Annotated in this window: 46 protein-coding genes and 1 pseudogene (2 of these 47 cut by a window edge); 25 read left to right on the top strand and 22 right to left on the bottom strand. The window is 48.4% G+C overall.

Annotated elements, in window-relative coordinates; genetic code table 11:
* Nucleotides 1-236 carry part of the coding region annotated (locus K3T82_RS36215) for a UTRA domain-containing protein (protein WP_220198337.1) on the top strand (this coding region is incomplete at its 5' end). Its footprint begins 446 nt before the window's first position, so 236 of the 682 annotated nt are shown.
* Between the two features lie 31 nt (nt 237-267).
* Here K3T82_RS36215 and K3T82_RS36210 read toward each other — a convergent pair.
* Genes K3T82_RS36210 through K3T82_RS36200 form a run of 3 tightly spaced genes read right to left on the bottom strand, consistent with a single transcriptional unit; the run spans nt 268 to nt 4490 of the window.
* Nucleotides 268-1866, bottom strand: a complete 1599-nt coding sequence (locus K3T82_RS36210) for a hypothetical protein (RefSeq protein ID WP_220198336.1) — start codon at nt 1864-1866, stop codon at nt 268-270.
* An 11-nt stretch (nt 1867-1877) separates the two neighbouring features.
* The gene (locus tag K3T82_RS36205) at nt 1878-3668 is read right to left on the bottom strand and encodes an amino acid adenylation domain-containing protein (protein ID WP_220198335.1); all 1791 of its coding nucleotides are present in this window, start codon (nt 3666-3668) and stop codon (nt 1878-1880) included.
* Between the two features lie 54 nt (nt 3669-3722).
* The gene (locus tag K3T82_RS36200; protein ID WP_220198334.1) at nt 3723-4490 is read right to left on the bottom strand and encodes an alpha/beta fold hydrolase; all 768 of its coding nucleotides are present in this window, start codon (nt 4488-4490) and stop codon (nt 3723-3725) included.
* Nucleotides 4491-5140: 650 nt separating this feature from the next.
* On the opposite strand from K3T82_RS36200, the gene K3T82_RS36195 reads away from it, so the two are divergent.
* The 4 genes from K3T82_RS36195 to K3T82_RS36180 all read left to right on the top strand — a co-directional run bounded on the left by K3T82_RS36195 (nt 5141) and on the right by K3T82_RS36180 (nt 7613).
* Nucleotides 5141-5731, top strand: coding sequence for a response regulator transcription factor (locus K3T82_RS36195; RefSeq protein WP_220198333.1), 591 nt, complete (start codon nt 5141-5143; stop codon nt 5729-5731).
* A 37-nt stretch (nt 5732-5768) separates the two neighbouring features.
* A complete protein-coding gene (locus tag K3T82_RS36190) occupies nt 5769-6110 on the top strand; it encodes a hypothetical protein (RefSeq protein ID WP_220198332.1) in 342 nt (113 codons plus the stop codon).
* Between the two features lie 177 nt (nt 6111-6287).
* Nucleotides 6288-6878: a hypothetical protein gene (locus K3T82_RS36185; RefSeq protein ID WP_220198331.1), complete on the top strand. Its 591-nt coding sequence runs from the start codon at nt 6288-6290 to the stop codon at nt 6876-6878.
* Nucleotides 6879-6971: 93 nt separating this feature from the next.
* A complete protein-coding gene (locus tag K3T82_RS36180) occupies nt 6972-7613 on the top strand; it encodes a hypothetical protein (RefSeq protein ID WP_220198330.1) in 642 nt (213 codons plus the stop codon).
* A 112-nt stretch (nt 7614-7725) separates the two neighbouring features.
* On the opposite strand, the gene K3T82_RS36175 is transcribed toward K3T82_RS36180, so the two are convergent.
* The 3 genes from K3T82_RS36175 to K3T82_RS36165 form a co-directional block, all read right to left on the bottom strand.
* Nucleotides 7726-8421 (bottom strand): hypothetical protein, encoded by a 696-nt coding sequence (locus tag K3T82_RS36175; protein ID WP_220198329.1) that lies wholly within the window; start codon nt 8419-8421, stop codon nt 7726-7728.
* A 166-nt stretch (nt 8422-8587) separates the two neighbouring features.
* A complete protein-coding gene (locus K3T82_RS36170) occupies nt 8588-10039 on the bottom strand; it encodes a hypothetical protein (RefSeq protein ID WP_220198328.1) in 1452 nt (483 codons plus the stop codon).
* 30 nt (nt 10040-10069) lie between these two features.
* Nucleotides 10070-10648 (bottom strand): recombinase family protein, encoded by a 579-nt coding sequence (locus K3T82_RS36165; protein WP_220198327.1) that lies wholly within the window; start codon nt 10646-10648, stop codon nt 10070-10072.
* Nucleotides 10649-10981: 333 nt separating this feature from the next.
* On the opposite strand from K3T82_RS36165, the gene K3T82_RS36160 reads away from it, so the two are divergent.
* Nucleotides 10982-12292: an NF041680 family putative transposase gene (locus tag K3T82_RS36160; RefSeq protein WP_220198326.1), complete on the top strand. Its 1311-nt coding sequence runs from the start codon at nt 10982-10984 to the stop codon at nt 12290-12292.
* A 757-nt stretch (nt 12293-13049) separates the two neighbouring features.
* On the opposite strand, the gene K3T82_RS36155 is transcribed toward K3T82_RS36160, so the two are convergent.
* Both K3T82_RS36155 and K3T82_RS36150 read right to left on the bottom strand, forming a co-directional pair.
* Entirely contained in the window at nt 13050-13868 is an 819-nt protein-coding gene (locus K3T82_RS36155) for an IS3 family transposase (RefSeq protein ID WP_236031778.1), read from the bottom strand.
* A gap of 2 nt (nt 13869-13870) precedes the next feature.
* Nucleotides 13871-14188, bottom strand: coding sequence for a transposase (locus K3T82_RS36150; RefSeq protein WP_220198325.1), 318 nt, complete (start codon nt 14186-14188; stop codon nt 13871-13873).
* 342 nt (nt 14189-14530) lie between these two features.
* On the opposite strand from K3T82_RS36150, the gene K3T82_RS36145 reads away from it, so the two are divergent.
* Nucleotides 14531-16213: a serine/threonine protein kinase gene (locus tag K3T82_RS36145; protein ID WP_220198324.1), complete on the top strand. Its 1683-nt coding sequence runs from the start codon at nt 14531-14533 to the stop codon at nt 16211-16213.
* Nucleotides 16214-16552: 339 nt separating this feature from the next.
* On the opposite strand, the gene K3T82_RS36140 is transcribed toward K3T82_RS36145, so the two are convergent.
* Entirely contained in the window at nt 16553-19783 is a 3231-nt protein-coding gene (locus tag K3T82_RS36140; protein ID WP_220198323.1) for a HEAT repeat domain-containing protein, read from the bottom strand.
* A 660-nt stretch (nt 19784-20443) separates the two neighbouring features.
* Between K3T82_RS36140 and dnaE the strand changes: the two genes are divergently transcribed.
* Nucleotides 20444-23764 carry a DNA polymerase III subunit alpha gene (gene dnaE / locus K3T82_RS36135; protein ID WP_236031777.1) on the top strand — a complete coding sequence of 1107 codons (3321 nt, stop codon included), beginning with the start codon at nt 20444-20446 and terminating at the stop codon, nt 23762-23764.
* A 228-nt stretch (nt 23765-23992) separates the two neighbouring features.
* Here dnaE and K3T82_RS48420 read toward each other — a convergent pair whose 3' ends face one another.
* The 4 genes and pseudogenes from K3T82_RS48420 to K3T82_RS50430 form a co-directional block, all read right to left on the bottom strand.
* Nucleotides 23993-24580: a thiopeptide-type bacteriocin biosynthesis protein gene (locus K3T82_RS48420; RefSeq protein ID WP_236031776.1), complete on the bottom strand. Its 588-nt coding sequence runs from the start codon at nt 24578-24580 to the stop codon at nt 23993-23995.
* Nucleotides 24463-27096 carry a lantibiotic dehydratase family protein gene (locus K3T82_RS36125; protein ID WP_220198322.1) on the bottom strand — a complete coding sequence of 878 codons (2634 nt, stop codon included), beginning with the start codon at nt 27094-27096 and terminating at the stop codon, nt 24463-24465. Before K3T82_RS36125 ends, K3T82_RS48420 begins: the two co-directional genes overlap by 118 nt.
* A gap of 16 nt (nt 27097-27112) precedes the next feature.
* A pseudogene (locus tag K3T82_RS36120) lies at nt 27113-28066 on the bottom strand (lanthionine synthetase C family protein); the annotation flags it as partial.
* 328 nt (nt 28067-28394) lie between these two features.
* A complete protein-coding gene (locus K3T82_RS50430; protein ID WP_220198321.1) occupies nt 28395-28541 on the bottom strand; it encodes an FDLD family class I lanthipeptide in 147 nt (48 codons plus the stop codon).
* A gap of 431 nt (nt 28542-28972) precedes the next feature.
* On the opposite strand from K3T82_RS50430, the gene K3T82_RS36110 reads away from it, so the two are divergent.
* Nucleotides 28973-30892, top strand: coding sequence for an AfsR/SARP family transcriptional regulator (locus K3T82_RS36110; protein ID WP_220198320.1), 1920 nt, complete (start codon nt 28973-28975; stop codon nt 30890-30892).
* A gap of 127 nt (nt 30893-31019) precedes the next feature.
* The gene (locus K3T82_RS36105) at nt 31020-32141 is read left to right on the top strand and encodes a hypothetical protein (RefSeq protein ID WP_220198319.1); all 1122 of its coding nucleotides are present in this window, start codon (nt 31020-31022) and stop codon (nt 32139-32141) included.
* Nucleotides 32142-32259: 118 nt separating this feature from the next.
* On the opposite strand, the gene K3T82_RS36100 is transcribed toward K3T82_RS36105, so the two are convergent.
* On the bottom strand, nt 32260-32742 hold the full coding sequence (locus K3T82_RS36100; RefSeq protein ID WP_220198318.1) for an Lrp/AsnC family transcriptional regulator: 483 nt from the start codon (nt 32740-32742) through the stop codon (nt 32260-32262).
* Between the two features lie 122 nt (nt 32743-32864).
* Here K3T82_RS36100 and K3T82_RS36095 point away from each other — a divergent pair, with 122 nt between their 5' ends.
* Both K3T82_RS36095 and K3T82_RS36090 read left to right on the top strand, forming a co-directional pair.
* Nucleotides 32865-33860, top strand: coding sequence for an alpha/beta hydrolase (locus K3T82_RS36095; RefSeq protein ID WP_220198317.1), 996 nt, complete (start codon nt 32865-32867; stop codon nt 33858-33860).
* A gap of 1229 nt (nt 33861-35089) precedes the next feature.
* Entirely contained in the window at nt 35090-35419 is a 330-nt protein-coding gene (locus K3T82_RS36090) for a hypothetical protein (protein ID WP_220198316.1), read from the top strand.
* Between the two features lie 77 nt (nt 35420-35496).
* Here the strand turns inward: K3T82_RS36090 and K3T82_RS36085 are convergent, their stop codons facing one another.
* Both K3T82_RS36085 and K3T82_RS36080 read right to left on the bottom strand, forming a co-directional pair.
* Nucleotides 35497-35931 carry a GNAT family N-acetyltransferase gene (locus tag K3T82_RS36085; protein ID WP_220198315.1) on the bottom strand — a complete coding sequence of 145 codons (435 nt, stop codon included), beginning with the start codon at nt 35929-35931 and terminating at the stop codon, nt 35497-35499.
* Between the two features lie 338 nt (nt 35932-36269).
* Complete coding sequence (locus K3T82_RS36080; RefSeq protein ID WP_220198314.1) at nt 36270-37235, bottom strand: GNAT family N-acetyltransferase; 966 nt, start codon at nt 37233-37235, stop codon at nt 36270-36272.
* A gap of 308 nt (nt 37236-37543) precedes the next feature.
* Between K3T82_RS36080 and K3T82_RS36075 the strand changes: the two genes are divergently transcribed.
* The 9 genes from K3T82_RS36075 to K3T82_RS36040 all read left to right on the top strand — a co-directional run bounded on the left by K3T82_RS36075 (nt 37544) and on the right by K3T82_RS36040 (nt 45395).
* Nucleotides 37544-37975 carry a response regulator gene (locus tag K3T82_RS36075; protein WP_220198313.1) on the top strand — a complete coding sequence of 144 codons (432 nt, stop codon included), beginning with the start codon at nt 37544-37546 and terminating at the stop codon, nt 37973-37975.
* A 309-nt stretch (nt 37976-38284) separates the two neighbouring features.
* Nucleotides 38285-38629 carry a hypothetical protein gene (locus K3T82_RS36070; protein ID WP_220198312.1) on the top strand — a complete coding sequence of 115 codons (345 nt, stop codon included), beginning with the start codon at nt 38285-38287 and terminating at the stop codon, nt 38627-38629.
* A 151-nt stretch (nt 38630-38780) separates the two neighbouring features.
* The gene (locus K3T82_RS48415) at nt 38781-39170 is read left to right on the top strand and encodes a hypothetical protein (RefSeq protein ID WP_236031797.1); all 390 of its coding nucleotides are present in this window, start codon (nt 38781-38783) and stop codon (nt 39168-39170) included.
* Entirely contained in the window at nt 39080-40375 is a 1296-nt protein-coding gene (locus K3T82_RS36065) for an amino acid permease (RefSeq protein WP_236031794.1), read from the top strand. Before K3T82_RS48415 ends, K3T82_RS36065 begins: the two co-directional genes overlap by 91 nt.
* 2 nt (nt 40376-40377) lie before the next feature.
* Complete coding sequence (locus K3T82_RS36060) at nt 40378-41415, top strand: GNAT family N-acetyltransferase (RefSeq protein WP_220198310.1); 1038 nt, start codon at nt 40378-40380, stop codon at nt 41413-41415.
* Between the two features lie 91 nt (nt 41416-41506).
* Entirely contained in the window at nt 41507-43183 is a 1677-nt protein-coding gene (locus tag K3T82_RS36055) for an APC family permease (RefSeq protein ID WP_220198309.1), read from the top strand.
* Nucleotides 43184-43287: 104 nt separating this feature from the next.
* Nucleotides 43288-44469: a serine/threonine-protein kinase gene (locus tag K3T82_RS36050; protein WP_220198308.1), complete on the top strand. Its 1182-nt coding sequence runs from the start codon at nt 43288-43290 to the stop codon at nt 44467-44469.
* A gap of 59 nt (nt 44470-44528) precedes the next feature.
* Nucleotides 44529-44840, top strand: coding sequence for a hypothetical protein (locus K3T82_RS36045; RefSeq protein ID WP_220198307.1), 312 nt, complete (start codon nt 44529-44531; stop codon nt 44838-44840).
* A complete protein-coding gene (locus K3T82_RS36040) occupies nt 44841-45395 on the top strand; it encodes a hypothetical protein (protein WP_220198306.1) in 555 nt (184 codons plus the stop codon).
* A 239-nt stretch (nt 45396-45634) separates the two neighbouring features.
* Here the strand turns inward: K3T82_RS36040 and K3T82_RS36035 are convergent, their stop codons facing one another.
* A complete protein-coding gene (locus tag K3T82_RS36035; protein ID WP_220198305.1) occupies nt 45635-46030 on the bottom strand; it encodes a hypothetical protein in 396 nt (131 codons plus the stop codon).
* Nucleotides 46031-46561: 531 nt separating this feature from the next.
* On the opposite strand from K3T82_RS36035, the gene K3T82_RS36030 reads away from it, so the two are divergent.
* A complete protein-coding gene (locus K3T82_RS36030; RefSeq protein ID WP_220198304.1) occupies nt 46562-46924 on the top strand; it encodes a hypothetical protein in 363 nt (120 codons plus the stop codon).
* Nucleotides 46925-47907: 983 nt separating this feature from the next.
* On the opposite strand, the gene K3T82_RS36025 is transcribed toward K3T82_RS36030, so the two are convergent.
* A complete protein-coding gene (locus tag K3T82_RS36025) occupies nt 47908-48150 on the bottom strand; it encodes a hypothetical protein (RefSeq protein ID WP_220198303.1) in 243 nt (80 codons plus the stop codon).
* Between the two features lie 281 nt (nt 48151-48431).
* Here K3T82_RS36025 and K3T82_RS36020 point away from each other — a divergent pair, with 281 nt between their 5' ends.
* The 3 genes from K3T82_RS36020 (at nt 48432) to K3T82_RS36010 (ending at nt 50711) form a co-directional block, all read left to right on the top strand.
* Nucleotides 48432-49034 carry a hypothetical protein gene (locus K3T82_RS36020; RefSeq protein ID WP_220198302.1) on the top strand — a complete coding sequence of 201 codons (603 nt, stop codon included), beginning with the start codon at nt 48432-48434 and terminating at the stop codon, nt 49032-49034.
* Between the two features lie 86 nt (nt 49035-49120).
* On the top strand, nt 49121-49837 hold the full coding sequence (locus K3T82_RS36015; protein ID WP_220198301.1) for a hypothetical protein: 717 nt from the start codon (nt 49121-49123) through the stop codon (nt 49835-49837).
* A gap of 277 nt (nt 49838-50114) precedes the next feature.
* Nucleotides 50115-50711 carry a hypothetical protein gene (locus tag K3T82_RS36010; protein ID WP_220198300.1) on the top strand — a complete coding sequence of 199 codons (597 nt, stop codon included), beginning with the start codon at nt 50115-50117 and terminating at the stop codon, nt 50709-50711.
* A gap of 86 nt (nt 50712-50797) precedes the next feature.
* On the opposite strand, the gene K3T82_RS36005 is transcribed toward K3T82_RS36010, so the two are convergent.
* The 4 genes in view from K3T82_RS36005 to K3T82_RS35990 are tightly spaced (at most 37 nt apart) and all read right to left on the bottom strand, a layout consistent with a single transcriptional unit that may run on beyond the window.
* Nucleotides 50798-51223: a helix-turn-helix domain-containing protein gene (locus K3T82_RS36005; protein ID WP_220198299.1), complete on the bottom strand. Its 426-nt coding sequence runs from the start codon at nt 51221-51223 to the stop codon at nt 50798-50800.
* 37 nt (nt 51224-51260) lie between these two features.
* Complete coding sequence (locus K3T82_RS36000; RefSeq protein WP_220198298.1) at nt 51261-53165, bottom strand: replication-relaxation family protein; 1905 nt, start codon at nt 53163-53165, stop codon at nt 51261-51263.
* Nucleotides 53149-55992: a DUF8128 domain-containing protein gene (locus K3T82_RS35995; protein ID WP_220198297.1), complete on the bottom strand. Its 2844-nt coding sequence runs from the start codon at nt 55990-55992 to the stop codon at nt 53149-53151. The genes K3T82_RS36000 and K3T82_RS35995 overlap by 17 nt, the downstream gene beginning before the upstream one ends.
* On the bottom strand, nt 55985-57671 hold the 3' portion of the coding sequence (locus tag K3T82_RS35990) for a VirB4 family type IV secretion system protein (RefSeq protein WP_220198296.1). Its footprint extends 1166 nt past the window's final position; 1687 of the gene's 2853 nt are visible here — the last part of the coding sequence; its start codon lies off the right edge, out of view — the gene reads right to left on this strand; its stop codon occupies nt 55985-55987. The genes K3T82_RS35995 and K3T82_RS35990 overlap by 8 nt, the downstream gene beginning before the upstream one ends.

Genomic DNA, 57671 nt, shown 5'->3' with positions numbered 1-57671 from the left:
ACCAACTTCTACAACACCTTGGCAAGATTCCTCACTCTTGTATGGAGACGGTTAGCTTGGCTCACGCTCATAGCCTCGAACGAACGCTGTTTGAACTCTCTCCCGATGATCCAGCGCCCCTCCTCAAGGTCAAGCGACGTGTCTTCGATGAGCAAAAGCAACCTCTTGTCGTGCAATTCTTGACCTTGAGAGGGGAAAGCGCCAGTTTAGAATACTCCTTTCCGTTCACTGCATAGACCTCTGAAGGTTCGGTCTTGCGGTAATAGATCAAGCGCTGCGCTTCTCAGATGAGGCATGATCGTCTTGATGGATGTTTCCAAACCGCGAACGGAACTCTTTAAGAGATGCTGCGGAAGAGCGATACTCGTTTGTCAGGTGTGGAGCCGCCCCGCGACATCCCGCTTGTACAAGGGCGGTATAGTGCGCTTTCGCGATGTCTGCCGTCACGAGCCCAAGCGTGAGAGGTGTGTGCAATGCTTGGGTGAGCGCACCTGCCAGGAGACACCCCATCGCCTCGCGTGCGGTGGTATCACGTAATCCAATGGCTTCTTCTGCGTGGAGCAGTCTCTCCACCCAACTCTGAACATCGCTGGTATCGAGAGTGCTGGGGTCTGATAGCGATATGCCCTCCATAGACGGGTGTGCCTTGGTCTGAGACGTTGTTCGTGATGGCACAGTCGGAATGTAACGTATCTCGTGCATTGGCTGCGGCACAGTCAACTCTCCTGCTTCAGTCGCCAGAATATCCCCATGCACATGGATGCGCTGAAGAAGGCGGGAAACGTCAAAAATGTGCGGCCCACTATCATCGATAAGCAGGGCTCCAGGAGTGAGCCGATCTACATCGAGGATATCGCCAACATTGGTGGCACCAATGATGAGTGAGGCGTCATACACCTGGGAGGGAACGTGGCCGGGTTCTCCCAGAGCCATATGAAGCTTTCCCTGATACCCAATCTGGCGAAGTTCCCTTTCGAGAGCCGAGAGATTCCGTTGGTACAGATCACACAGGATGAGTTCTTTGGGATGAGGGAGTACCTCTAACAGTAAGCGTAGCGATGCCTGCCCGATACTTCCCAGTCCCAAAAAGGCAACCCGTTCCTGACTGAGATAACGCCCTGCCTCTTCGAGCAACCGAGCCACATTCATGACCACTGCCGAGGCAGTGATTGCATGCCCGGTGGTGACGGTTGGAGGGAGCGGCGGACATTGAGAAGCGGGTTGAGATAGCTCCTGATACATTGCTGCTGTTTGTTCGCGATCATCGTGTAAGCGTTTCGCCAGATCATGTCCATAGCCGAGCGCTGACGGGATCAGCCCAGTGAGGGCAACGGTTATGGCACCCGCACTTTGTGCGAGGTAGGTGGCTTCGCAAGCCAGATTCAGGAGATGTTCGCGATGCTCATAAAGAAGATGCGCTTCAATGGGCAAGAGGAACATACCGATCCGCCCAAACGGTGTCGAGACTATATGCGTGAGCGTTGGGCGAGGGCCGAAGGCTTCATGTATGGTCTGCCGTTGCTCATCATGAGCAAGTGTGGGCAGATAGGAAAGCGCTGCGGCATCGAGAGTGGGAATCTGCCGCGCCAGAACGAGAGGAAGCAAGGGAGCATGCTTGATGGTAACAAAGGATGATCGTGTTGTCTGCTTCCTTAATGCTGTTGGTTGTCTCTGAGGTGGTGCTTCACATTGGCCTGCGGCAAGTAATGGAGCGAGCGAGGCTCCATGCGCGTGTGCGTAATGAGAGAGTGCCTGTGCATAGCTGGCAATGGTTGGGTCCTTCGCAGAAAGGAACAGCCGAAGCACCTGATCGCCGGGCCAGTTCAAGCGATGCGCCACATGGGAGGCAAATGTTGCCAGATGCAATGACTGCCATCCTATCGTGTCAAGCTGAGTCTCACTTGTGATCTCATTGGGTTGGAGAAGCAGCATGGGGCGCACAATGCATGAAGCGCCCGATGAAGACTCGTGGCAGATGCTTGGGAGGCGAGAGCTGTTGTGCTCTCAAGAAGAGAAGATGAAGATGCTCCTGTGAGCAGGGAGGGTTGGACGTTGTCGCGCCAGGCGGATTGGATAAGTAGAGAACGGTCTCGCTTTCCGTTGGTGGTGAGTGGAAGATCGGGAACGCGATAGAAACGACCTGGAATGAGATAGCTGGGATGCATCGCAAAGAGCGCACGGAACGAAGCCAGCAAATCAGAGACAGATTGACCATCTTGTTTTGCAGTGGGTTGGAACACCAGAAAGGCGACAAGCATGGCTTGCTCTCCGCTTCCTTCGACTGAACAGGCGACATCTTGGACCGCTGGGTGCCCACGGAGAATATTTTCAATGGCTTCCAGTTCAATGCACAAACCTCGCAGTTTGACTTGCCCATCACGTCTACCGATGAAGATCAAGTTCCCATCTGGCTGCGCTCGCACGATATCCCCCGTCCGATAGAGTCGTCCGAATCGGACATCATCAAGAAACCGCTCACGTGTGCTGTCAGAGCGATTGAGATAGCCAAGAGCAAGACCATCTCCACCTACATACAACTCTCCATCCTCTCCGGGCAGGACCTCGCGTTGCTGGTCATCAAGCACATAACAGGAGCTTGCTGGAAGTGCCTGCCCAATAGGCAATGGCTTCTCATATTCGGCGAGAGGATGAAATGTGTCTACCTCATACCAAGCTGAGAAGACCGTGTTTTCCGTTGGCCCATACATGTGCAAGAGCCTTCGTGGAGGATGTGAGGCAAGCAGTGCTTCAATCGCGCTGGTATCAGTCGCTTCCCCACCAAACAAGACCGCTTCCAGGTCGGAAAAACCGTCAGGAAACTGCCTTGCGTATCGATGAAAGAGAGCGGTTGTCAGAAAGAGGACACTGATGTGATGCTGCTTGAGCGCGTCAAAGAATGCTTGTCCCGCAAGCACCAATTCTTTGGGAAAACTCACAAGGCAACCCCCGTTGAGCAGTGTTCCCCAGATTTCGAACGTCGATGCATCAAAGGTAAGCGACGCACAGTGGGCGATATATTGCCCTGGTCGTATGGGGAGATAATCTGGGTGCAAAAAACGAGCCAGGACAGCTCGGTGCGGAATACGCACCCCCTTTGGCTTACCAGTTGTCCCAGAGGTGTAGAGCACATACAGTAATTGCTCGCTACCGTAGGGACTGTGGCTGGGTGCGGAGGACGAAGATGCTACTTCTGCTTGTATCTTCTTTGCAGCATTTTCGGCTCTGAGCATTGAAGCATGAATCACTTGCTCGATGTGAATGGGATGTGATGTCTGTGGAGGTGCTTCCACAAGGAGGAGGCGTACATGGGCATCAAGAAGTTGCATGTTCTGATAGACTTGAGGCCATTCAGGATCGAGTGGGAGATAGGCGGCACCACTGGCGACAATGCCCAGAATTGCCGTGAGCGCCGCTCGTCCTCTGTTCAGGCGAAAGGCAACGATCTCCCCTGGACGCACACCAGCATCCTGAAGCAAGTCCGCGATGGCTTGGGCCTCCTGAAATATGTCTTGATAGGTAATGGCTGTAGAGACTCCATTGCTCGTCAGCTCAATGAGCGCGGGAGCATTGGGCGTCTGGTATACCTGTTTCGCGAAGGCGTCCCAAACGGACGTCTCGATCGGATGAGCATGGGATTCGTGGGCATTTGCTGAAATCGTGATGGTCATGGTTGTAGTGGTTCTCCTTGGTAGGCGTTTTGCTGTTTGTGCTGGAATGTACGCTTAGCATGTGATGGAGACAGTGGCAGAGAGGTTCATCCTGTCAGCAGTGTTTTTGTGCGTGAGAGAAGTATGAAGCCGCGAAGAGCCTGAGAGGTCGGAAAGTGTCAGAGACTCATGCAGGATCTCGAAATGGTCTTTCTGAAGGGAAGGGCGTGGACCTTGCAGGATTCTTGCGAGCGCCTGTGAGCAGGCAAGCGGAACCACATGAGCCTCTCGGAACGCCTGCCAGAAGCGATCATTGAGATTATGAGATGGAGGGAGCATATAGCACGCCACCTGCTGCATGAGTGTATAGAGCATATTTGTAGACATGCTAGATCCATTGCAGCTGAGAAACTCCAGCAGTTCCGACGATGGGCGACGCTTAGCTCCAATCAGATACACTTCTGTCAGCCCTGAGAGCCCATGCTCCTGGAGGACGTGATGCAGGATGTGAGAGGTCAAGGTTGAACTTCCGACGATGCCCCAGTTCTGGTCCTGTAGTTGAAAGAAGGTGATGAGCTGGCGAAGGTCGCTGGCAAAATGAGTTAACGAATAGGCATCGTTATCTAGCGGCTTTGAGGAGTTGCCATGTCCTCGCAAGTCAAAGGTTATAACGTAGTAGTTGCTTGAGAGTGTGGCGAGAAAGGGCTGAAAGAGCATCTGACTCTGCCACGCGCCAGGCATGAGGATGAGAGGCATGTTACGACGATAGCCCTGAGTTGTGACACTCAGATGCATCGTTTCTGCGATTGGAAGCAAAAAGTGACGATGTTCGTACGGTTGCATAGAGGGCTCCTTGTAATTCATGGTTGATAGCAAGTAATCCAAATGGAAATTTCCGTTGTGAATGCCAATGTCAGCCAGCGGAGACCATGATGAGAGATGTGTCATGTGCTTTTACATAGATCATTAGCATGTCCGTAAAAGTGCATGACATACATTTGTAGATTAATACGATGAGAAGAATTGGTTTCCCTCATTCATGATCGTGCTTGGCAATACTAACGGCTGCCATAAGTATGCCAAAGTCCATCATCCCAGTCCATAACAGAACTGTTGTATTGCCACGCACTTCTGTTTGACGCTCCTCCTTCTTATTACTGTTGTGATACTTCTTGTGCTTGTAGCAATTTTTGTGTTTGCTTTAGTGCAACTTACAACCTCTTAAAGAGAGCAAGGCCCATGAAACCTTTCAGTTTTTATGTCGGCGGCCTTGCTTCTTTCAACGCATATCAGAATGTTAACCCGTATAGGCACTTTACGCTCGACATGACGGAGTGCATTCCTCTCTCAAATTTTTATTGCATAAAGTGGAAATTATCCAAAAAACTGTGCCGCACTTATTTACTTTGCGGCTACAAGGCGTATTCCTTAACGCAGAAATAATGGCTATGACATTGCTACTGTAGGCAATCCGCTGGAAGACCAGGAGATGATTGAGTAGCTCCTCTCCTGGTCTTATACTTTTTGATATTCGTATGCTGGTCATGGCTGGCATAGAACTGGTCAAGCGCATAAATGAAGATGGATATTCAATTCCAGTAATCTTTATAAACGCCTGCACAGACATCTCTGACAAAATGCGCGGCTTCGCACTCAAGGCTGAGGACTACATTTGCAAGCCCTATGATTACCAAGAACTGCTCGCGCATGCGCAAATAGCTGAACGCCATATAACAAGGTCGAATATAAACCGCAATCTGAAGGTTAGGCCACTGGAGCTATTGTCTGAGGCGCTACAAGTTACTATCAATGGCGATAAAGTAATCACGCTCACACCCACCGAAATGCAGGTCATGACACTGCTTATGAACAATGCCGATAAGGTAGTGGAGCGAGACAGATTCTTTAATCAGCTCTGGCAGGAGGAGACGAACAAAGTACTTGATGTCTATATCGCCAGGTTGCTCAGGAAACTTGGGAAGGCTGGCAAGAATATCGCGTGTGTGCGCCACTGCTACAGACTAAAATATAGTTTGCCTTACTGGTTGGTTGCCTTTATCGTAGGAGTGTATTACCTGATTTAATCGTAATACAGCACTTCACTCGAAAGGATTTCTACTTATGTCGACGATCTATTATCCCGATGGCCGCGAAGAGGAAGTTCAACCAGCTAATGGCACCGATTTTTCTGTTCAGGAGCTGACGAACATTGTTGGTGGACACCTTGAGTTCATCAACACCCGCGATGGCCGGCTGAGGATCATCGACGAGCACGGTAAGAGCAATCAGAAGCCCTATAATGCCAAAGCAACCGCTCTGGCCGACATATCGTCAGCCAACGAGCGAGCCCAGGCAATAGCCGACTTCCAAAAGCTTAGCATTAGAGTTATTGGATCGCAGGATATGGCAGAAGACTTTATTGTAGGAACGGCCTTGGTCTGTGGTCAGAAAGAGGTGAAGTAGAAAAAGGCGACGTAGTGTGTACTACGTCGCTATATTATTTCTCTATCAATGCAAATCGCTATGCGGCAGTACTTTTACTTTCTAGCCGGGCATGTTTCCTTTTATCGAGGCTCGCTAAATGCGTTATATCTACTGATGAGATATTCGGCTCCTTATCATCGTTTGAGCAGGTAGGTTATGATACTAGATCCAAATCTGATGGCACTTATATCAACAGTAGTAGGTGGACTATTAGCAATAACAGGGGGCTTCCTTGCCACCAGCTTTTCTCAGCGTATTACAGAGAAGGCCGAAAAACGCAAACAAACGCGCGAAAGGGTGGAAGAGCTATATATCCTCTCTACTCAAATCAAAGAGTGGGCTAAAGTTCAACTTTTGCGTGCCTGCGAAGTGGGAGAATTTACTCTCCAGCTTAAAGCACCTGGGTGGTTTTTCGATGCAGTGAAGACTGAACCAGATTGCCCTATTGAAAAAATGGAGATGCTGGTCTATCTCTATCTACCCTCGCTTATAAGGCCGTTCGAAACCTATCATACGCGCGTACTGGCAATCCAACATTTGGAAACTGAAATGCGAAATAGCGTCTATTCTAAGCACGCGTTAGAAGCTCACTGCAATGCTGCTTTGGTAAGGACTACTGACATAGAGGAGAGATTAGCAAAAGATACCAATGCTGTTGTCGAGTTTATTGTTCAGGTGCTTGATAACTTTGAACAGAGTCAGCAGGAGCTACGAGTTGCTTTGCAGCAAATTGCGGAAAAAAGTTAAGTTGGTCATATTAGCTCTATAATTTTTCTGTGCCCCTATCCGTAAACGGTGCATATACTGTACGCGCATACATTTGGTAAAGAGGTGAAGTCGTTGATACAAGAACCTATAAACAACCCTCCCCGTCGGAACATACAGGATCTCAAAAATATTATTGGGCACTTTATGCGACTTCGTTCTAAAAACGCGCAGCCAGAAGATATTGAGCCATTTCTTGCTGATCTTTCAAAGCTAGGGGCTGATGAGAAGGCTACCTCAGTTCTTAAGGAAGCATTTATTGATACCATCGCAGCGAATCAAAATGACGCAAGGTCAGCACGGACTGATAAAGTACTTGTTGGCGGGCTTACAGCAATAGATCTTGTTATCTTTCAAGCACTTCTGTCATTCAATCCAATTGACATCGCAACTGTTATTGCTTTGATTGCATTAGGCTTATCAATCCTAGCTGCCGGAGGCTATCTCTTTATCCGCTTTATACAAGAGGATCACAACATTCAAGATTATGACTGGAAAGTTATTGGAATCTTTCCATTTATATCGCTGCTAGCCACTGCGATAGGAATACCTGCTGCCATTTGGCATGTTTCATGGCTTGCTGCAATTATCTTTTTCGTATCGTCCGTGATCATAGGTATCTTTTGTGTGTTCTACTATGCATCTGTTGCAATAAGAGCGGAGGCGAAAAAACGATATGAATTCACCCAGAGTGGGCATATGGATGCAAATAGCTAATTCTTCTGAAAAGCGTTAAATTGGTCATGACGAACTGATGTCTCAATCTGGCAGACGAGGTTAGATGAGCTACCAGCTAAAAACAAGTCAGTTCTATTGTAAATGATGGATTTTAGCCAGTTGTATCAGGTTTTTTTGCTGAAAGAAGTTTTAGTAACTCTGATCCAAGTGAAATGAGAGATAATATAGTAGCGTTATCAACTTGGAAAGTATAATTATGAGCTATTTTATTTCTAATTCCCTGAAAGTCTCTGTATGCTGATAACGCTGTAGGAGGGAAAAGCCCCTTTTCGATTCCGGTTTCTATTGCTTTGTTTGTGGGCGGGAAACGTAGAATTAAACCTCCAGATCTCAAGTCAAGTTGAGCCTCTTCGAGTCTCATACGCACAGTCGTCTCTATCTTGGATGAGAGAAGAAGCAACGCAGCACGAGGATCTCTAGCTGCTTCTCTTAAAACCTCCTCAACTTCAGGTGATATATTTTGGGGTATCTCTGCTTCAGAATTTTCAACTTCAGCTTTTTCAACATTGCTTTCCAAACCACTTAGCTCAAGTTCCAGTTCCCAAGCCTTAAACTTTTTGATCCTCTTCATGTAGGGGAATAGAAAATCTAGCCTTGGTAAGAGAAATAAACCAATAGCTGTAAGCCCAAGCCAAATATTGATGCTGTCAAATGCAAGATGCGGCCAAATTGAGTGAATCGCAATGAGCATCAGGCATAATATAATGACGAGTGCTTTTTTCCAATCTCGTTTGAACCACAACTTGTGGCGCTTCCCTTTATGAGCACTATCAGTTGTTTTGTCCATTGATCACCTAAACTAGTACATTAACCTATAAAATTTGTACGTTCAGGCACGCACTTTTTGAAAAGTGTCATTTACGGTCTCTATGGCTATAGAGCATCGATTAAATGCTCATTGGCTGACCTCCGATGACCTTCTATTCTCTGAGGTCCATATGGGAGTCATCATCCTACCAATCATCTGTGCTAGTAAGCTTTTCCCTGTTACGCTCAAGTGCCTTTGCTAGTACATTCAAATTGAGCTTGTTCTTTATCAGATCGAGTATACGCTGGTAGTCTCTTTTAGATATCCACGTCTTCAGCTTCGATGCATCAATTGCCTCGGCTAACTCCTCTTCTATGTCTTTTTGACCCACCAGCAAATTTAGAACTTTAGCTATATGCTCTTCTTTAAATCTGAACTCTAATCGTTCGTTCACAAAAGCTTCAAATATGATTCCTCTTAAAAAAGGGGTACTCAAATCATTTGGATCTGTTTGGAGCGTTGACATATAAAGCGAGGCATAGCTCGACCCTCCCTCCGCAACCTGTAATATATTACGGCCTAATTCTTCTTGTTGTTCTGGCAAAAGTGCGGCTATCTCACTTCTACTTTTTGCGGCTATGAGCTTTATGGCTGGATTTTGCTTGTACCAGTCATGGGACTTCAGAGCTGCTAATATGGTGGCGTAGCTGGTACTGATTTTGAGGTTCGCAGCCTTTATAGTTTCGATACCCACATTTTGCAATTTCTGTTTCTGCTCATTGGATAATAATCCGTCATCCGAAAATTGTTCGACTCGTTTCAGACGGGAAGGTCGAGTATCAGCATACGTAACGCTGTACGAAACAATATAATCATTGGCCCTTACGCCAACTGCTTCAAATAAGCTCCCGCTGGTAAGAATAATATGGTGTGTTGTTATTGGATATTTTGATACAAAGTTGTGCCACTGTTCGGCAGAGTAAAAATCACACCCGACACTGAGCAGAAACTCATTTAAGAACCATGAACCTCTCTCTATTAATATCTGCAATGAAGCATCATCATATGATGGTTCGAGCATCTCTACATATTTCTCCAGCAGATACCCGTAGACCATCGTGGCAATGCGAGTGCTCATTTCTCTGGCAAATGACCTTACACTTTCCTCACTATGCTCCAGATAATGAACATCAGAGAATAACTTATCTATCAGGGTCTGCACGAAACCATGTTTTAATAATGTTGGTTTTCCAAGTACTTCGCCTACAACTACTGCGGCAGCACTGGCAAGCTCTTCGTCACTTGGAGCAGTTCCATAAGGGTGTCCATAAACGCATCTCATCTTATAAACATTTTCAAGCTTCTGGTAAGCAAAATCATCAATGAAGCCATACTGCTTTGCTTCATCCAGAATCACTATGTCTGCGCTGCTGTGGTTACTCTCTGCTTGTTCAATTCTCTTAATAGCTTTATTGGCTCTGCCATCACGAACAACAGCTTCGCGGAATTTGTGCTTTATTCCTTCGGCACAAGCAATCCAGATCAATATATATGCACCTCTGGGCGCACCATGAAGTGCAGATAAAACCGCCTCTTGAAACAGGGGGCGATCTTCTTCGGTTAGTATCCTCTCAAAATATTTAGATAAGTCTGTCACATCTCACCTCAATTGAACTCGTTAAGCAATCTACTGATCCTGTCCTCTTTGGCTTTTTCCCACATACTTATACAATGTCGCCCGCGAAATATGGAGGGTATCACAGATGTCTTTGATGCTATGCTCTCCGCTCGCATAGAGTGACCCGGCGAGTGCCGCTTTTTTATCGTCCAGCGCTTTCGGGCGGCCACCGAGCCTGCCATGTGCGCATGCTGCTTGCAGTCCGGCATTGGTGCGATCCCGTATGACTTCGCGCTCAAATTCCGCCAGCGCCCCAAAGATATGAAACACCAGCTTGCCGCCAGGCATCGTCGTGTCAATGTTCTCCTGCAAACTTCTAAAACCAACCTCGCGACTTTGTAAATCGTTGATTAGCTCAATGAGCTGCTTCAGCGTCTGGCCAAGGCGGTCAAGACGCCACACCACCAAGGTATCTCCTGCTCGCAGATGGCTTAGAGCTTCGTCCAGACCTTTACGCTCAATCTTTGCACCGCTGATTGTGTCTTTGTAGATACGCTTGGCCTCACAACCAGCTTTCAGGAGAAGAGCATCGAGCTGAAGGTCAAGATTCTGGTCATGGGTAGAGACACGAGCATAGCCGATTAGCATACCTACTCCTTATTTGTTAGAACAGCGCTAGCTGTCCTGCCTTCTTCTGGGCTTTGCGCTGAAAATGTAAGCCAAGTACAGCCTTGTACATAACGCAGGTTAGAAAAAGACATCCTCTACTTCATCAGCTTTCGGCACACGGCCGAGTTCGTCATATAGTGCGACGGCTATCTTTGCTTTGAGCAACCGCTTTTCTGTTCGCGGGAGATTGTTGCCATAACGTTTTTATTTTGCTGTTTAGACAAAAGAAAACAAAAGGCACCCCAACCTTGCGGAGGGCTGCCTAAAAGAAGTAAAGTTCTCATAATCACAAAACAAAAGGACTTTACTTGCATGGACTGTAGCACATTGAACCGGTTTCGTCACGATGTCTATGACTGTTTTCTGCGATCTGCGGACACGTTGTGGAATAGCGTCGACGCGCTCATGAGCACGACCGAAGCCACCTCGTTCCCAGAGATCTCGCAATCGTTGTGGTTTGAGCGAAAATGGCCCAGCCTCTACAAGGCGTTTGAGAAGGGACGTATCGATGAAAAGCGCTTGCGAAGGACCTTTGTATCCTATCTCAAGCCACCAGAGGCTCTTCACTGGTACTGGATCGGCATTGATGCCAGTAGTATTGCTCGAGCCGAGGCGGTCACCTCGGCAGATCGAACGGCTCAACAGGTGCATAACTTGCCAGAGTGTAAGAAGGCAGTGACGTTTGGCTGGCAATTCTCGACCGTGGTGGTCTTGCCACCAACACCCAGTAGCTGGACCTACATTCTCGATCAACAACGAGTGCATTCGCAGACCACGGCTCTTGAAGTAGCCTACGCGCAACTGGCGTGCCTGGTTCCCCAACTGCCAGCGCCGGCCATTGTCCTGCTGGATCGAGGCTACGATGCCACGTGGTTGTGGTGTCGCTGTAGCAGCTTGGGGGTCGGGATCCTGGGCCGTCTCAAAAGCAATCGCTGTTTTTACCGGGTTGTGCCCCCACCGACAGGGAAAAGAGGGGCTCCACGCAAAGATGGGGCCAAGCTTCAGCCCAAGGATCGGAGCACGCATGGGCAGCCCGATGGCGTCTGGAGCGGAACTGATGCCAAAGGTCGTCGCGTGGAGGTGACCTTCTGGAAGAAGGTGCATGTCAAGCAGGCTCGTTGGCTGGACGTGACGCTCATTCGGGTCGTGCGACCTCATGCCAGCAACAAGGAGCGCGATCCACGCACCAGTTGGTTTGTCTGGATCGGCAATCAAGATGCCGATGTGGTGCAGATTGCGTTGGGATATGTGCTGCGCTTTGGACAAGAGCATGGCTACCGTTTTGACAAACAGGCTCTCTTGTGGGAGAAGCCACGCTTGCGGACCCCCCAACAATTTGAGCGATGGAGCCATCTGGTGGCGATTGCACACAATCATTTGGTGTTGGCGCGTTCCCTGGTGGAACCGCAATTGCGTCCGTGGGAAAGCACGCAGCGCCAGCCAACTCCACAGCAGGTGAGGCGCGGGATGGACAAATTGTTGGCATGTTTGGGGACTCCTGCACGCCCCCCTCAACCTCGAGGAAAATCGAAAGGCCGCGAAAAAGGGGCAACCGTGAAGAAGGCCGAGCGTTTTGCCATTATTCGCAAAACGCCAAAGCTGCCTCAACTTGTTCCATCGTGATGTCACTCCACGCATCCTTGTTGAATATCTTTCGCTCCACGGAATTTCTTGTGAAGTTCTGGCAGAGCCTTTTATTCCAAACGCCAATTTTATTGTCTCAAAACTCATAAAGTAATTCAAGTTTCTATACGTTTAACTACGCTGAAGACACTATGCATTTGGATCAAGTGTTGTTCGTCTATAAAACGGTAATATTCTTCACTGCCCGTTCCATAGAGGTATGTAGTCTTTTTGGTATCAGAAAGATCCCAGAGAAAGATGCTCCCAACTCCAACCCCCACCACAATTTGTTGGTTGTTAGATGACCATGCGAGACAGGCAATCCACCTGCCTGGTCCATCATTGCAAGCAAGTAGAGAACGCGTATGTGTATCAACGACAAGAATGCTGCCCTGCCCAGCGCAACATGCTACCCAATTTCCATCCGATGACCAACAGGCATTATAAAGTGCGCTGCCTTCTTGGAAGATTTCTTCTCTTACGCCTTTGAATACTAATGAGACTGCCCTCTCTTTCTTCTGCTGTACAAGCATATAAAATGAGACATAAATGGCATTCCTCTAAAAAAGGAAACACTCTTTATTACCTCCTCACTTACTGAGGGAAGTATTGCATATCACTAAAAATTTAGTGCGCTATCGCCCCAGAAGGCTTGCATACATGCATTATGTACAATCCATTTCCCAATGCCTACCGCAAAAGGTGTGATTGTAGACAACTTTGTACTGGACCCAGAAACCTGGAGATATTTTCGACATCAAGTTTCAGAATGCTTTGCCTTCCACTGAGCTTCGAACTCAGCGGGGGGAACATAGGCTAAAGCAGAATGGACACGCTTAGTCATGTAGACTTCATCAAGAAATCGAGCGATATGCGCCCGAGCATCGCTGAGATCCTCATAGTCGTGCAGCGATACCTCTTCCTCCTTCAGTGTGCGCATCAGCCTCTCGGCATAGGCATTCTCGGTGGGTCTGCCTCTAGCTGCCATGCTCACCTGGGCCTCAACCGAATGCAACAAGGCCACATAGCCAGTTGCAGCATATTGCACACCCTGATCCGAATGATGAATCTCTGGTCGATGCTCTTGCAAGGCACGTAGCAGAGCCGCTTTAGGGAGATCTTCGAGCATATTGCTTGTCAGCTCCCATCCGCGGATACTGCGGGTAAAGATGTCCATGATGACCGCTAAGAACCCAAACTGCTTCGGTAAACGGATGTAGGTCAGATCTGCACACCAGACCTGATCAGGTCGAACAATCTCCAACTGTTTCACCAGGTTGGGGAAACGATTATAGGGATGCCGACTCATCGTGGTATGACAGTAGCGACGAACCTGAACCAACAGGTTCTCTTCACGCATCAGTCGTTGAATATGCTTGCGATTGATGTCCCACCCACGTCGACGCAGTTCGGCGGTCAGGCGTCGTGAGCCATAGCGCGGATACTCTACGGCAATCACTTCTACCGCCTCACGCAGCTCCTGTTCTTCATCAGCCTGCGAGCAATAGTAGTAGGTGCTTTCCGAAAGACCCAACACCTCACACAAGGTACGCACCGGATAGGCCACTGCTAGCATCCTTACGATCTCTCGGCGTTGCTCGCGCGAGAGGGCAGCAGTCTCAAGGCTTTTTTTGACGCGTCCAGTTCCATCGTGAGCCGTCCCACCATTCGCTCCAGATCAGCAATGCGTTGTTCATCCTTGGCTTCTTGGCTCTTGACGCGCGGATCGGTAAAAACCTGGGGAGCACGTTCGAGAAAGACATCTCGCCAATGACACACCAGATCCGTAGCCACCTCGTGTTCTCGGCAAATCTGTGCCATGGTCTTTTCGCCCTTGAGGACTTCTAGCACGACTTGCAGTTTCAGGTCCGCGTTGTATATCTTATGTTTGCCCATGTGAACCTCTTTCCAGACAGTATAGACCTGCCATTGAAATGGCTTGTCTCCAACTTCTGGGGTCCACTACACTTCAAGATTATACATTTTCTTCCTTAGCAAGTATTCTGGCAAGACGTTTGACCCTTTTCAATGATTTTGTGTATTTTGTCAGCAGCATTACCGCAAGTGATGGTGTTTCCTATCATGTGCAACTTTTTCAACCCTATTGTGTCACTGCTCTGATAGGCATTGACAAAAGCGGCGACAAACATTATCCTTTGACCATACATCTAGACATGCTGTAATTGGGACGAGAGATCTAAACGTGGTAAAACAAAAAGGATCAAGGAGGAGCTCATTATGACCTCTATGAATGGACAGGAGATAGGCAACTACAGGATTATTAAACAGATTGGGACAGGCGGGTTCGCGGAAGTCTATCTGGGTGAGCATATCCATTTAGGCACGCAGGCTGCTCTCAAAATCCTCCATGCTCGGCTGGCAGATCCTCAAGAGATCGAGCATTTTCGTAAAGAAGCACGTATTGTTGCCCAACTTCAGCACCCCAATATTATTCGGGTTCTCGACTACCATATCCAGGACAATACTCCCTTCTTGGTTATGGATCTTGCTCCCTACGGCTCTCTCCGTGATCGCCACAAACGCGGTGAACAGGTTCCATTTGAGACGGTCATAACCTATACACATCAGGTAGCATCAGCCTTACAATTCGCACACATGCACAAGTGTATTCATCGTGATATTAAGCCTGGAAACATGCTGATTGATCACCATCAGGAGATTCTGGTGAGTGATTTTGGGATTGCGGTCGTTGCTCAGAGCACGCACATGCCAACGACTCAAGATATGGCAGGGACCGTTCCCTACATGGCACCTGAACAGATTCAAGCGCATCCTCGTCCTGCAAGTGATCAATATTCACTTGCCATTACCGTGTATGAATGGCTCACTGGAAGGCTACCCTTTGAAGGGACCTTCGCTGAGATTGCGGTGAAACAAACCTCAGTTCCACCTCCACCTCCGAGCCAATTTGTGTCCATTGCGCCCGGAACAGAGCAGGTAATCTTGAAAGCGTTGGAGAAGACACCTTCACAGCGCTTTCAGGATGTCTGTGCCTTCGCTACTGCGCTTGAACGCTCGCACCAGAGCTACAGCATTTTCACTACACGGATCACGAGTCCGAGCGATGAGAAGATGCTTGATGCCCCCGAATTGGTCAATGCTTCATACATCCCAGGTCACATAGAGATGACTCGCTCAACGAATGTTGTAGCACGAACGCAGCTGCCAATATATCGCCGTCAGGTTCCTTCAATGCATCCTCATAACTACATGTTACAGAGCGCTTCTCATAACGATGCACGAATTGATGTGACACCTCCTAAATTTAAGAATCCTTATGCATATTTGCCAGTGTCGTCAAAAGCAGTTTTTCCGTTGCTGCAAAGGAAGCCCAAATGGATAGATCTGCTCTGGATCGGGATGTATGCGGCATTGGGTTGGGTCCTCTTTACCATGCTAGGGCTGTATGCTCCCACACAAGCGGCGGCCACGGCCAATACATACCAGGTCGGACTGTCAATAACAGGACTCTTCCTTTGGTATTTTCTCAGTGGGAGTCTCCTGGGTTCATGGCGCAGCCTCCTAGCCCTTCTGGCTGGGAGCTCGGCTGCGTTCTTGTATGTTAATTCTGCAGTTACTCATGGAGCCTTACCCATTTCTGAATTTTACAGTTATGGTCTGTTGGCTCTCATTGGATCATTGATCGGTTTCGGCTATGAACTCCGCAAACAGCAACACACGCTCCATTCATTTTTCATCTTTGTCCTGGGGATCTATCTTTTCTTTATCATCTCTGAATTGATCGGTGGTACACATGAGATTGCTCCACGTCTTCCTGAATTATTGATTGTCACCTGTTGTTCACCACTGCTGGCAATTGTGCCCTTTTTGGGTGAACTATTGATTAGAGGAATTATCAAATTGGTGTACAGATTTGAGTGGAAGCGAACAGTGGCCTAAATCCTCACAATCTGGGTACTTAAGGAGCTTCAAGTACCATAAATGCAAATGCTAACTACTTCAACAGCGCCTCCTGGTGCGGAAAATAAGAAGAACTATCTCTTCAGATGATTTCTGCTGGTTGGAGAACAAGTGCCTCATACACATGGTCATTTCAACCAGGAGCCCTTATGCCCTACATCACGACGCAATACGCAGATTATCGAATTTGCATGAATATAGGATTGCTTTGAACATTAGTAGGCTGCATTGACAATATTAGGAGAAAAGCTTTAGATCTTTTAAAGATTTTATGATGAATGTTGGCAAACGAAAAGATAGTTCTTTGTAACCAAAAAACTACCACTTTACAATATCGAACGCATCCATAGACGTGTAGCCATTGTGAATCAGCCTTACCCCTGCTCGCCTGCTAATGAACCACATTGCCCGGTAAATGGCTTCTGCGACATTTGAATCATAAAGAAGTTCTCCAAGAATTGTAATTGTCTGAACATCGTCAGCAAGCTGTTCGATGACTCCAGCAATTTTACGGTTGATGCCATTGTCTAGCTGTTGACTTGAAAGTATCTGAAGGAGTTGAGGGACAACTGTTTTGTCTCCTATCTTTCCTAGCATTTCGGCAACATCCTCGCGCACAAGCGGCGTAATTTTTCGATTGGTAAGTATCTGAAGGAGGATGGATGTTATTGAAGAGGCTTCAGAATCACCAAGTGTCTCAATCATGATTCTACGCAGAAAAACATCGATTTGAGGGCTCTCCACCATACGTGCGAGCGCAGGGAGAACAGAAGGTTCTCCCAATTTAGCTAGAGCATTGATAATCCCCGCTAGAACTGTAATGTCCTTCTGTCCTCGTTGTTGTGCTACCGCTGACCAAAGCGCTGGAACAACATTGCGATCCCCCAAACGACCTAAGGCTTCTGCTGCATACTGACGCACAATAAGGAGTTCTTGGTCATTGTCAAGTATCTGAAGGAGATGAGGAATAGCTGTTCGTTCCCCCAATTTTCCCAGAGTAGTTATGATACTTTGACGCGCGGATGGTCCAAGACTCTGATCATGCAAGAGCTTGATGAAATCCTCAATCACTGCCGCACGATCCAATCTTCCTAAAGCTTCCGCTATGCTTCGTTGAACAATGACACTAGAAGAGGGCACTTTGAGGAGTTCTAATAATCGTGGAATAACTGAACGTTCTCCTAAGCCTCCCAAAATATCAGCAATACTTTGGCGCACTGGTGCATTTATGCGCTGATCAGCGAGGAGTTGGAGCAACTCTGGCGCAATGGAAGAATCCCCAACCTTTCCAAGTGCCTCAGCAATACTTTGGCGTACCAACGCATTTATGCGCTGATCAGCGAGGAGTTGGAGCAACTCTGGAACAATGGAAGAATCCCCAATTTTTCCAAGTGCGTAGGCAATGCTTCGGCGAATAAGCACGGGCATTTGTGGATCAACAAGGATGCTCATCATTTCAACAATGATGGATCTGTCACCACTATCTCCTATTGCTTCTGCTATGCTTTGTGCTACAACAATCTTTTTAGACTGCTCATTGATAATGTGTAGAAGCCGCTGATTAACCTCTTTCCCACCAATGGCCACAAGGACTTGTGCTATACGCTCTTTCGTAAAAGTATGTGTTTTCGTAGAAAGGAGGTCAAATAGCCGATTGATTGTTTCCTCTCGGAGAACAACTTGGCGTATTGTGGGGCGTTCTGCCAAACAGCGTCCTGCGGTAATTGCTTTCGAGTGAAAAATATCTTCTGGTATAAGTGTGGCGTTTGACTGTCCTAGCAATTCAGCTAAGACAGAACTGCTATCAGGAGCATAACCTGCATACAACAACAGGACTTCTTCCCACCAGGGATCGGTGTAGTGTTTCAATATGAGATCTGCTCGTTGATGATCTGAGATAAACTGTACGACAAAATACTCTTGAAAAGTAAGGTGCATAAAGCCATGCCATCCATGAGCAAATTGCTTGAGTAGGCCATTCTCATTGGCTATTTCAGCTAAAATGCGTCGTTGACTCGATATTTTTAACCCAATTTTTGGCAGGAATTGCCCAATAATCGTGAGCAATTCCTGTTCAGGGAAATAGCGGCGTCTCTGTTGATGAAAGTGCCAAGCAATTTCCGCCAGAAGTTGACGCTTGTGCTCTGGTTTAAATTCCCTACGACGATAAATATCACGTTTGGCATCCCATTCAGTGAGTAACATTTCGGTACATCGCTTATACAGCTCAGAGCGCCGCTCTGGTAGGTCAAGTTGTGCCTCATAAACCATAGTTATAAGTGAGAGTAGAAGGGGGTTCGTGGCAAGAGCTTGAATGCGCGCGTTACTCTCAAGCTTCTTGAGTAGATCATGGCTACTTTGATATTGCTTCTGGTCTTGGCGGTGGGAAAACCAGTTTTTAATGAAAAGTTTAATGTCTTCTATGCCAAATTCTACAATTTCTAATTCAGTAAACCCTCTCAATGGCATTTTTTGTTGATAGCCAGCTTTTCGTGTGGTAACAACAAAAGGAGATGATCGAAACCGAACTGCTAAATTGGTGATAGCTGTTATGACACGTCTATAGGTAGCTTCGGCTGCTGTATCATCATCACCAATCATCGCTTCATCTAATGCATCTAGAAGCAAGAGAGCTTTCCCTTCATCAAGACAGGTTTCAATATATGTACGTGCTTCCATTGAAGGAAATCCATATCTCTCATCCCATTGTGAGGCAATAAAATCAAGGAGATGCTCATGTGAGGAATTAACAAAGGCATTTAGCTCAACATAGATTGGGAGGTCTGGTAGTCCTGGGAGAGAGCCCTCTGCAGCTTTCAATGTCAGGTATTTTAGGAGTGTTGTCTTTCCAGCTCCAGGATCACCAACGAAGACACAGTGTTTGTAGCGGCGTATAGCTTCATCTGGTTGAACAGCATTGTGTGTACGAGCTTCAATTCGATTAATGTTTGCTTCTAAAAGGGCAATAGGATCTCGTTTCGCCTCTGCTTCAAGCAGTGTACTATCTAACTTGTAGCGCAGACGTGCCTCCTGATGAACACGTACCCTGATAAAAATACTTGAAACCTCCAGAGGGCGACTAAGATCTAAGATTTGAAGGCGAGAGATATATGGGTCAACTCTCACTGCTTGCCGATATGTTTGAGCTCGCATGTGAATATTCTGAGCACGTTGCATATCCTGTCGAAGTTTTTGTGCTTGTTCTTCTGTATTGTGTTCTTGTTGTTTTTCTTTTTCATAAAGCCGCTCGATTTTCTTTTGGTGACGCATCGTATAGCGGCCATATAACCCTGCAATTACTGCGACAATTATCCCTCCCATGAGACTAATTATGGCAACCAAAATCGTTGTTATATCCGTTGATGAGAGAGTAAGAAGTTGTCCATTCTGAGGTGTTGGCTGCGCTGTAGCAGGGGATGTTGTAACAACGAAGAGAGGGAAGAATGTAGCTAAGAAATGAGTACTCTTCGATTCTTTCCACGCAAAAGATTGAAATTCCATAATTTGCATAAAGAGCGAAAACGGCATAAGTAGATTAGGTGCATGCATAGGAGTCACCTTCTGTTGGTTAAAGCCTGTCAAATAACAGATATTTATGCAATATATCCACAAACAGGAATATATCTATTTAAAAGTAAGGAAATAAAAACATAAAAGACGTCTTGTATTGTAACATAGTTGAGTCAAAGATAAAACTTTGGAAGAGGTAAAATGACTTAAAAGTACCTTCTGCAGGTATACACTTGAGCCTTCACTAAAAATATATAACTTATCTCATGATGTGGAAAGAATGGCTTGAATTGATAAACTTCATTAAAGATGGTTAACGATTTTTCCGGCATACAGTCAGGTGACAGATTGTCATTGCCACTACAAACGTTCGTTCTTTGCCACTGTTGTGGGAAGCCATGCTGTCAATGTTTTCTAAAATAGGTATTCATTGCCTCCATATACATATTTTATTTTGGCCTGTTTCTCCTTCAAATGCACTTTGCCACTTGAGACAAAAGTGGGACGGGAATGGGACGAGAGTAGGACAATTAGGCTTTTTTGGTTAATGACGTTTCAATGTTTTGTCTCTTTTGTGGCTGGTTTTCTCTTGTCAATGTGCTCCTCTTCTTGTGTTGTTTTACAAAATTGCCTGGACAAAGGCAAAAGGAACATTAGTTATAATGCCTGTAAGTATTTTGTTGAGGAGCGATATTTACAATGGCAAGCGATTTTGCGCACTTACATGTGCATACTGAGTATTCCTTGCTGGATGGGCTTAGTCGTATTCCAACACTGGTGAAGCAAGCCAAGTCTTTAGGGATGGAGCATTTGGCGATCACAGATCATGGAGCGATGTATGGGGCGATGGAGTTTTATCTGGAATGCCAGAAGCAGGGAATTCATCCAGTGATTGGCATGGAGGCGTATCTCGTTGATGATGTCAACTACAAACCCAAAAAGAATAATGCCTATTGGCATTTAGTGCTTCTTGCTCATACCCAAGTTGGGTATGAGAACTTGATGAAGTTGACGACTTTGGGGTTTACTCATGGCCTCTACTATGGCAAGCCTCGTATTGATAAAAAGATGCTCCAAACTCATTCCGAAGGGCTGGTCGCGACATCTTCCTGTTTGGGTGGGGAGATTCCAGAACTCTTGGTGGAGAAGCAGGATATGGAGGCAGCTCAACGGGCTGTTCGCTGGTACCAGGATGTCTTTGGACCCGAGAATTTTTATTTGGAATTTCAACAGCACTATGGCAAGGGATCTCCACAAGATGCATGCAATAATGGTCTCTACCAGATCTACCAGGATATGCATGTGCCCGCCATTTTGACAAATGATCTGCATTATGTCAACAAAGAGCAAGCTAAGGCTCACGATCTCTTTCTCTGCATTCAGATGAATAATCGCTATGATGATCCAGACCGCTTCCGTTTTGACTCTGATGAATATTTCCTGAAATCACCACAGGAAATGGCCCGTCTGTACCCTGATATTCCTGAAATATTGCGAAATACAGTGACACTTGCCGAGCGCTGTCAGATTGATCCTACAGCCAAGAAGGCTGGATTACCTATCTTTGATATTCCAGACGGTTTTTCCTCGCCCGATGACTACCTTTATTATCTCTGTCAAAAAGGGGTAGGATGGCGATTTGGGGAGGTCAGTACGCGCGTTCAGGAACAGATTGATTATGAGTTTAGTATCATCAAGCAAAAAGGGTTTGCCAGTTATTTCCTCATTCAGCAGGATGTTACAAATTATGCTCGTGACCATGGTATTACTTGTCTGGCGAGAGGATCAGCGGCTGGTAGCCTGGTAGCCTATTGTTTGGGGATTACCAATGTGGATCCGTTGCGCTATGGTTTGCTCTTCGAGCGCTTCATGAATCCTGAACGCAACGACATGCCCGATATCGACATGGACTATCCTGATTCCAGGCGTGAAGAGGTCATCAACTATACCATGCAGCGTTATGGGTTGGAGAAAACAGCTCAGATGGTAACCTTTAACACCCTGGCGGCCAAAGGCTCGGTCAAGGATGTGGCCCGTGCTTTGGGAAAGACAGAGCTTGGAGAACGGATTACGCGCTTGATCCCGACAGGGCCAAAGGTGACGCTCCAAAGTTCATTAGATGAGGTATCTGAACTCAACACGCTTTACCGCCAGAATGGAGAGGTGCACGAAATCATTGATTTTGCCCGTCAGTTGGAGGGTCTCAACCGCTCAACTGGTGTGCATGCAGCGGGAGTTCTCCTCTCGGCCAGACCACTTAATGAGATTGTTCCCCTTTCGCGCAAAGACCCCAAAGATCCTACGACACCCCTGGTCTCTGGCTACGAGCATAAGTGGTTGGAGGACAATCTCGGACTTATCAAATATGATTTCCTTGGACTTGCCAATCTCTCTGTGCTCAGAGAAGCTCTCGCATTTGTCGCCAAGACCCAGGGCGAAGAATTGCTCTTGGAGCAGATTCCTGTTGACCCGATACCTGATCCTGTCTTGAGTGAGAAGCGAGAGAATGCTTTTGCGATGCTCTCGCGTGGTGATGCCATCGCGGTTTTCCAGCTTGAGTCTGCGAAGATGCGCGAGTATCTCAAGCAATTGAAACCGACATGCATTGAAGACATTATGGCGATGGTTGCACTCTACCGTCCCGGCCCTATGGATAGTATTCCAGAGTTCGTGGCCTGCAAACATGGGCGTAAGAAGGTTACCTATCTCGATCCCCGCCTCTCGGAATGGCTCGCTGAATCCTACGGTGTTATTGTCTATCAGGATCAGGTGCTCCAGATTGCGAACAACTTGGCCGGTTTCTCCTGGGGCAAAGTCAATAAGTTCCGTAAAGCCTTGAGCAAAAAAAAGATGGATGAAGTTGAGGGATACAAAGGTGATTTTATTCAAGGCTGCGTCAATAATGGCATGAAGGCAGCGGATGCCGAAAAGCTCTTTACCTTAGTGCTCCCCTTTGGCGGTTATGGCTTTAATAAGGCACATGCTGCAAGCTACGGGGTGGTTGCCTACTATACGGCTTATCTCAAAGCCAATTATCCTGCGGAGTATATGGCAGCGGCTCTCACGGCTGATGCTGGAGACTCAAAACAGATCGCTGTCTTCATCGCTGAAGCACACAAAATGGGAGTCAAAGTACTGGGTCCAGATGTCAATGCGAGCGAACTTGGTTTCTCAGTCGAAGAGGGTAATATTCGCTTTGGCTTGCTTGCCATCAAAGGTATCGGTGAAGGCCCAATCACTGAGATACTACGTGCGCGTGCAGATGGTGGACCATTCACCTCGTTCATGGATTTTTGTGTTCGCGTCACTGTGGGAAAAGGCGTCATCGAAAATCTTATTAAAGCGGGGGCTCTGGATTCTATCGAAGGCGAAGGGAATCGTCATCGGCTCCTAGCCTCGGTGGAAACAGCAATTACCTATGGAAAACGAGAGCGTCAAGCGCGAGAACGAGAAGTCTTTAGTCTCTTTAAAGATCTTGCCTCTGCCCCAGCGGCGCTGGCCTTTACGCTTTCAGATGCGACAGAGATTTCCCGTAAGCAACTCCTAGACTGGGAGAAGGAGTTGATTGGTGTCTACATCTCTCCTCACCCACTAACCTACCTAGCGCACTTATTTGATGGGCGCGTGACCCATAGCACTGCAGAATTACTAGAGAAAGGTGCAGAGGTCGGGAAAAAGGCGGTCACTCTGGGAGGGGTCATCACCAACATTAGAGCCTTTAGTACCAAAAAAGGCGATATGATGTGTAGCTTCACCCTTGAAGATGCACAAGGAGGAATGGTCGTCACAGTCTTTCCTCGCGATTATGAGACCTTTAAAGCCTATATCGAGGAAGACAAGGTAGTGCTTCTGACTGGTGAAACTCAGTACCGGGAGCAGCGTGACGAGGTGAATGTGCTCTGTAACAAAATCGAGCCACTCCAAGCTGTAGAGAAGGAGATGAATCGCCAGCGCCACCTCGTCTGGTTCACGCTACATTCTTGGGGGGCGATGAAATTGCCATCTCAGACGCCAAAATAAAGGTGCATGATCTTCATGATTGCCTTCGTCAAGCTGACAAAGGGCATGATCTCTACGAAATCGAGGTCTGTAATGGGGAATGGTGTGTTCGTCTGACTCCACATGAAAACACCATTGATTTTTCTCCTCAACTTCATCAGCAGGTGGCCCACATTCTCGGCGAAGAGAATATTAAAGTTCAGCCTATGTAAGAGAATGAGGGGCGGTAGAATGCCGCCTCTCATCTTATTATGCTGTATGATAGCGCGTTTTGAGAGCTATTACCCAGAGGCGATACGCATCCTGTTCGTATGCACGCTTGGTGCCAAGTAATCGATTGCAACTCATATGTGAAAGACTCCAGAGAATGTCTTCTTCATGACGACAAAGTGCTTCACATTGTGCTAAGTGGCTTATCGTCTGGGCGGTCTGTGAAATTACAGATCGTTGGTGCTCAAAAGTAGCTTTCGTGTGTTCTGGTGGGTTTGAGAGAAAGGCAAGAAGAGGCTTTCGTTGTTCGCGCAAGGCCGGTGGTTCCTTGTAAGGCGAAAATCGACGTTGCACTAGTTGATATCGCGTCGAAAGGTCATAGCCCCAATCTGTCCAAAGGTAATCAAGGGCATATACGGCTTCAAATAGTAACGGTGAAGCCTGCTTTTGTTGAAGAAGGAGGGCACAGGCAGCCTCACTTTGAGCACAAAAGACTGATTCTATCGCGCTTATAGCTTCAGGCCCTCCATATCGCTCTGTCTCACGCTCATAGGTATCAAGAGTGCTTCGTAACAAAAGCCCTTCAGCCTGGCGCTCATGGCTCCAGACAAGCAGCGCATGAAGCAACTGTTCTCGATGTTGCTCATCAGGTACAAAGAAACGCAAACGAATATGTGCCTGGGGTCGTGATAGCGCACGAAAAACCATCCACGAAACCATGTTCGATGATCCTGGAGAAAAGAATGCAATGGTCCAGTGAGCAAAGTATTGTGGAGGCCTTCTGGAAGATAGAGTTTGATATAGAGCCATTCTTGACCTGGGAGAAAACAGCGTTCTACTTGTGAAATCTCTTTATGCACAGATGGTAGAGATGGTGGTCTAGGTGAGGCCGTCCTCCGCGTGAGAGGAATAACGAATTCAGAAAGGTACGATATTCCTTTTTGATCTCGAAGCCATGCCATCTGTTCGAGTGGAGGGGCTTCCTGGAGTTGTAACTGTTTTTTCTCTCGCCCTTTCTTGAACAGTTCCTGTCGGAGTAGATCAACCATTAAGACGCATTCTAGATCCAGGAGTAATCGATCTTCCTTTTCCAGCAAATAAACGTAGCGTGGAACATTCCACTGTCCTCGCCAATGCTGTATTGCGCGGAACCAGTCTACAGGTTCTACTATATGGTTTTCTAATTGGAGTATTGCCTCCATAAGTGTCCACTGTGCCGGGCTTAAGATAGTGTTTCCTTGGACCAAGCGAGGAATAAAAGGGAGATCACCGGCTGCCCCCCATTGAAAGGCTCCAGGGAATGCCTCTCCATCATGTGATGCCTCAAGGAGAAAGCGAGCCATTGGTGGGAGATGAGTAAAGGAAAGCATATGTGGCTGCGTGACTCGAATAGGCTTGTTATGGAAGCGTGAGCGCAAGAGGAATTGACCAGACAGCACGCTGACAAGAACATCATCTGGAAAAATGGTTTGCTCTGTTGAAGATAGTGATGCTCGATGGAGCGGGAGAATATATTGGTTTGATAATGGGCCGTGCATAACATTGAGGTCCCGCATATTGGAAGGGTACATTGCCAATGTCGCATGAAGTGTTTCAGGATTGAGTGCATCATCGATTCGCCAGAGGTCGCGGATCTGACTTTGTACACTCTCGTCATGTTCATAGAGGTGGAGGAAGCGGCGATATGATCGTCCACCCAAAGGAAGAAGCGAGGCGTAGCCATACCATTTCCCCTGGTCAATAGCATCCTGAGATTCAGCCATGACCTGCATATACAGATCAAGTAAGGCGGGAGGTGAGAGCTCTTGGGTCGCCGGGCAGCATGAGAGCCGCTCTATAAGATCAGGCGTGAGTTCAATGTGTTTCTGTCTGGCATTGACTGCTTGCATTGCAAGCATACGCAAAAAGTGATTGCGTTCAGTAATGCGTTGTTGCTGTCGAGTTGGTAGATCATTGAGATCCATATCCTGCTGATAGAGGTTATCAAATACCCCTTCAGGACGAAAAAGATCAAGCAATGGCACTTCTTGCTCTTCGTGACGTTCAAGAAAAAGTTTCCTGGCACGATGCACCGAAGGAAGGCCCAGCGGATACAATCCCAGTCGCAGCAGCGTTTCGGCAATACTTGCTGCTTTTTTACCTATTTCTGAGGTAAGTTCATGTTGATTAAGCGACTGGCGCGTATCCACATGAAGCGTGACATCTTCAAAGTGAGGAGTCAGAGTGGACTGCTGTTGTTGAATCGCATCAAGCTGCGCATTGGTCAGAGCTTGATGGCGTCGAAAAAGATTTTGGAATGAGCACAACTGTTTAACAAGCGGAGCAACTTCTGTATTGGTCTGAAGTTGAGAGCGTACATAGGCAAGTGGCTCGACATCATCTGGGGGAAACAAGGTTGTTAGTAATACGCCTCGTTGACAGAGTGTCCTGAGAAACGTCTCCATGTGCTCGTCACGCACATGCGGAAAATCGCTCAGTAACTTATGCTTCAAATCTATATAGTATATGGGCTGACGAGCGTGCAAACAGACGGTCTGTAATAGAGGCGTCATGCGGAGCCATACACGTTCGCTCTGCGTTCCTCGATGTTTTTGTTGCCAGATACATGCTCGTTGACCGAGGAGTGTCAGTGAAGTGGAGACTTGCACCTTCAGACTCGAAAGAAAGCGCTCTTCAATAGAGGAAAGAAAAGCGGAAAGCCAGCGCATATCAGGGCGTAAGGCAAGCATTCTTTTTTCACCCAATTGAAGGTTGCTTTTCTGAGCAAATGATCCGAAAGCGACACCGGCACAGGTACCAAATGGTGTAGGACGACTGCTCATTCGGATAAGATAGCGCAGAAGCCGTTCATATGCTCTGCTTGTTCGGCGATCTTTGTCTACTTGCTGTGTGGGCAACTCATGAAGTGCTCGATACAAACTGGGGCTAGCAATGATAAGGGCTTGTTCTACAAGAGGATGCCCCACATACTGAGCAAGCGTTTCCAGACTCATAAGGTAAGCCTCGTGCCACCGTTGTTCCAGGCGCTTTTCTTGAAAGTCTTCGATATGACCACTTTCAGCGAGTTGGGTAAACAATGAGAATGGAAGTGATGGAACGCGGACCATAAAAAAGGAGGCAGGTTGGTACCATGGTGTTAGCATATGTAAATCTCCTTGTTCAGGAAAGTAACAGGACTTGATCCCACGTCGCTTCCTGGGATGTGAGTGCTGCAATGAGCGTCAGAGCTCCTCCAACTGCACCTGTAAGAAAGCCTGGCTCCATTTGTGCTTTCTTCTCTTTCCAGCGAGAAAATACATCAGCCATCAGAAGAGGAAGCGCTTCTTGCAGCCAGGGAGAGCACGCTTGAGCATCATCGTAGGCAAAACGTAGACAAATGAGCAGAAGTCCAGCCATTCCATGGCATATTTGGGGGTCATCAATATTCCGCTGTCGTGCAGGCCGACGCAAAACTGCCGCCAGAGCTTCGCGTGCAACGATGCATACATCTTCTCTACCAAGCGCTTGCCCAGCCAACCAGAGTGTACGTGCTATGCCAGGGGTCCCATAACACCAGGCTGTGCGAGATGGTACACAATCATGAAGTTGATATTGCGTAGGAAGGAGGCTCGGCCAGTCTCTTCCCCAGGGCAGAGTGAGATGGTGTTTGATTAACCATGTGCTCCAACGTTCGATAGCCCCTTGCATACCAGGAAGTGCATATCCTTGGAGCAATGCTATTGAGAGAACTGCAAGTGGACCTGTAATACCATGAGCCAGTCCAAGATCAGTGTAACCATAAGGATAGCGCTCTCTTGCAATTGACCCCAAAATATCTGGATAATGTTGCCAACGCTGCGGGGCTTCGCTTACCCAAATAAGATATCTCACAAGGCGCTCTAATGTGGATTGGACAGCAGCTTCGTCCCTATGGAGCAGAAGCACACGAATAATACCAGCTGCTCCACCAATCAGTTCAAAATTGCGTTGCCCAGGAAGTATATCTCGCTCTAACCAGTTCCAAGTCCTTATCTGTTGGAGGAGTTGAGCCAGAACTTTTTGGCAGAGAACATGATACCGTTGATCCTGTTTTGCCAGAAATGAGAGGACAAAGACGACGCCACTCGTACCGTGATAGAGTCCAGGGAAGCTAAAGGTTGAGTATGGGACTTATGTGCAATCTCCTGAACATAAGAGAGGGCAACTGCAAACCAATCGTGTGAAGGGCAAATGTTTGCAAGTGTTAGAGGAAGGAGTGCAATACCAGAGAGGCCATTTGCAATACCAATGGTGTCCTTCTCTCTCAAAGCAAATTGTGAGGGATTGCGTAATGCATGGGCAAATTCCATTAGCTCAGGTGGCAATGTTCTATTATAGAGGCCAGTTTGGTGATAGCTCATAATGGCTCCTCAGGAATTACACATCCCTGCCCAAAGGCAGGGATGCGCTACAATGACAACGCCTAGTCGTCTGGACAGCTTGGACGCAAATCAATACACGACGTCGATGAGGTGCAGTTACACTGTGTGGTGTAGGAATCAGTCGTTATGGTAGCTTGCGATGGCATGGTTTCGACTTGAATATCAAGGTCGAGCAACGAAGCGTCCATAGAGGCATCCTTTCTTCCCCTTTGGGGAAACTACGATGGATACACGTAATTCATGAGTGATCATATCTCCAACAAATGTGCCATCCAGGCTTCCCTCTGATCTTTCCCGAAAAAATCAGGCCACTCAGGAGAAGCTATTAGGCGAGATAATTTGTAAAGAAATATGATGCATCAGGTGAAAGCAAATGAGAGCCCAAATAGGTTGATACGTAGCACCCTTGATGCTTTCTATCAGCCTTCACATATGCTAGCCACTCGTTTATAGGATCAAGCCTACCATTGCTTCTAGGGCAAAAGTGGGGCAGAGGTGGGACGGGAGTGGGACAGCAAAACATTCCTAAGCAAGAAAATCGTCAGAGCATGCTATAATGCTCCCTAGATATATCTGAAAAGGAAAAGCTTGTTTTATAGACAAGATGGGGAGGGGTAAAATGCAAGAAGAGCAATGGACGTACACTTCCTCTGGTCATCAAAAAGAAGTGGGCAGACAAGAAATATCTCCTTTGGTGGCTCGCGTGTTTCTCCTCGGACCTTTTGAGGTAGAATGGTTGACCCCATCACAGAACCCCTCTGCATGGAATAGCCGCACCTCGGCACGTTCTCTGTTGAAGCTCCTTCTCTTCTCACCAGGGCGGCAGGCCTTGAAATCACAACTTGCTGGCCTCCTCTGGCCGGAAAGCCCAGAAGACAAAGCGCGTGAATCGCTGCGCTCAGCATCAAAAGTATTAGCAAAGGTGCTCACGACCATCACTGGGGAGAAACTCCTTCATACGTCTCAGCGAGATATGTTAAAACTTGCTGACCAATCGCAACTTTGGGTTGATATTGATGCATTTGATATGTTTATCTCATCTGCTGAGCAAACAACAGATCTCCAGAAAGCGATCATCTGCTGGCAGCAAGCAGAGCACATACTCCGAGGAGAGTTGCTTGTTGAGGATCGATTGCAGCAATGGGTAACATGCCAATGGATTAAAAAACGGAGGCAGGCGTTGTGGATGGCCCGTTGCCGGATGGTACGAAATCTCTCTGAGGTGTATTTGCGGCTGGGGCAAACGGCTGCCGCCGAAGAGACTCTTGAGGCACATATTGTTCGTTTTCCAACGGATCAGGATGCTCTGTTCCGCCTTCTGGTTCTTCTGGTCCAACAAGGATGCTCAGATGAAGCATTGCAATTGTATGAGCGAACCAGACGCTTATTGCTTGCAAGAGGGAAGAAAACAGCACAGCATATCGAACTCTTTATGGCTGATATCCCCAAAAAGGCCATGCATACCACGCTTTTACAAGGACAGGAGCAGATACGTAGGAGAGCGGATACTAAAAGGAGAGAAGGATACGAAATAATGCCCTCTTCTCAATCTTTACCAGACATCTCAACCTCACCGTTCTCGTTGGCATTGCCACAGATAACAGGGGTGTCACAAGATCATACGCAGCAGATATTTTCAGAAATCATACAACAAGGAGGAGCCTTTCAGAATATGGATGCATCACGCCGCCAAATTCTTGCTGGATTGCTTGCACTTGCAGGAACCAACACGCTTCCTTCGGAGTGGTGGGAACACCTCATGCATCAGAATATCTTCTCTCTGACAGAGGAGGAATGTGGGTATTTTCAGCAATTGGTTGAGGACGGTTGGGGGCTCTGTAATGCTGGGGAATGGGGACTGGCCGAGCATATGCTCTCCAGCTTCTTACCAGAAACCATTCAGAAGGCTGCTAAAAGCAAAGAGGCTGCTCGGCTTGCAGCTCAAGGGCTTGTCCTGCGAAGTATCCTTCAAGCACATCAATTCAATGTCGCTGCCATGATTCCCCTCTGCCGGCAAGCGACAACCTATGCGAAATTCTCAGGTGATGTGACCATCATCAGTGCTGCACTTAATGGCCTGGCTGTTGCCTACAAGTATAATCAACAAACCGACAATTCATTTCAAACATACCTCGAAGCGCTGGATTATTGTAAAGAAGCGGCCCCTTTAATACGTTCACGTATTTATGCCGGTGCTGCGGCAGCATTTGCCTCTAGAGGGCGCAAACAAGAAACTGACATGTATATCACCATGGCGTATGCTTGTTTTCCCAAGAACCCGGACCATGATCCCCACTTTCTCTCTGCCGATCATGGCATCTATATGCTAGCATATTACCAGGGAATTGCGTATCTTGAATTACAGGAACCCCAGCTGGCGTTACAAGCTTTTGATAGTTTTCAGGCGGCTGTTCCTACCAGTACTGTTCCAAAGAGGAACCAACTTGAGATTCTCAATCACAAAGGGAGAGCCGCTATCGGTTCCAAGAACCTGGAATGTTATGTTCAGTGTTTAGAAGAGGGTTTGGGGGCGCAATAGCACTTAAAAGTCAGAAACGTCGAGACGAAGCCATTACCATCTTTCAACATGATGTGCCAGAAGCGTGGCAACGTGAGACATCGCTGAAACACATCGTTGAGCAATATCCATTTCTTCAGGTGACAAGGTGAATCATCGTGTACTCTTTGTTGGACCAGGGGATCTTGGGTCCTTAATGCTGGATCTCTTTCTGCGTATCCCAGGAAAGCATCAGTTTCTTGTTGGTGGAAGACATCTTGATCGCCTTCAGCCACGAGTCAATCTCTCTCTCTTCAGTGCGCTTCAGTTAGGATATACGCCAGAAGTAAAGTGTTCGTTTCTAGACCTCAATAATATTGAGCAGGCAGCGGAAACGATTGCTCATTTCCAGCCAACGATTGTCGTATGTGCCGCCACACGTCAGCGCCTTGGTGGCACCCAGTCATTACCTCCATCACTTGCCACACAACTGGCCCATGCCCCAATGGGTCCTCGGCTCCCATTACATCTCTCTCTCGTGTATAAGCTGATGCAAGCAGTGAAGCTCAGTGGGGTGAAACCACTTGTACTGAACGCTATTTATCCAGATGTGATTCATCCTGTCTTACAGAAGGTTGGACTGGCTCCAACCACAGGCATTGGAGATCTCGCGAATAACATTCCGGCGATAAGATTGGCTCTTGCCTCCTCTCTCAATGAGCCATTTGAGCAGGTTGATGTACGTCTGGTGATGGCGCGTGCCGTGAGCTATCGTCTGTCACGTGCCAGCATCGATGGTCTGCCTTTTCACGCGACCTTTCTGGCGAATGGAGAGGACATCACACTCCACATTGACACGCGCAGCGTGTTTGAGGCATTACCAATAACATTCCAGCGCACTGGTGGCGACACCGGGTTATTGATGACAGCAGCATCGGCGATGGCAATGTTTAAAGGGATCGTACAAGACTCGCATGAGCTGATGCATGCTCCAGGCCCACGCGGACTCCCAGGTGGATATCCCGTTTTGGTCCATAATCATGGCATTGAGATAGCCTTACCTCATCAGATAAGTATGCATCGCGCTCTCCAGATCAACCATGCTGGACTGCGCCTAGACGGGATTGAGAGGATCGAGGAAGACGGAACCGTGATCTTTACTGATGAGGCAACGACACTTTACCAAGATATATTAGGCTATGAGTGTAAACGCCTGCCTCTTACCGAGGTTGAAGAGAGAGCACAAGAGTTGCAGGAGCGATACACCATGCTCGCACATCTGACTCACTAACAAAGGCAAGTGGGTTCCCTTCGCTTCGACATCGTATCTTATTTCATCTAGTTCTACAGCTGTAGATGAGATAATGACCTCCCCTGGTCTTTCGCCTCAGCGTTCTCCGCTTTTCTTGTCATCCGGAAAACTCTCTGTTGACAGCTTCTTGTTTCAGAGGTTCTCCAGAACGTGGCGTGGATAACACGAGAGATGTGGTGACCGGCCCATAGTTCATGAGTTGATTGAGTACGCTTTCCAGATGAGAAATGGACGTGACAACCAGTTTTAACAGAAAGCTCTCGTTTCCTGTTACCCGATGACATTCAAGAAGCTCAGGGAGTTCTGCGACAAAGGTATGCAGGCCTGCCTCGGTCATGGGTGTGGTGGTCAGACGGACAAAAGCCATGATAGGGAGCCCCACTTTGGCCGGATTGATCCGCGCTCCATAGCCAGTGATTACCCCTGCGTCTTCTAGTTTGCGCACTCGCTCAGCTACAGCTGGCGCGGAGAGCCCCACGCGCCGGCCTACCTCAGGAAAAGAAAGTCGCGCATCCCTTTGTAGCTCTCGGAGAATGCTCCATCCGGTTTCATCCAGTAGATACTCGTCTTTCAAAGCCATACGCCATTTTTCCTCATTTTTTGAAAGTATTTTACCATATCACTTTTGAAAAAAGATGTACAGGTTGCCTTCAGATCAATACACTGTTCTCAGTACAGAATATTGCTCTCTTGGAGAAACAGATGCACCATCAACTCAATCCACGGGCCAAAGCGCTGCTCGACCAATGGGCTGCGGATGCAGCGAGCAAACCACAACCAGCGCACCTCCTTAGCCTCAATGAGCAGATAGCGGCCAGCCGCCTCGCTTTTCATAGGCTTGATCCTCTGGCAGGCGAGCCGGAGCCAGTCTTGCATATTGTTCAACGGACGCTTCCTGGCCCTGGTGGCCCTCTCCCTGTTCGCATCTATCAGCCACGTGACGTGACAGGTTTGCCTGTCCTTGTCTATTTGCATGGAGGAGGCTGCACAATCGGTGATCTGGATACAATCGATCGTCCATTACGCCAGCTTTCTAACCGCTCTGGCTGGCTGATTGTCTCTGTGGGCTATCGCCTTGCCCCTGAACATCCGTTTCCTGCCGCTTGGGAAGATGCCTACACCGTAACACAATGGGTAGCAACACATGCCTCAGAAATCAATGCTGATGCCAGCCTCCTGGCTATTGGCGGCGATAGTGCTGGGGGCTTGCTCGCGACTGCTACCACCCTCATGATCAGAGATCGGAATGGGCCAGGCATTGCATTGCAGATCCTGATCAATCCAAGTACTTCCGGATATGCGGACTTTGATACGCGTTCCTGGCAGGACTACGATGGTATGGTGCTCAATCAGGCAGCGGTGAAACGGGATTTGGACCTCACCTATGGCGATCAGGATCGGAGCCATCCCTGGATCTCTCCACTCAAAGCCAGAGATTTAGCTTATCTTCCTTCAGCACTGATCCTCACGGCTGGATGTGATCCGCTGCGTGACGAAGGGGAAGCCTATGCCGACCGCCTCAAACAAGCCGGAGTGCGTGTCACCTTGACGAGATATTCTGGCATGATCCATGGGTTCTTCGGCTTTGCGGGGATTCTCGATGAAGGAAAAACAGCGATTGACCAGGTAGCACAGGCTCTTCAAGCTGTTGAAGAGCAGATGCGTTTGCAGGACGAGCGGGAATCCATCGAATTTTAAGAGACGAATTCAGCAGAGTGGGGAAGATTTATGGTATGTGGAATCTTCTCCTGCTCGTTCACTTTGTTTTGCCTTTTTCTGTTGACACATGGCTTCTTTTTCTCACCCCCGTCTGTCTCCGCGGTGCTCACGGCGTGCAGGAGGGGAGTCACCAACCAAAAATCAGAACGCAATGAGAATCCTGTTAATGTCTTCTCTTTTCCCTCCAACCAGTTCATCTCCCGAGAAAGTGTGGACGACGACTTTCAACGATTTGGGGCAACAGATCAGGCACTTTTTCCCCGACGAGAGCCTCACTAACGAGCGCTCGTCTACCTGCAAGGATTGATGAGCGACGTTTCTGGGAGAACTCGTCATCTATCCCTCTCTCACATCGCTGCGCATCACGCGCACGAACAAAGGCCCCTTGTAGATCAGGCAAGGAAAATGTGCGTTGTGTTTGAATTACCCATTGAGTATAATGCGAGGGCATTCATTTCAAGATCATACCAATAGAGCGGGATGAGCAACATGTTCTTCACTTTTTATCAGTTTAAGTTCAAAATCATGCAGCAATTACCAGGGGAAAACAGCAGAAAGCGCTCACATTTAGAGAGGGGGCAGGTTGGCTGGGGCTGGTACTGATGCTCATAAGTATTATCCTAGGCATCATCTATCATTCATGTGACATTCCTATGTATACCATCAATGGCCTGGGGGGATACTGGCCATTGTGGTCACTGTATTGGGAATAAAGCAGTGGAATGAGATGCAGGTAAAAGGCGAATCCAGTCCCTGGTATAAGCAATATCTTTTAACCGGAGGAATGGCTCTGTTTTTTATATCTTTAAGTCTCTCCATCGAGTATGGTCTAGTTCTCTCCCCACTCGTGAGATCTCTGCTCGTAGACACACATGCTGACCCCCTTCTCACTCCAATGCAGTTCATAGCAAGTTTCATTGGCGTGATCCCTTTTTCCTTGGCAGCCCTCTTTTATTGGATCACAATGCGATACGCACCTCAAAAAAATACGACCCTTGTTGCAGACAAGTCAAATGGTGGACTTGAATGAAGCAAGCTTGAGAGGAAGGGATGAATTGGTAAGGCATTATAAGGCTGTGTAACCCTCCATACAATCAAATTGATACAAATTTGGGCGCAGCATCTTTGCCTTTCCAAATGCTCTACAACAATGTTCAGAGGGCATGAGCCTCAAATTGCTGTGTTTCTGTAAAGATAGGCTCACCCTCATGTGCAAGATAGCCACTGATCTCACGACAGATGCTCCAATGCTCGTACGCCTTCAGGATCTGGGAACCGAGTCAAGGCCCAGCGTCACAGGACCATTTCCTCTGAGCTTGATGATGCAGGAGGCACAAGGGCTAGCCTCCATCCACGCAGCCAATCTTGGTCACACTGAGGCATTGGCATGCCTCCCTCGTGCAGATCACTCGTATGTGATTACCTACATTCAGCAACGCTTCTGGCGACCTGCCTGGGAACAGGTCGTTCATGACCCAGCATTTGTGGAACTTCTTGAAGCGGCGATCCCCAAGTTGAAGCTACTGCCATACGTATAGTTTTAGGAGAATATATACAAAGGCGGTGTATTCGAGTGATACACCGCCTTTCCACTAAAATTGTTAATTGATGGAAATTAAAGTTTTTTACCAAAACACCATGAATGATTGTCATAACCATTACGCTTATAAAAAGCATGTGCATTTGTACGTTGTATACCACAACATAAGTAAATATTTACTATGCCTTTATCCTGTGCATATTTCTCGATAAACCGAATCAACTTTGTTCCAATGCCTTTATTGTGTTTATCGCTTTTAATTGCAATACCATTAATTTGCATAAATTGTTCCTCAAAGCCTACTCCATAGGTTTGTACGGAAGCAACAAATCCAACAACATCATTATCAATTACAGCTACAAATGTTTTGTAATTATCATCGTTTTTTACTCTGTCATAATGCGGAGCGATGTTTTGAGCAGTCACCCATTTATTGCCAATCTCATCATTCCACAAAGACAAAACCGCAGGGTAGTCTTCTTTTTCAATTTCACGGATACATACGTCCATAGCAATCTCAACTCCTTAAAATATGTATACTGCGCTTAAAATTTCCAAGTGGTGCTATAAATTTACATGATTAATACCTCTCTTCTTTTACTGTCTATTTTACCGGATCTTCCGCACTTTCCGTGCTCAACAATACGGAGAGCTAGGTATCATACGGCCTCACAAGACATGGGAAGGCTTTTGAGATGGCTTTGATCATCTTTTCAATGCAAATTGACCTCATCGCTCTCTGGGTGTGTTTTGGCCAGGATGTTGAAATTGCTGAGCACGGAAAGTGCGTAAGAGCCACCATGTCTTGATTAAGTTTCTTCCTAAGATAGTATGGGATGCTTGGAGCATCAAACGCGTGTATCTTGTCCAGCGCGCAGTTCTTTTTCGAATGTGTGGTAGTGGAAGCTAGTACGCATTCCGGCGCGCTCGTAGAGCCGAAATGCCCCTGTTAAGCTGAACATATCCACGTTTAGCTTCATCGCGCGCAAGCCCCGGCGCGCAAATTCCCTTTGAATATACTGGAGCAGAGATATACCCAAGCCACGCCGCCGCCAGCGAGGCCGGACGCCAAGGTGCCAAATCCATCCCTGCTCACCCATCGCTTCCCCGCGCACAAGGCCTGCAGCCTCGCTTCCGTCCCAGGCGACGAAGAGCAACGTGGTATCTGAAAGATGCCACTGCCGCCACACCTCAAACGTTTGAGGCACATGCCCCTGCTCGTCACGCGCACTCTCCTCATCGGCGACATATACCGCCTGCTCATCGTCACCTGAACAAAACTCACGTATGATGATGCTTTCGTCACTGGGAGGTGATACTGACGGTCTATCAAGCTCAAGCTCCATATGAGCAAAGCTATAGATCTTTTCATACCCGGCGCACTCCAGTAGGTGTTGGGCACGCTGGTTGCGCTCGCCAACCCAGCTCGCGCCCATAGTGACACGGGCTCCCATTGGGGCTTCGCCAACCCAGGATAGAGCTCGCTTCTCAGCACACCGCAGGAGATAGCTGCCGATGCCATGCCCAGTATACTCTGGGAACAACCAAACATTGGCGAAGAGCCGCACCCGTCCTGGTCCTCTAACACTGGCATAGCTCACAATGCGTCCATCTGGCGCACCTACAACCCACGTATCAGCCTGGAGGTCAAAAATATGCCCCTGCCAGAGCCGCTTGAGGCTCTCTCTATCTGAGAGCAACTGTCCAAAATCTGCCAACTCCTGTGCGTTCTGTACTCGTACGACCGCTTCCAGGTCATCAATTTTCGCAGGGCGCACCCAGAAACCATCTGGTAGAATGCTTGTATCGGTCATCTCATTCCCTCTCTTTGTTGTCCTTGTTTTACTCCAAAGTATATCGTATTTCCTATCGACTATTTAACCCATTTTCTCGCTGCACCACTTCCGTCCCCAAATTAGCATATTCTATGTCTATGCTGTCCCAGTTATGTCCTAGACGATCTGCTATGCTCAGAAATGTGCTGTAGTGAAACACACAAATGCAATGAACCAAATTTCTGAGGAATCTATGAAGTGAGAGCGGGGAGCCATGCAGCTACTAAAGTAGCAAGCAAACACGTACATCTATTTGTGTTTGAAGAAGAAGTGAGGAGACCTGATCTATGCAACCACAGAGAAAGATTGTGCTAATAGATGACTCTGCGACCATCCGCAAGCTGGTAGGCATCGCACTCAGCCGTGAGAGGTATCTTGTAGAGAGCTTTCCCGATGGCATCGCCGCGATGCGCGCGTTTCAACAGCTAGACGTGCGCCTTCCAGACCTGCTGATTCTCGATATTGAACTTCCTAAAATGAATGGGTACGAGATTGCCCGTCACGTGCGCGCCAAATCAGATTGGCAATCTGTCCCGATCATAATGATCTCCAGACACAACGGAGTTGTCGAACGCTTAAAAGCTCGTTTGGCAGGAGCGAAGATCTATCTTAGCAAACCGTTTACCACTCAGAAATTATTGCAAGCTGTTCAAGAAGCGACTATGACATCTGGAGAAACAGCTTCTCAACAAAATCTACCTCACATACTCTACGGGTAAGGCACTTATAGCGTTGAGCAGGCGTGAACTGGTTTTCTCTTAGTCGTCGCGCCCACCCAACCAATGAGGAGGCCAGTTCACTCATGCTCATTGCCATTCTTCTTCTGAATTTGATTCGATACTAATCCCCGTTTGGCGTTACCAATTCAATAACCCAATGATTCTGAGAGAGCTTGGCATTGATTTTGAGAGGTTTTGATCTGGTGATTTCTCATCTTGAGATGAATGGATACCTACCAAACACCATTTGACTTCTTTCTGGCAACTAGTCATCGACCTACTTAAGACATGAAGGAAAACAGGAACGAGATGATGGAAGAGAAGGTCTCAGCACATCGTCAGCGAGAGAAAACGGCAATGGAATGTCTTTTCATACTTTGTAATAAGGAGGTGTTGAAGCTTCTCGTTGAAGAGCTAACAGACAAAATCGACGCTGCCAATCAGCGTAACGACGCAACGGGCTGGGCATCTATTCTCTTGTATGGGGAGACGCTCGCCAATAAACAAGGCTTTATTCTGCTACGTTGGGAAAGAGCGAAGGCATCTGAGATATTCCGCAACATCATCAAACGTTTTCTTGACGACCACGATATTGTTGATCACCTCTGTCTCCCTATGACCATCTTTGATCTGGGTTCAGAACACATTGAATAAACAAAAAACACCTTCCTGCTCTTGCATGGGCAGCAAAACTCATCAAGCGAGATGAATGGTAATGCCGATCCCTGGAAGTGTTTCATACCTATTTTTCTACTGAATGTATGCCTTATTGTATGTTTGTCTTCATGATAGATTGGAGCATTGTATGCGATCTCTCGGTCCTCCCCAAGAGCCAATTGCCCCTCTTTCATCCTCAACGACTCAACAGCAAGCGGCGTTGTTGCCTTCAGAGCGATACATTCCTCGAATTATGCCTGCGGTCTTTGGGACGGCAGATATGACAGGGTTGTTTTTGCTGAATGTCTTCTGGGTAACCAATATCACACCGCTTGCCGCTGGTGGTCCAGTGAGTTTTTTGTACTGGCTTCTCTGTGGCATCCTCTTCTTTGTTCCCTGTTCCCTGGTGATGGCTCAACTAGCCTACCTCTACCCTTCCGTTGGGGCATCTATAACTGGACGTTTCATGTCCTTGGTCCACGGTGGAGCTTCTTCGTTGGACTGTGCGCCTGGTTACCAGGCATTCTTTCGATGGTGAATGCCTGTGCAGCCGTTGTGGCGCTGCTTCAGGCACTCAATCCCACTTGGTTCCCACTTCCCTGGCAGCAAGGTTGCGTCATTGCTTGCGTATTGCTCCTTACCTGGGCACTGTCGATGCAGCGAACTCGGGCGGTTCAGCATGTGCTTAATGTGGCAGTAGGTGCTATGGGTGGCGCGACACTGTTTCTGGCTGCTGCTATGGCCGTTTGGCTTCTGAAAGGACATCCTTCGGCAACAATGTTGGTTGATGCATCTGGTTGGCGTGTGGTGTTGGGGCCACAGGGGAATCTAGCGCTGCTAGGGAGTGCAACGCTGGCACTACTGGGCTCTGATATGCCTCTGTCCTTGACTGGTGAGACTAAAACAAGGAAGTCCATTCCACGCCATCTGGTGTGGGGAACCCTGTTGACGCTTGGTGGCTATATTGTCTTTACATTTGGTGTCCTTGTAATTCAAGGGGCGGGAGTTGCGCAACAGACGATCAATCCGATGGTGCTACTAATAGGAACCATTGATCGTGTCTTTGGCTCGGCAATGGGGGGCGTCATGGCTTTTTGCCTCTTGCTTTACTTTATGATGATCCCAGTCGCCCTCAATGTCTGCTTCTCGCGCCTTCTGGTGGTCTCCGCTTTACATCAACAAATTTCAATGCGTTTGGCGCAAGTCACGCGGCACCGGGTTCCTGCAACGGCGCTGGGAACTCAAGTAGTGTTTGGCCTCCTGGCAACGGCGCTCATTTATATGGTAGTTCCCCTCTTCAATCTCAAGCAATCCGCAGATCTGAGCAACATAATGTATAACGTGTTAGGGGCTGGGTTGTTACTGGTGTGGATTATCTCGTTTCTGTTTCCTTTCCTCTTGCTTGCGATTCTGGCCGGGCGGCAAGGGAAAGCCTTTCGACGCACTTGCGTGATCCCCTTTCCCATACTGGTCATCAGTATGATTACAGGCCCTCTTCTGTGTATGCTGACGTTTGTGACGACCCTAACCAACTCCTTTATCCCTTCCCTGCTTCCAAATGCTACATGGGGGTGGATTGTGGGGGCTGTGGCGTCTGGCAGCCTGATAATCGCCGCCATATGTAGTATGTTGTCCAATAGCGAGGCAAAATGGGAAGCCCTCCAGGAGCAGCAAGCCGAAATGCTCGCGCGACCGAATGTTCCTGCCACGCTGGAGGCGCAGCATCAGTCAAAAGGATTTTAACGATGTCACATTCTCTGCTTTTTGTGAAGGACGCTCCTGCAATGATTCCTTCAATCATTGATCTCTGGCAACGACAGGAGCAACGTCAAAGGAAAATTGATCCACGTCTGCATCCTGAACGGAGTGTGATTGATCTGGAAGACAGGGTTCAACATGGCCTTGAGGATGGCGCCGTCATTCTGGGACCATCTGGACGCGTGCGTGGATATGTGCATCCAGGCATCTGGCCCCTTCCCGAGACGAGTCTCTTGCACGCCTTTCTGACCTCAAGAAATGGTATTACCCAGGCATTGGTCCTTCCTGATCCCCAGGATGATGATGCTCATGACGTTGCCGAAATGAGCCTTCTCGCGCTGGCAACATTTTGGCGTGTAAAGCAAACGACAGGCGAGCTGATTCGTTGGCCGAGCCATGATCGTTGGCTAGAACCATTGCTGCTCTTACACGGCTTTGCTCTTGATAGTGTCTGCGCATTGCGTCGTGAGCCCCTTCTGAATGAATTACAGTCGTCATCGTCGTTCACGGTACGCTATGCGCACCCGGAAGATGAAGAGGCGCTAGTGGCTCTCTTCGAGGAAGAACTCACCTTTCATGAGCGCTACACGCCCTTTGTACGCAAGAGCCCAATTGTACTGCGCGCATTTCGTGCGAAGCTGGCGCGCATCTGGGAGGAGAAAAGTATCGTTGAGGGGGCACCATCGGTCCTGGTAGCGGATGCAGCAGGAATCGTCATTGGGATGGCGGAGAATACGCTTGTTGAGATCGGAAACACAGATGAGCCTGGCTTCACGCCTCCTGGACACTATGGATGCCTGGATAATGTCTGCGTAACCTCGTCTTCTCGTGGACAAGGTGTTGGTTGCCGCTTGGTACAAGCCTCGTTTGAGATGTGGGCAGAAATGCGGCGGCTTCTAACCCTGGATGGCTACTTACTCTGGTATAACCCTGACAATCCAAGCGCCACACGCTTCTGGTCTCGGTGCGGTTTTAAGCCACTGTGGACGACCTATCAGCGCTTACATGCTCCTTCTGTGAAATAGCGGAATGTATGCACCTGTGCTTACCTTCATCAACAACTGTTTTTTGTGCTCATTACTCAGATGCTTTTGCAGCGAAAGGACTTGCGACAACATGTCATCATCTCAGGAAACGGCACCATCTCAGGAGAGCCAGAGCGAGGCTTCGGAGGCTGCCTCCTCACGTAGCATACCAAATCAGCACCACCTTCGCCAAAATGCTCTGGGAGCATGGAGCATTGCCATGCTATGTATCGCCGCCATTGCCCCCGCAGCCTCGATGTTGTTTAACGTGCCAGTGATCGCCTCTCAGGCTGGGGCGGCATCCCCACTGGTCTTTGTGCTCTCGGCGATTGGAGTGCTCTTGCTGGGGATCTCGGTTGTGTACTTTGCCAGGAGGCTCTCCTCGGCAGGCGGCTTTTGCACCTGGATTCGTCATGCTCTCGGGAAGGAAGCCGCCTTTCAGGTTGGCTGGTTGCTCCTGGGTTCCTACGCGCTCTTTGAAGCAGCATTGCAGGCTACCGTCGGGGGCTCTCTAGAGAACGCTTTTTCCTCTCTCGGGTTCTCTCTTCCCGGCGGTTGGGTAATGTATGCGTTGCTCCTAACTCTGATCGTCGGAGTGCTTGCCCATTTTGATGTAAAACTGTCACTCTGGGTCATGGCCCCCTTCGCGCTGCTGGAAGTACTTGTTCTCCTGGTGCTGGACGGTGCGATTTTGCTCAAGGGGGGAGCTTCAGGTCATGACCTGCTCCATACGTTCACCCCTGCCGGGTCCACACTTGCCGGGATTGTGCCAGGAGGCATACTTGGGATCGGCATTGGGATGGTGCTCGGTATTTTAGCCTTCGTCGGGTTTGAAACGGCTGCGGCCTATGGCGAGGAGACGCGCCATCCCAGACGTGCCATCCCAGTCGCGATGTATAGCTTGCTCATTGGATTAACCGTGCTCTATGTCGTGACCAGCTACGCGGCAACTATTGGGGTCGGCTGGCAGCATGCAGGAGGGACGCTTGGCAACATTGCGACAGCCCCTCAACAATACCTTGTCCTCGCGAATCACTATGTTGGGAGTTGGCTGGGAACGGCGCTTGTCATTCTAGTGGTGACCTCCAATGCCGCCAGTGCTTTTGCCATGCATCAAGTAATGGCTCGTTATGTGTTTAGCATGGGGCGCGAGCAGGTGTTGCCCGCGCTCTTTGGTCGCGCGCATCCACGCTGGCGCAGTCCCTATATAGCAGGATGGACGCAGACTGGTTTTACAGGTCTGGTCATTATCTTTCTGGGGTTCATTGTGCAAAAGAGCAATGTCGATGGCACTGTCTCCTATGCCTTGGGGCTTCCACACGGCGCGTTTACCCAGACGAGTGGCATTGGCTCATTCCAATGGCTTGCCAGCGTCGTCACTATGTGCTTGCTTCTGGTCTATATCCTCACGAATGTGGCGGTTCCGTTCTTCGCTCGTCGTCAGCAGGAGTTTCGAGTGGTGCCTCATATGATCGTGCCCCTTGCCAGCACGCTGCTCTTGTTGTTACCGTTTGCCTCGTATGTCTTACCACCACTACCACTCATTGGCGGCTGGTTCACCGCGCTTGGCTTTGCTCCAACCCCTTTCCCAACGAATATCTTACCGTTCTTTGTGGTGCTCTGGATCATCCTTGGTCTTGGATATGCCTGGTATCTCTCAAGGCATTCCCCCGAGCGGTATGAACAGATCGGGTTGATTTTGCAACATGAAGGCGCTGAGGAAGCGATATCCGCAAAAGAAACGAAAGACCAAACGCAAGAAGAGTAGTCTCGTTGGAGAGGGAACTAGTGGCAAGGGGAAGCCATCATTTGTCGTTGGGCGCGTAGTTCCCTCTCTTTACATGTCAAGAAAGAAAAAAGAGGAAAGCAGATATGCCTATCCATACAAAGAACGCGCAGTCACTCCAAGAAGGCCGCTACCTCATCGCTCATCCGCTCGTCCGGTCAGAATGGTTACACGAGATAGCCGAAGCCTGGTGGGTGGGACGTGCGAAGCAGCACCAAGAGAGACGAGAACAGCCTTGTCTGATCGCGGAAATACACATGCCTTTAACAGGATCGGCACTCACACGACAACTACAACCAGTGTTGCAGACCTTGTTGGCCCTGCAAGGTCATCCGCAATATCTCCAACTCCAGGATATGTTTTCAGAACAGGCTGCCCATTACTTTGTTTTTGGGCTTCCACAAGGACAATCTCTTGCCGGGCTGATGCATACCGAAGCTATGAAGGAAGAGGATGTGCGATGGTGTTGCCTTTCGGTGATTGAAGCTCTTCATACCTTCGCGCACCTGCATGCGAGAAAAGGCATGAAACAGCGAGCCTATGGAGGCATTCACCCCTCGTACCTCGTCTTGAAGACCATGTCTTCAGACACACGTTGGATACTAAGTCAGCCAGCACTTCTGCTGGCGAGTGGAGCGCTTGATACGGTCCATAAACCCCACCACTTTTCATCATTCTTTCCGTACTACCCTCCTGAGTTTTCTGGGCAGGGAGATATTCGCGCCGACCTCTATGCCCTACTGGCCTGCGCGTATCACGCGCTGACAGGAGTGCATCCACATACACAGAGACAAAAGGGTGGGGCAATCCAACAAGCCCAATGGCTCAATGCGCGTGTGAGCCCTCGTATGAATGCCATCCTTACGAAAGGGTTGCATGCCAACTCACAGGAACGCTATCAGCATCCAGCCGAACTCTATGAGGCGCTTGGGAGAAACCCTGCCGTCCTCACGACGTCACTCTCTGTCTACCGACAGCACGCGCCGGTTGCCACAACCCCGCCAACGGAGCCACAACAACGACTGGAAGGCAAGCCTATCTCCGTCGGCACAGCTCTCACAGGGCCACCATCTGACCTTCGGCAACAGCCTTCCATGGGAGGATTGCCTCCTTTCATCTTTGGGCCAGCTGAGCCAAAGGAGACGGCTGGGCATCTTCGTATCGAGGACTTGCCTCCATTTTCTGCGGCTCATGAGTGGCGAACGGCACTGTGTTGGATTGGCGGTCTCACCTTGCTTGAAGTGGTGATGCTCCATTTTGCGCGATGATATTTGATGCTTGGCAAGTGGAGATGACGATACGGCAGATACAGGAAGGGAAATAATCGATGGGAAAGAACGTCTCAGGCTATTCCAATGGGGTGCGAAAGGTTCGTGCGACATATGGCGAAGATCACTATCAACGGATCGGCAAGAAGGGAGGAATGGTGGTGAAAAACACGCGTGGCCCTGCGTATTACAGCTCTATTGCCCAAAAAGGTGGGCGTGCGAATGTCCAAAAGTATGGTTCAGAACATTTTCATGCGCTTGGCAGAAAGGGCGGGAATGCCACCAAGCGGAGCCAGGGGCCAGACTTTTATCGCCGTATTGGGCAACTTGGCGGTGTTGCCCGGAATCGGAAAAGGAAAGAGGACCAATAAATGGCGCGTGCCAGGACGCCTCCTGCCTACTTCACAGAGAAAGATCACGAAGGGATGGTATTTGTGCTGGAAGGGCTTTTCCCTCCAGCTACCACCTTGATCTTCAACCCCATCTTAGGGACGCTCTTGCTGCTTGCTATCCAGGCAAAAGGCGGGACAAATATCCCTGTCTTGGTGAAGGAAGAGCAGTTTACCACTGCCGAAATTTGTGTGTTGTTACCCATCTTGCAATCATTTCCCTATTACTGTTCATATGCTACGCTGTTGGCGAGCCTCAATTGGGGTCGGGTGACGGAATCGACCACTGCTCAGGCACATGAACGTCTCCAGGAGGCTACTGAAGCGGGGACATGGGATGCTGAGATGAGGCCAGTTCGTAACCTGTTATCGCGGGTGCGGCCCAAATTGCGGAGATGTGGAATCGAGATTGCCTCCATTCTGGAAACCGGTTACATGCTGAAAGAACACTCCTCACTCTGCAATTCTCTTGCGCAAGTGCCAACGATTACGATCTTGAGAGGTGGGTTGGATGCTTTCAGTAAAAGCGAGGGTTGATGGCGTGGATGTGATAGTGTGCTCTTCAGATGCAAGCTAAGTGTGGTGGTACAGGAGTACACGTGAATGGGGAGGGATATGAGCAGTCGAGAATCTGCCATGAGGAGGTCATCACATTCAAGGATAATTTCCTTATGACAGATTCTTGCATCTCTGCTTTTGTCCAGAGCGCCCTGCTCATACAGAGACTGCGCCAGACCAGGAAAGTGAAGTAAAGACGAAGATGCTAGCGCACTATTTCATAGTGTGAGCAAGCCTTTTTGAGCTTGGTTGATGGACATCGACCAATCCCTATGACAGAGCAGCCACAAGCACGTAGGGCTAACACGCATCGCACGAAACCACCATCTTGTGTTGCCAAGCAGATGCATTTGATCCCCTGCTCGAAGAAGCCCCAGGCCGCAGACTGGATACTCAGGAGATCCTCTCTCGGTGGCGCAATGCCACCGAGAGAGGATCTCCTGAGTATCCAGATGATACCCCAGACTGGCTGTCTGCCAACTGGCAAGTGCCTGCGTGCATCCAAACACCCCTTTGTAGAGCATGTCACCAAATTGCAAAGCTTTCGGCACAATGTGATGTGTCAAGCGAGATGCGGTGTTTTCTCCATCGATTAACAAAATGGTTTGACTCATGTGTGGACCTCCTCTATCGTAGTGTCTATTCACTTTCCTGGTCCAGCGCAGCACCTGCGCTGAAATGTTTGTGGTGTTTGAGATCCCTTTATATTATATAAATGCATGCAAATTAAATATCCTTCATGCCAGATTCTCTTACGAGCATGTGGGAGAGAAATGTCAAAGCAATGCATACTTTCCAGTGCTGATTCTCGAATAGATCGCCAGTATCAAGATCAACAGCTATGATGCTGTCAATACCCTTGGGGCTACTCACACATGGGGATGGCAAACCGCGCTATGAAAGCTTTCTTCCACCGATTCTTTGAAGAGGGCTTCATTTATGCTGACCCACATCTCTGTAATATCTTCGTCATAATTCTTATACTGTCCAAACGAGTATAGTTGCTTCCATACGCTATAGAAGGCTTCTCAACTTTACCATCTCAAAGCACATTCTAAAAGACTAAAATTTAATCTACCATAAACGTATAAGGTGTTGTACACTAGCTTCATATATATTTGTTTTAGCAGAAAGGATGATTCATTATGAAGGAACAGTCTATGGGCTTTGAGGGTTCACAAGATGAACAAAGTATCTTACAAACTTCTACGCCATTTAAAGATATGATGAATTATCCCATCAAGCCAGGTGACAAAATATATCCTATACCACAAAAAAAAAGAAACACTAGGCTAATCAAGTTACGCATCATATCAATACTTATTCCTGTGTTGTGTTTGACATTGATGACTATAGACTACGTTTTATATCCCGGACAGACTAGCTCTGGCGCAGGAGGATGGGCTATATTTATTCTCATTTGGGTGATTATGATGAGCATCAGTATAATTGTTAATCTTGTTATTAGTTTATGTAGAAAAACACTAGTTATCCCTCCTCCCAGGTGAAAAATGAGTTTTCTTGTGGAGATAAGCAAGCAGAACACATCATTCGTAACCTATGAAATCTGCGGTTTCGTATCCTGATTGCGATTGAAGCGATTGAGATGAGGTAATACCTCATCCTTCAATCGCAAGGACGTAGATCCAAATCCATTTGTGTAGGCCCTTAAATTTGTGTGAATTCAGTAATTATATTGTGACCTAAGTGCTCATTTGCCCAAACAATCCATTAAATACAAAGATCTCTGGAGATGATTTTGTCTCAATTTATACGAGAACATAGATTTATATGATGTCCCTCCAACGACGGATTGGCGATTCTTACGCGAACCTCTACAAGATATTAGTTAACCCATATCTCAAATGGTCTGAACACCTCTTCCAACTACCGCAAAGGACGAATATTGTTGGCCTATCAATTGTACATGCGCTAATTGGAGACAAAGGAATCTCGGCATCTCGCGAGGAACCGTGATCCAATGAATCTGCAAACTACTAGCTCAAGGAATCGATGTATTGTGAACTGTGCCCCCACCCTGATCCTTACCCCAAATTGATCTAGGAGCGAACGAGCTCAATTACCTAGTTTTCTCGACCAAGGAGCAAAACCTTCGAGCCCCTTGGCAATGTTTGGACTGCCGAGTGAGTAGCCTGGTTGATCAAATATTACTTTGGTATCGTCTATCATCCAACCCATTGCAGTTGTCTTCTTCGTCATCAAGGGCTTTTTGACTTATGGTGCAGGCAAGCGCATTCATCTGGAATATTTTCCTGCCTCCTATACGCTCGAACTTAATTTTTAAGAAGGTCTGGAAATCTGCTCAAACGACAGGAACTCAAAAATGTGTTGCTTGGCTCTCTCCAGTTGCTCGACTGCAAACTGCTGCTCGAGATTGCCTCAGATAACATTGGCCTATCCTTCGCCAATGCTTTGGTTACGCGTTGGACCTGTTTTGATTCTCTACGCTAGCCTCGATAGATATACTTTATTATGTTTTTTTTCTTGCTTGAGTCTGCTTTTCCTGCTCCGCTTTTCCCAAAATCTTCTCAGCTACTATTTTGTCTTTAGATGGGACTTTATATAAAACATTGGCAACAATTAGAACAATCCCAGTCAATATACAACCTATCGAAATAATTATGATCAAAAACGCGCCTGGTAAAGAAGTGGAAGTAACTAAAAGCCCAAATAACCCAAATACAATGAAAAGAATTGATAGAATATTTTTCAATTGCGTTTTCTTCCCTATTCTTTAATATAACGGCTAACTCCACTTTTATATGGTTTAATCCTACTGTATTTCACTCATAAGTATATCTAATATTCATGTAAAGCTCAATCCCCTAGCAGGATTTTATTTATATCTGCTGCCTTAGCGGAACTTGCCAATATAAAAGTTTCAAGATATTAGTGATATAAAACGCTTGTATTACTGTTTCCTAATATGTTATATATTTATAGGCTACTGTTTAGCTTTAAGAGTTTTTGCATTAAAAGAAGGGATGCTTTTAGATGCGTCAATGGAAGCTAAAGATTTGTTTAGTATTTTTTATGTTTTCAACGCTATTTTTAGGAATAGCGTTCAACACGCCCCCCGCTAGCGCTCATTCCACAGCTAAACCCCTAAATGCTGCTTTAAGACCTTCGGACCCTTGTGGGCATCGACTAGTTCACCTACATGGAAAAGACGCACCAACAATAACTTGTTTTGATAATAGCAAACAAGAAGTTCAACCTAATATAGGTTTGGGTAACTGTGACAGTGCAGAGGTCACGATTTGGTGGGATACAAGTTTTACTGGAGATTATCTTTGCTTTGTTGGCAACGGTTTTGCTAACCTGACCGACTATGCGCCAGCTTGGTACAACGTTCCACTATGCCATTGCACTTCTTGGAATGATCAAGCTAGTGGTTTTTCTTTACATGGGTGCGCTTTAACTGGCCTACCCCAATCAGGAAACCCTGATTACCCTGGATATTTTGCTAAAGATTCAAATGGCAATGGCCAAAAACAATACTTCAAAGATAACATCAGTAAATCAGCAAAAGATTTTACTGGTATCAATGGAGTACTTGCTAACGACAGTCTTTCATCGATATATATCGATTGCTAGTTCGGGAGTTTAGTAGTTCGTCTTTGGCACCATACCACAAAGTGTCATTTGCATGCAGAATTTTATGCATAAGGAGAAAGCATGTTATGAAGCGATCAACGTGTTTAAAGATTAGCATAATGATTTCATGTCTAGTTTTGATGGCTCTACTTTGCTTTTCTGGCAGCGCTCAAGCTGCCACATTGTCTGGTAGCCAAACGGTTTTAACGAAATCCGATATCGCGCTAATTCAATCATTATTGCCACAGAAAACTATTGGTACAGATATTCATCTTACCTCGAAGCAAATCCAAACTGGAACTGAGCGCACTATTGACCGTGGAAACGGAGCTAAAGTACAAGCAGCGTTAAAACGAACGGATCTTTCTCCACAAGTTAGAAACATTATCCGTAGCATTCCTACTCAAATCAAATGGAGCGTCAAGGCAGAATCTGCTTCCCCACAAGATGCAGCAAATCCCAATAGTTGCTACTATGGGGGTACGGCACATGGATACGTACAAGGTACAAATATCTACGGCGTTGTTCTCTGGTCCTATGATGTTCAACAGCCTTTCTACGTTGATGGAGCCAACGTATGCAGTCTTGGAGCCCGAAACCCAACATTCTACGCAAATGGGTATTTACTGTGGACCTACAGTGGTGAGACCTACAGCAGTGGTTCAGCACCAGCTGTTGGTGAGATAACTCAAATTAACAAAGCTTTTTTCAATGGCCCAGCTCACATTCAAGGAGCAGTGGCAAGGATTACATTGTTCATGTTTAGCGGAGCATATTGGGATGTCAGCGTTGGTATAGAGTAAAAACTTAATAACTACTCCAACCATGTTTTGTGCTTTTTAAGTCCCCAGCCATCAATAGATAGCATCGACGAACATTAAATGCTCAGAAATGGTTCTTGAAGAGCCATTTCTGACATCAATAAATGTACTCTTGCTCTCAAAATACCCTAAAAGGCTCCTGAGTAGTTATCAAATTAGCAAAGTTTGCCAACATGACACATTTGTCGTTATGCATGCATCGCTTAGTAAAGAAGAATTCCTAGCCAGATGATTATCACTTTGTGAAAGGAAGCCCAAAGTGCATAAAAGTTCCATGAAGGTACTTATTATCAGTTTTTTTGTCTCTATATTGTTTATTAGTTTCTTTTCAGAGAGCGCTCTCGCGCATACTCATGCAAACAAGACGGCATCTAATTCCTCTCAAAATAAATGCGCTCATTTACTTGTGCATTTAAATGGCTCAAAACCTGCAACGTTCACTTGTCTGGATCATACTTTAAACGGCGTAATACCCAATACCTCTGTAACTGGCAACTGTGGTAGTGCTCAGGTTATTTTGTACGACGATTATTCAGATGTTTGGGCTCCAGCTCATTCTGTCTGCTTTACAGGCAAGGGGTTTATCAATCTAACAGATATTCCAGGAGACTGTAGCAACATTTTGTATAGCACCTGCGGTCAAAGTTGGAACGATAGAGCAACCGAATATAAATTACAAGGATGCGCTACGAACGGTGGATCATCAACTGATGGCAATTACCCTGGATATTTTGCCAGTGACACTCAAGGTAACGGATTTAGACAATATTTTAAGAACTCACAAAAAGTCTATTGGTTCGGGCATAGTGGGGAAGTTGGAGTGCAAGCGCTATCGTCATTGAATATCGACTGTTAGCCCGAAGAGGAAATCTAACATATTAGTAGGGCTTTAGTTACATAGCCCTACTAATATGTTAAAGTCATTAAGGGCTTTAAGTTTCCTCATCCAATGAGTTTTCTTCTCTCATGCGTTTGTAGCTGTATAAAATTCTCTGACGGAGGTAGGTGGTGTAGTAGGAGAAGAGCCTGGAAGAGTTGTTCCCCTGAGCATGAAAACGGCGGCGTTTCGTATTGTTCTGTAGCAGATGGTGCAGAAAGCTGCAACGTGATGGTGATCTGATAGACCTGTCCGAGTGCTTCATACGGAGCCTCAGTTTCATTATTTTCCTCTATCGCTAAAAGATCATTGGGTGAAAGGTGGTAGAGTTGGCAGAGACGTTGTACAGAGAAGATATTGGGTATGGCTTTGCCTTGTTCCCACCGCGCCACAGTAATGGTGGCAATATCGAGATATTCAGCCACGTCTTCCTGGGTCAACTGTTGGTTTAGCCGAGCCTGACGTAAACGAGTGGCAAATGAAATCTGCATGAGCGATCCTTTCATGAATAGTCTTTCCATGGTTCTGCTAGTGTGAGACGTCAAGAAGTCCTCGCTGTTGGTTTTTAGTAGGTGGAAGGATTTGATGCCAAATCTCCGCGAGCGGTCCCTTCTCGTCTAAGCGCGTTGTTGTGGTTACTCGGACGACGAGCGAAGTGTCCTCTAGAGCGTTTCGCACCACGTGAGACATTCTCTGCTCCTGTCCTGGGTGAGGCACGACCACAAGCAGAATGGGTAGGGTTGCATACTCTCTCATCCAGGTTTGGGTTTCAAGATAATGAGCATAGGAGGAGAATTTCGTCGTGAGATCTCTGGCATGCATTGTGCCCTCATCCCATTCCAGCCAGGAGCAGAAGCGCTTGGCCCCGGCGGCATAACAGAAGGTGGCATCAGGGAGAAAATTATGCCACTGACCTTGCATTCGATAGCGGCGCGCGCTTCGTTCCTCGGTCTCCCACCATTCCAGGACATGCCCCTCTCGTTCCGCCCCCTCCTGCATTCGAGCCAGGAAGGAATAGATACCAGCCGTATGCGCGATTCGGCGGAGCAGGTGAGGTACGCCTCGCTGAACGTATGCTCCCGATGCGGAAGACTCGAATACATGCAAGAGGGAGAGTTGTAGGTACATAGCGATGAATCTTCCCCCTCGTTCACTCAAGGCGTAACGTTTCGCATGCGGGGTATCGTATCTCTCAATACAGGCATGTTTGCGGAGGTCGTAAAGATACCGTGTAACGGTATCTGGTTGAAGACGTGTGAAGGTTGCCAGTTCATCACGTGAAAGTAGAGGATGTTCATAGAGCCTTAGCAAACATTCCAGATGCCGCTGACTCAGTTGAAGACCAAGGAGCGCTATGTTTTCTCGTTTATCCTTTCCATTGAGTAATATGTGTGTGCTCAAGGTTTCTTTCATGAGTTTCGGCTGCTTGCTTTTCTTCTGGCTGAGAGCAAAGATCCCTGGAGGCATCATTTTGGGTGCCAACACATGCGGGAGGGTAGCCTGCGTGGGCATGGGATGCAGTATTTCCTCAAGGTGACAGGGACGTTCTGTCGCGAGATGTTGCCACGGAAGGAGCCAGGGATTGCTGCGCGAGCTTACTGTGTCAGAAGCCAGGTTTGCTATAGCCCCAACGAGTGGCGCAACGCGCAGACGTTCACTGGCTGCTTTTGCTCTCCGCTGCCAGAGGGTACGGCTTCGTGTGTCTCTCGTAAGAATAAGTAATGGTGGAAAATGCGAGTACCAGGGCCAGCGCTCCGCACTTTCGCGAAACTTGAGAAGGGCTTCGAGTCGCTGCTGAATGAGTCGCAGATCTCCTCGTCCAACCAGCCCTGGATCGAGCATCCATAGCACGCTAAAGAGCGCCTCATCCTGTGTATTATCTCCATGAAGTGCAGGGCGAACCATCGCGAGTATGGCATCAACACGACAGCGTTCTGGCTTGCCCTTAAAGAGAAACGAATGTGTATACTCCTGTACCTGATGCCAGCGCAGTGTGGCGGTATGGCCTCCTGAATGCGCGAGCCTGGTTGGTGTGTGTGCAACGAAACCATGCACCACATCCCGCAGGCGTAGTAATGGTGAGAGACGAGAAAGCTGACCCAGCAGATGACGTTCTCCCGCTTTCCACACCTGAGCCAGTTTCACGGGATCAGCCCCTAGAATATCAGCCACGATGCCAATGCCTGCTGTGGTCAGGTAATAGAGAGTTGCTTCGGTAAGGCAGACGCGTATCGGCTCTACCAGCCCTTGCCTCTCAAGAACGTCAAGATGTCGCGAAATGGAGGAGGCGTGTCGTTTGAGTGTGAAAGCCAGATCACCGATACGTTGCAACGGTTGTTTGAGCAGCCACAGTAGGATGCGCTCGTTCATCGACAGGTCGTTCTCCAAGTCTGCGATGAGAGAAGGAACAGGCTCATTAGTTTGTGGGTGCATGAACACTCTCCTCCTGTTGCGTGTCTTGGCCTTGGGTGCCAACCGTCTCTTTCCATCCCATCGCCTCGATGTTGGCAGTCTTGACTGCTTCTTTGGAGCGCTTCTCCTGGTTCTTGCGTCCACGATAGCTGCTCAGGCGTGTGCCATGCGCATCGAGGAGAGAACCTCTCTCCTCGCCAGAATGTTTTGCGGTTGGAGCAGAGCGATTCAGAGCCTCTTGTCCCCTTGTCGGCACGCTTTTCAACGGGCGGGCGACAGATTCGAGGAGCTGCTTGTCTATCTGGCTGATGGAATGCATCAAATGGGTTCTCGCATAGGTGCGTATGCGTTCACTGTGTTCTGGGTGCCCAACAGGGAGGCGTTGCAGAGCCAGCGAAAAGGTCGGTTGACGCTGATTCTCGTAGGTGAGCTTGAGATAGCATTGATGGCCATCGAGATGCAGGATATCTTCTTCATTCACTTCCAGCTCTTTGGCAAGCAGGAGCGCATCTTGCGCTGAACCATGAAAGACAGCCAGATGCTTCACATTCGCGAGCACCAAGGGGAGGAGGTGAGCGTCCACCTCACGCAGGAACTCCGGCGATTGCGTTGCCAGGGTAAAAGCTGCACCGTATTTGCGCAGCTCTGCCAATCCCCCCCAATCGACGCCTTGTAAGATCTGAAACTCGTCAATGAAGATGGGGAGTAAGCGTCGGTCATGCTCTGCCAGCATGGCTTGTTCTTCCAGAGTGATCTGAAGAAGTCCGAGGAGCGTGGCTCCCAGCAGGCGAGCTGTATCCTCCCCAATAACCCCTTTTGCCAGCTTTACTAGGATGATTTTCTCCTGGCGAATACAGGCTGTGAAATCAACCGTGGAGGTGCCCTGACCGAGAATACGGCGCGCAATCTCACTCTCGAACTTGGCGACCTTGGAGAGCACTGGATCAATACGTTCGCGCTGCATGGCGAGCGGAAGTGGTTCATAATAGGTGTGCCACCAGCGCAAGAGATAGGGGTCGCTGATATGTTCCAGCAGAGTATGGCAGAAACTCTCATCGGTGAGCAATGGCATGACATCAAGCAGGGTGTACTGTTTGGAGGCACCCGTGTACACATCCTGTTGGAGCAGGGCTTTGTTGGCCTCATAGAGGGTTCGCAAGCCATACTCAAAGGAGATTTCCATACGTGGCCCCCAACTGTTGACCCAGATATGGGCCAGGGTTCGTAACAGATCCGCAATAGCTTTATCACGTCCTTTACCCATTGTGGCATCGATGGGGTTGAGGCCAACGGCATACGTTGTCTCGCTCAAATCAATCAGCACTACATCTTCAATCCGTTGCTCTGGGACCAGAGGTAAGAGATGATCGACCAGATCGCCATGTGGGTCCACGACGAGAAGTCCACCTTGCTGCATGGCGTCATGCACAAGATGTTCCATCAGGGTCGATTTGCCCTCACCAGATTTGCCGCAGATAAGCATGTGATGGCGTCGGCAGGAGGTGGGGAAGTGAAAGGGCATCACATGCCCTGCGTGTTCACTGGACCCTATCTGATGCCCGGTCGATGCGGCATGCGCAAGCGACAAGGGGAGTGGCAGGGAGCGATGCCGTTGGTAGGCCAGGTGCGCCAAATGTGGAAGGAGGAAAGGATCGGGCAGATGCCACAGATCAGCCACCGACTCAACACTCATCAGATGCGAGGAGCGAGCCACATCCGACCACCAGCCCCAGGACCAGCGCCGCCACTGAAGCCCACGCACACAACGCATCGTGGCCCAGTGGGTGGCTCTGACTGGCACGAAATAGTTGCCAGCTTCTAAATGGAACTGTCGATAGGCCGCAACCAGTCTTTGTAAGAGGTCCATGTTGTCCTGCTGGGTATCCTGGTATGATGATTGGTTACCGTTGACTGCCATTGTATCCGATGAAGCCGGGCCAATAGCATAGAGCCGGAGACGCACATGGTAGGCCGAATACGTCGTCTTGCTCGCAACGAGACGCATATCATAGAGTGGGCGTTGCAAGAAACGGCGACGGAATTGGTCAACGAGCACGAAACCAGTGAATAGCACGAGGAGTAGCCCTAGCATTCCTCCGATGAGCAGTGGTGAGCGTGCTGAAAGGTGCCCATGAAGGAGGTCACGAAGTGGTTGCTGTATCCAGGGAGGAAGGGCTTGCACATAATGTGTTATCCCCAGGAGTACCGCAAGCAGGCTACCCATCAAGAAGAGTGTCCCCGTTGTGGGCACATTCCCTGCTAGGCGAGTTGTGGAGAGATGGTGCTGCTGCTCGCGGCGTTCTGGCTCCAATGCGTGCTCAACGGCTTTTCGCTGGTAGCTACGTGCCCATCCTGCCCTGGCAGGCACGAAGGCCAATTGGGAGATCACGCGCCTTTGCTCGGGAACATCATCAAGCGCTGCCAGCAGCCCTAACATGGGATCAGTGCTTGCCACGGAGGGGAGCTTTCCCTCTCGACTCCAGGTGTGGAGGGGCAAATAGGAAGCCGCCCCTGCTTTCAATTCCAGCATGGAGGCAACTTCCTCTTTCTCAAGACGGAACGGATCAGTGTGTGGCGCAACTGGCTCGATGCGCACATGCGGGTAGCGAGCGCGGAGTTGCGACTCGACATGCTTTAGTGCTGCCTGTGTTGTGGCCCGGATGAGGAATGAGCGCTGCTGATGCTCTCCCACCAGTTCCAGAGCCAGAGGATGCCGCTGGTCGAGTGCGAAGCTCTGGATAGCAGCAGTCATCGCGCTGGGATCATCCTGCTTCTGTGTGGATGGGATAATCTGAAGCGCGTAAGATGCTGCCTGCTGACGTGATGGAAGAAAAGTGTTTTTAGGCATGATGAACCTCGCCATCGAGCAAGCCGCTCTGGACCAGGGTGCGTAGGGCCTCATGCAGTTGTGCGGGTTCCGCTCGGTCGTTCTGGAGCAGGTGTATGACCTGCTCAATGTGCTGAAACTTGGAGTCGGCTCGCCAGTGAGCCAGTTCACGCGGATTGGTGCTCGCCAGAATATGCTCCAAGGGACTGGCTTCAAAGGCCAGTTGGAGACGTTTCTCATTCGTTAGAAAGAGGGCTTCACCTACACCTAAGCGCCGCAAGAGCTGGACTTCATGCGAAGAGAGCTTGAAGAGCTCACTCATCAGATCAAGAGTACTCACATCCTGACGCATGAGCACATGGACCGCGCAATTGGCGATAATGGAGCTCTGCGCAAAGATACGTGGATGCTGAGAGATGACCGTCACACCGATATAGTGCTTGCGCGCTCGACGCACAAAGTCTTCCAGAAAAAGGGCTCCACTTTCATATTGCATCAGCGTCGCTGCCTCATCGATAATCAACTGGCGCGGGATTGTGGACTGATAGGATTGTGTCCAGATGAAATTGGAGACGAGAAAGAGTCCAACCGGGCGCAACTCCGTTTCCAGATCATGAATATCAAAGGTCAGGACACGACCATCCAGATTGACATTGGTTTGATCTGCAAAGAGACCGGAGAGGCTGCCCCAAACAAAGCGATGGAGTCGTTGAAGCAGGCCAGTCGTATCTGGTCCACACACGCCACTTTCCAGAACCTGATAGAGATCCCGCATCAAGGGCACCTGACGATCATGGGTGCGCACATCACTGGTAATGCCAACTCGGCGATAGGTTTCAAAGAGCGCCCGATCCAGGAGCCCCTTCTCTTCTGCACCAACCTTTCCCGCACCATCTGGGGTATGATCCGCGAGCATGATATCAAGCAGAGAATGGAGTTTTTGCACATGATCCGCCAGGCGGTCTCCATGATCCTCCTGCTGACTTTCTTTGTCGTGCGTTCGTGTTGGTTTGGGCAGATCAAAAGGATTGAGATGTTGGGCCGAGCCAGGAGCGAGACGGATGATACTGCCGCCAAAGAGCCTTGAGAGATAGCCATATTCCCCCTCGGGATCGATAATGATGGCCTGGAAATTGGTTGCTTCTGGCTCTGCTTGTTGCTGTGCCACTGCATATTTGAGTGCCAGACGCAGAACCCCATTTTTGACGGCATGTGATTTGCCCCATCCAGGTGGGCCAAGCACAATCCGATTCGCGTTGGGGATATCATGGGACCAGGCATCAAAGGTGACCAGATCACGCGCTGGTGTGACCCCTTCCAAAATGCCAGTGGGATGGTAGAGCGCATTGGAGAGGAAGGGAAACATGGCTGAGGCGCTGCGACTATTGAGGAGCATTCCTGCGTCCTTCAGATGATTGCGCACATGTGGCAGACAGGACCGAAAGGCTTGTTCCTGTTCAAAGAGGGCTGGTCGAGCTACCACTTGCATATTCTGAAGAATAGAGAGCACTCGCCGGGTTCGCTCATTCAATTCCCGCTTGCTCGCGCTACGGAGCACGATATGCAGGGACACATCGAGCATTCGCTCTTCGCCCGATGCAAGCTTGGTGAGGAGCGAAGCCACATCGGCAGCTGCCACTTGGGTATGTGGGTCCGAGGCCGTGCCTTTACGCGAGGCTAAGAGCGATGACTCAAATTCC

Origin of the sequence: Ktedonospora formicarum (assembly GCF_016587355.1) — a bacterium.
Classification (GTDB): Bacteria; Chloroflexota; Ktedonobacteria; order Ktedonobacterales; family Ktedonobacteraceae; genus Ktedonobacter; species Ktedonobacter formicarum.
This window is presented reverse-complemented; position numbering and strand designations above follow the sequence as displayed.

Bases quoted from the DNA above. Each gene is read 5' to 3' on its own strand.
- K3T82_RS36150 (WP_220198325.1), bottom strand. From the start codon at position 14,188: ATGGGCAAACATAAGATATACAACGCGGACCTGAAACTGCAAGTCGTG.
- K3T82_RS36140 (WP_220198323.1), bottom strand. From the start codon at position 19,783: ATGCATGCACCTAATCTACTTATGCCGTTTTCGCTCTTTATGCAAATT.
- K3T82_RS36160 (WP_220198326.1), top strand. From the start codon at position 10,982: ATGGACTGTAGCACATTGAACCGGTTTCGTCACGATGTCTATGACTGT.
- K3T82_RS36100 (WP_220198318.1), bottom strand. From the start codon at position 32,742: ATGGCTTTGAAAGACGAGTATCTACTGGATGAAACCGGATGGAGCATT.
- K3T82_RS36145 (WP_220198324.1), top strand. From the start codon at position 14,531: ATGACCTCTATGAATGGACAGGAGATAGGCAACTACAGGATTATTAAA.
- K3T82_RS36060 (WP_220198310.1), top strand. From the start codon at position 40,378: ATGTCACATTCTCTGCTTTTTGTGAAGGACGCTCCTGCAATGATTCCT.
- K3T82_RS36075 (WP_220198313.1), top strand. From the start codon at position 37,544: ATGCAACCACAGAGAAAGATTGTGCTAATAGATGACTCTGCGACCATC.
- K3T82_RS36015 (WP_220198301.1), top strand. From the start codon at position 49,121: ATGAAGCGATCAACGTGTTTAAAGATTAGCATAATGATTTCATGTCTA.
- K3T82_RS36055 (WP_220198309.1), top strand. From the start codon at position 41,507: ATGTCATCATCTCAGGAAACGGCACCATCTCAGGAGAGCCAGAGCGAG.
- K3T82_RS36030 (WP_220198304.1), top strand. From the start codon at position 46,562: ATGAAGGAACAGTCTATGGGCTTTGAGGGTTCACAAGATGAACAAAGT.
- K3T82_RS36050 (WP_220198308.1), top strand. From the start codon at position 43,288: ATGCCTATCCATACAAAGAACGCGCAGTCACTCCAAGAAGGCCGCTAC.
- K3T82_RS36165 (WP_220198327.1), bottom strand. From the start codon at position 10,648: ATGCTAATCGGCTATGCTCGTGTCTCTACCCATGACCAGAATCTTGAC.
- K3T82_RS36085 (WP_220198315.1), bottom strand. From the start codon at position 35,931: ATGGACGTATGTATCCGTGAAATTGAAAAAGAAGACTACCCTGCGGTT.
- K3T82_RS36190 (WP_220198332.1), top strand. From the start codon at position 5,769: ATGTCGACGATCTATTATCCCGATGGCCGCGAAGAGGAAGTTCAACCA.
- K3T82_RS36040 (WP_220198306.1), top strand. From the start codon at position 44,841: ATGGCGCGTGCCAGGACGCCTCCTGCCTACTTCACAGAGAAAGATCAC.
- K3T82_RS36090 (WP_220198316.1), top strand. From the start codon at position 35,090: ATGTGCAAGATAGCCACTGATCTCACGACAGATGCTCCAATGCTCGTA.
- K3T82_RS48415 (WP_236031797.1), top strand. From the start codon at position 38,781: ATGCGATCTCTCGGTCCTCCCCAAGAGCCAATTGCCCCTCTTTCATCC.
- K3T82_RS36080 (WP_220198314.1), bottom strand. From the start codon at position 37,235: ATGACCGATACAAGCATTCTACCAGATGGTTTCTGGGTGCGCCCTGCG.
- K3T82_RS36185 (WP_220198331.1), top strand. From the start codon at position 6,288: ATGATACTAGATCCAAATCTGATGGCACTTATATCAACAGTAGTAGGT.
- K3T82_RS36070 (WP_220198312.1), top strand. From the start codon at position 38,285: ATGATGGAAGAGAAGGTCTCAGCACATCGTCAGCGAGAGAAAACGGCA.
- K3T82_RS36205 (WP_220198335.1), bottom strand. From the start codon at position 3,668: ATGACCATCACGATTTCAGCAAATGCCCACGAATCCCATGCTCATCCG.
- dnaE (WP_236031777.1), top strand. From the start codon at position 20,444: ATGGCAAGCGATTTTGCGCACTTACATGTGCATACTGAGTATTCCTTG.
- K3T82_RS36155 (WP_236031778.1), bottom strand. From the start codon at position 13,868: ATGCTAGCAGTGGCCTATCCGGTGCGTACCTTGTGTGAGGTGTTGGGT.
- K3T82_RS36005 (WP_220198299.1), bottom strand. From the start codon at position 51,223: ATGCAGATTTCATTTGCCACTCGTTTACGTCAGGCTCGGCTAAACCAA.
- K3T82_RS36175 (WP_220198329.1), bottom strand. From the start codon at position 8,421: ATGGACAAAACAACTGATAGTGCTCATAAAGGGAAGCGCCACAAGTTG.
- K3T82_RS36045 (WP_220198307.1), top strand. From the start codon at position 44,529: ATGGGAAAGAACGTCTCAGGCTATTCCAATGGGGTGCGAAAGGTTCGT.
- K3T82_RS36125 (WP_220198322.1), bottom strand. From the start codon at position 27,096: ATGCTAACACCATGGTACCAACCTGCCTCCTTTTTTATGGTCCGCGTT.
- K3T82_RS50430 (WP_220198321.1), bottom strand. From the start codon at position 28,541: ATGGACGCTTCGTTGCTCGACCTTGATATTCAAGTCGAAACCATGCCA.
- K3T82_RS36200 (WP_220198334.1), bottom strand. From the start codon at position 4,490: ATGCAACCGTACGAACATCGTCACTTTTTGCTTCCAATCGCAGAAACG.
- K3T82_RS36095 (WP_220198317.1), top strand. From the start codon at position 32,865: ATGCACCATCAACTCAATCCACGGGCCAAAGCGCTGCTCGACCAATGG.
- K3T82_RS35995 (WP_220198297.1), bottom strand. From the start codon at position 55,992: ATGCCTAAAAACACTTTTCTTCCATCACGTCAGCAGGCAGCATCTTAC.
- K3T82_RS36020 (WP_220198302.1), top strand. From the start codon at position 48,432: ATGCGTCAATGGAAGCTAAAGATTTGTTTAGTATTTTTTATGTTTTCA.
- K3T82_RS36110 (WP_220198320.1), top strand. From the start codon at position 28,973: ATGCAAGAAGAGCAATGGACGTACACTTCCTCTGGTCATCAAAAAGAA.
- K3T82_RS36035 (WP_220198305.1), bottom strand. From the start codon at position 46,030: ATGAGTCAAACCATTTTGTTAATCGATGGAGAAAACACCGCATCTCGC.
- K3T82_RS36000 (WP_220198298.1), bottom strand. From the start codon at position 53,165: ATGCACCCACAAACTAATGAGCCTGTTCCTTCTCTCATCGCAGACTTG.